Genomic DNA, 57,671 nt, shown 5'->3' on the forward strand with positions numbered 1-57,671 from the left:
TTTTCAGAGATAATATGATCGTCAGTTAATAAAGTATCGTCCATATCAAGGACTAACATTTTATAGCCTAAGTTCATCTTTTATTTAGTTAATTTGAAACACACTAATTATTTAGGGATGCATAGATACTATATAATTATTAGAACTGATGTTAATGGATTCTAAAGTTCGTTATTAATATTTACTTCTGTTTTGGAAAATGATAGTAAAAATATCTGTTTGTAGTGTTTGATAAAATAATTGATAATTATAAAAAACACTTATCTTATCTGTTCGTAGTGTTAAGCGGCAGCGTCACTACTAACATTGTATTTTCTTCCAAAATCAGAAAATCACATAGCCTTTTTTCCTAGCTTCAAAGCATAGATATACCCATTGGAATCACCAAAATAGACAATCCCGTGATCAACAACAGGAGTGGATAAAATGGACCCTAAATTTAGAATTTTCTTTTCTGAACCTTCTAGGTCTTGGCCATATAATTCAAAATCACTTTTGAAGTGCTCTTTTTTATTAAACACAGAATGATAGTTATCTCGACTCCCATATGTCTGAAAGATTTCCTTAAGCTTCCCTTTCGCAGAATCTATTTGATATAACTTTCCATTAAAGCATCCAAAATAGATATTATTATTGTAATGAATGGCTGAACCATAAACTCTCATATTTATGGGATATGAAGAGGTTTCACTTCCATCTATAGCAGAAAGGCTGCAAAACCTATGAGAATCTGATGTACCTACATAGATCTTATTATCAATTACTAAAGGAGTAGCAATAACCCAGCTTCCTTTCTCTTTCATATTCCAAACACCCCGTCCAGTCTCTATATTTAAGGAATAGATATTATAATCACGGCTACCAAAAATGACAGTATTCTTATAAAGTGTAGCTCCTTTTTGGATTCCACCTTGAGGAAAATAAGCATCACCTACAGTCTTAAATTTCCAAATTAAACTTCCATTATCTGCATTGATTGAATAGAAATATCCGTCAAAACTTCCTATAAAAACATTGTCTCCATGTACTAAAGGAGTAGCGTGAACAATCCCATCTGTTTTAAATTTCCAAATGATTTTTCCATCATTAGGATTCAGAGAATAGACATACCCATCACCACTTCCAATAAATAACTTTTCACTACCAATTATTGGAGATGAAAGATAATAATCCCACATATCTTTACGGTTTTCTCCTTCTGTTTTAAAGGTCCATTTAAGTTCTGCATTTTCTTTATTGATAGCATAAATATTCCCATCAGAACTGTTAAAGATTACAGTGTTTTGATACAGTAAAGGGCGGGATTTAATTTCTCCCTGCGTTTTAAATTTTGATTTTAATTGTCCGCTTACTTTATCCAAGACATATAGACAAGAGTCGTTACTTCCTATGTAAATATTACTGTTATCTACAACAGGAGACGAATACACTCCTCCATTGGTTTTAAAATCCCAAACCAATGCATTTTGTCCATAAAGTGAAGATGATAAGAGTGTAAGTAGTAGTAGTTTTAAAATTTTGATCATTTGATAATTATATATTACTGAAGTATTAATTAAAAGTCTTGCTAATTGTGTTGTTGTTGCAATTTAGTTGGATGGATGGGTAATGCAATTATAATTAATGAATAAAGAGATTTTGATTATATCTATAACTGTTTTTAATGTTAAGCCGACATACGGAACTAAGAACCTGAAAATCTTATAAGTCTGTGACTTATTACCAATGTTATAATAAAGGTAATAAGTCACAGACTAATACTAAAATGAGTTTGTATTGACGCTAACACTTAACACTACAAACAGTATTTTATATGATTTCGACACATTACAAACAGGTACCTTAATTCCACACCTCACCCTCTTGTTTCACTTTCTCATAATCCATTTCTTTTCTCAAATCAGGATCAACCAACTTTAATCGATTTTCTTCAAAAAAGTAATGGTATTTTTTCTCTTCTTTCTTGCCTTCCTCTTTGATGTAAAGAAGTACATTATCAAAATCGAAATGCCAATATCCTTTCTGAGGTTCTTTATTTTCATCAATAATAAATACTACATTATCCGGTAGAAATTGAATGAAATCTTGATTATTATCTACTTGTCTCCACTTCCCATAAAAAGGTTTTTCCATCATCTTTAATGTAAACTGATTATCAATTGTAGAAGGTCTTGTTTCAAGCTTTATTTCTTTTCCTATTTCCTTTTTTGCTAAAGATAAAAACTCCCCAATTAAAGCACATTCGAAAATCATTTCATTTTCTCCCTCCTTATTTTCTGTTAATATCAATTGCTTTTTTCTCTGATTAAACGACCAAAAAGCAGTTTTCTCTGGATGGCCTTGAAGGTAAAAAGTTTGGTCTTCGTTAAAAACAAACCCATCTTTTTCCATTCCATAAATAAACCAATTACCAACAATGTCGTTTTTGGTCATTTTCTTTTTATCATCTGCATAAATGATATTTCGAGTTTCCACTTTAATCAATAACCCTACTTCAGAATAATAATACTTCCTTACCCAATTCCCTTTTTTATCGTATTCGAAAGCATAATAGGTGATACTCAATTTATCGTTTTTGAAAACTTCTTCTTCGATGATATTTCCAAACCTATCTCGTTGATAAGTAGTTTTTTCAAGTAACTTACCCGAAGACGATTTCTTCACTTCTTTGACAGGAAAACCTTCTAAATTTTCATATTCAATAGTAGAAACAACATTTCTGTTGTGATCCATATTCGTCATTTTAATCAAGTCCTCTCCTTCAAATGTTCTAAGTTGAATGTCTTTAATTTCTCCATTAAAATCATAATAATTGGATTCTTCGTTTTGTTGATCAATTAACTTATAAACAAAAATTGAATTCAATTTACCTTGTACAAAAATAGAGTCTGATATCACATTACCAGTATCATCGAAAGTACTTTTGTAACACCAATATACCTCTCCATGATGATCTAGATATTCTGCATTTGTAAGTATATTTTGATCATTATAATTAAAAATATCTGATGATGGATCGTTTTTGTATTCAATAGCAAACACACCTTTTTTATAATTTACATCGTACTTTTTTTGAATTATCTGATCGACACTCCCTTTAATAAATTTGTTCTTTTTTGAGATTTGAGCAAAAGATGAAAAGCATGAGATACTCCATAATAAAATGAGTATATTAAAAAATTTAGTCATGTTAGATTTTGTCATAAAATTAGATTTCGGGCAAATATACATGTTAACTTGAAAAAAGGTATAATTAATAATTACAATACATAGAATTACGATGTATTGTTATTTTATGTATATTTAAACTATGTATTCAAAAGAACTACTCAAAGGCACTCTCTCTGCTATTATTCTTAACCTGTTAGCAGAAAATGAAAAAATGTATGGATATGAAATTTCTCAAAGAGTGAAAGAAATGTCCGACGGAAAGATTTTACTAAAGGATGGGTCACTTTACCCTGCCTTACAAAGGATGACTAAAGATGGTCTGCTATCTTTCAAAGAAGAGAATTATGGAAAAAGAATCAGGAAGTACTACTATCTGACTCCAAAAGGGAAAACGGAAAAAGTAAGATACCTTGATGAACTCAAAGATTTTCTATCCACATTAAATAAACTTGTATTCCAGGATCCTAAATTCGAAATCTCATGAAATTAAGCAATGAACAAGAAAAAATAATAGAGGACTTTGTGGATTCCCAAGGATTAAAAATTCAAACGCTCAGAGACGATATTATAGATCACCTCTGTTGTGTTGTTGAAAGTGGATTAAGGAAAGATAAACCTTTTGATCAATTGTTAGAAGAAGCCGTCAACGACTTGGCTCCTGATGGATTGATTGAAATCCAACACAAAACAGTTTTTTTACTCAACTCAAAACGAATTATTCTTATGAAAAAGCTTATGTATTTAATCGGTCTAATTGGTGCTGTTTCTTTAACAGGTGGAGTAACGTTTAAAATCCTTCATATGCCCTATGGGAATGAATTCTTCATGATCGGTTTTCTAACCCTTCTTTTACTATTTGTCCCACTTTATACTATAGACAAATTCAAGGTGAATTTATCAAAATCTATCTCAGTAAGACTAAAATTTATCTTGGGTTTAGTGGCTGCTGTATCCACAGGATTATCTGGTTTATTTAAAATGATGCATTTACAAGGTGCTCCAATGTTATTGCTTTTTGGTGCCTTTGTCTTTGCTTTTGGTTTCCTGCCTTTTTTCTTTTTCAATATGTATAAAAGTTCTGTGCCTGAGGTAGCAGAATAGTATTTGATACAATGATTTACAGATCATCTTTTGATGTGTAAATCATTTTATTTGAACTTTCATCCCACTTCCCTTCTCTAATCTTCTGTCCGTCTTCTGTATATGTAGAATGATAAATTAGTTTATTGTTTTTATAAATTCTATAAAGCTTTAATTGGCCTGAAGGATACCACTGTTTACAATCCCCATTCTTTTTCCCTTTTAAATAAGTAATTTGAGAATCAATGGATTTTGGGTAATCATAATAGTAGGTTTCTTTACCTTCTACTAATCCATTTTCAAGTGATTTTACACCATATATTTTTCCATTAGTGTCCTCAGAATATTCTATATACTTCCCTTCTAGTTGGCCATTTTTATATTCACAAACTACATTCTTGAAACCATTTTCGTAAAAAGATTGGAACTTCCCATCGATCCGCCCATCTATATAAAAACATTGGGTTTTTAACTTTCCATTCTCATAATATTCTGTGTACTCACCTACTCTTTTTTGATCCTCATAACGTACCTTTTCTTGCAACTGACCATTCTCGAAATACGTCAGTTCATCCCCCATTCTTTTCCCTTCTTTGTAGGTTCTTTCTACAAACAATTGTTTATTCTTAGTGTAATAGAAATACCTCCCATCTTTTAAATCATTGTGGTATTCTATCTTCTCCTTGATATTACCATTATCATAGTATTTCAAATATTCACCTTCCAATTTGCCGTTCTTAAAATGAGACACTTCTTCTTTTATCCCATCTTCGAAATAGAAATAACATACCTCTTCTGGAAGACCATTTACATAAAACTTATGAAACATTAATGTGCCATCATCATAATATCTCTTATGGTCTCCTGACAGTTTTCCATGCTCATATGTTTTTTCTGAAATGACAATTCCCTTATCCGTAAACTTTTTAAAAACACCATGCTTCACCCCTTTATCATAATGTTCTATTCGATACACTAAATGATTGGTCTTCACTGATTTGAAATAATACGTCCACTTACCGTGTTTCTTACCATTCAAAAGGTGGCCTTCTGATTTTTTTAATTTTCCACTGGTATAGTTTACCTCCTCCTCCAAACTACCTTGATGTACTTGAGCAGTAATTATATGAGGGATAACCACTAAAAAAAAGAGTAGGTATATAATAATCTGAAAACGCATATTAAAATGTTTGTGGGAAATTGATAATTGAAATTATGGTTTTCGGTGGAATAAAAAAAGTCCGTAGAGGAGTTAATACTTTACTCTACGAACTTAATTATTATTTACCTTAAATATCAATTATTTTACTCTGATCAAACCTCTTTGATCTTCAGAAGAAGAAATCAATTTCCAACCTGTTGCTTCTTTAGTATCGTCTTTAGAGGCATAGATTTTCCAACGATATATTGCTCCAGATTCTAAAGCAGAAATAGTAGCATTACCATCAGAATTAAATTGAATGGACGTTTGTGCTTTAGGAATTATAATATTTTTTGTCACTTGATCTCCCTCTCCAGAGAAACCTCCCCAAATAATATTTCCGTTTACATCAGATACTTCGATAACATAATCGTTAGTACTAGAGTATGCTGTCCAAGAGAATGTTGGAGTAGTTGATTCCACTTCTACAGGAATTGTGTTTTCTATAGGATTGGTTGGTTCATTTAAAATGACAGCTCCAGTTACACTAAAGTTTTGAGTCACCGCATTATTATTGATAGTTGCTGTAGGAATACCATTTTTAATGATCCAATCTGGATCAACTACATAAGTATCATTAGCATAAGTAGCCCTCACCTCAAATGTTCCATTAGGCACATTAGATATGGTATACAAGGCATTTTCAGAATTGGTGAAACAACCTGGAATAACCTCTCCTGTAATGAGATGATTCAATGTCACATCAATTTCTCCATTGTTTGTCGCTAAAAATGTTATCGCCCCATTTACTTCTCCAGATTCTGTTGCTGATAAATTTATATCTGCTCCTACTGTAGCAGTGTCAACAGTTACAGATACATTTATAGCATTTGAATTGAAACCTGATTTCCAAGCATTTACCGCATAATTTCCAGCAGGAACATTGTGGATAATAAAATCCCCATCTCCATCAGAATACCCAGAATAAGCAGTTTGATTAACAGTAGCAACAACCAAAGCTCCCGAAACTGATTGCTCTTGTGAGGTTACTTTTCCTTGAATCCAACCAAATGAACCATTTTCTATTGCTTCCAATTGATAAGTCACCGATGTTTCTACACCATTGTCTACTTGAGATGCAATTGGAGTAACTCCATCGCGTGGATTTTCATAATAGCCTTGCTTGGAGATTCTCACGTAATAAGTTCCTCCTGATAAGTCGAATTTAAAATAACCTTCTGAATTGGTTAGGGCATCTGCTACAGGAGTGTTATTAGTAGCTTCAAAAGCAATAACTTTTGCATTTTCTAATGCCTGATTGGATTGATTGGTTACTATACCTGATAAGGCTCCTGTAGTTGGGGCCGGATCATCTTTTTTACAAGATAAAATGATAGAAAAGATGAAAAGTGGCAGTACAAATTTTAATAATTTCATGATCGTTTTTTTATTTTGATAAATACAAATCAAATATTTAGCCAAAAAAAAACACTCAATTAAATGAGTGTTTTTCATGGATTTTTAGTCCACTTTCTTTCCTTTTTTTATTTTTTCTTCCAAATCTTTTATTTGGGCATCTGCTTTATCAAGCTTTTCCTTTTTCTCTTTATATTCTTTATCTGAAACTCTTCCTGCTTTTTTATCATTCTCAAGTTTATCTTTCTTTCCTTTTACTTTCTCTTTAGCTTCCTTCACCTTCTTCTCATTTTCAGAAATGGTATCATCAAGCTCTTTTTTCTTTTCCTTAGATTTTGCCTCAGCTGATCTTTGTTGTCCAAATTCTTTTCCTTCTAGATCAACTTTATTTTTCCCGTAGGCATTCCCTTTTCCATTATTGGACTTTTCTTTTTTCATTTCGGCACCTTTACCATTATTGCCTTTTTCTTCCTTCATTTCCTGTCCTTTTCCCTTCTTAGCGTTTTCTGCTTTTTTAGCTTGCCCTTTTCCTTTTTTATCATCGTCATCATCGTCATCGTTGTCGTCGTCGTCGTCATGATGTTTTGACTTCTCTTTTTGTTCTTTTTTCCCTTTTCCTTTTGCTTGGTCAGATTTACCCTGTGCGTTTACATCTTCCACATAAAAGATCAATGAAAGAATGAATAATAGTCCTAATATCTTTTTCATAGTCGTTAGTCTAAATCGTTTAAAATTTCATCTAATTTTTGAGAAGATTCTTGAATCTCCTCAATAGAATTTTCAATAGCTACTGTATCTAAAGTAACATTTGTTTCTGTTTTTACTTCTGCTGTAGAAGTACTTTCACTTTTAGAAGAGGCACCTCCACAACTCATCAATAGTGATAAAAAAAGTGCTGAGATTATCAATAAACTGTTTTTCATAGTACTTAAAAATAGTGAATAATAAATGTGAATATAAAAAGATTATTCTGGTATAAAAATTCCTACTCTGTTCTTCAGTTTTAAACCTATAGTCTTCACTAAGAACAGTAAAGAGCATTTTGGACTCTATATAGGAAAAAAACACCAATCAAAGTAGCTATACTTCGATTGGTGAATTGATGAATATAAAGTATGAAAATTATTTTTTTATGAATACTGATCGATAAACTTGATCCTCATCAACTACTTTGATGATAAATACTCCTTGGACCAAATTTGATACATCAATGCTACTCTTCTTCTCTTCAACTTTTAATAACTGCCCTTTTAAATCATACAATTCTACTTTATCAAAAATAGTATATAGGTTGAGCATACTACTTGCTGGATTAGGATAGAATTGTAGTTTTAGTTCTTCTTCAAGATTCCCTACATTTATTCTTGCATTAGAAGTCGTACAGCTTATATCATTATCAATTGGTGAATAAGTTAAGCCTCCTGTTAGATTATCTATACAAAAATCAATAGCTAATGATCCTTTTGCGGCTCCTGAAGTGACAAAAGTGACTTCTCCATTACTGTCTGTTATTCCTGAAACGGATTCATTAAATGTACCTGAAAATGTTCCAAACACTGTTGCTCCACTGACTACATTTTCATTATTATCATGAATAACCACTGTAGCTGTACCACTATTATTTCCTCTTTCTGCAGATACAGTACCTACTATTACTGATTGAACATGCATAGAAACAGGGTCTCCACTAGAACCTTCTGATACTGAAACTTGAGAAGTTGAACTGTTACTTGCACCATCGTTGTCAGTAACTGTTAGGGTAACAGAATAGGTTCCTGCTCCTGAGTAAGTATGACTTACTGTTGCTCCACTACCTCCATTGCCATCTCCAAAATCCCATTGCCAACTTGTTATTGTACCATCACTATCTGTACTTGATGAGCCGTCAAAGTCTACATTCAAATTGGAAACAGATGTGGTAAATGAAGCTGTTGGGTTTTGATTACTTTCTCCACCTTCTGCTTGATAATTATCAAAGTTGTCCCAATAATACGTATCGCCTGTTAGCGAATTAGAATTAAATAAAATAATTATGTTGGCAACATCTGAATCAGGAGTTGAAGGATCAGGAGCATCTAAGTAATCAAAAACTACTCTTTCCCACTCCCCATTCTTCGTAATGGTACCTTCATACCTACTATGTCTACCCGACGGGTAATTAGAAGGCGTGGCTTCACTGCTTTCCAATTGTATGATTACTTTTGTTCCAGCTGGAGCGGCTGTATTCACATCCATATAAAACTTATTTTGCTTTGTTTTAAATAGACCGGCATCTGGTATAGCAGACGTACTGTAAGCAATTACATCATATTGATCCTCAATATTTCTAGTGTATTCTGCCACAACAGCAGATGAGTTTACGGCATCTGGAGATGGGTTCGAAACTTCATTAAAAGTACCAGAAGATGAAGTAACAGCAATAACTGCAGGGGCATCAAAGTTTTCAAAAGTAGAACTATAGACATAGTTTGGTTCTACAAGTACATCAATCTTATAAGTATTTGTAATACATGAATTTGATACATTACAAGTAATATCACCTCCGCTTGAACCAAAGTTTACTGATACTGTATTTGTCCCTTGTCCACTCACAATAGTAGCACCACTCGGCACAGACCAATCAAATGAACTCCCAGTACCTGGATTGTTGATTGTGTAAACTTGTTCTTGTGCTTGATAACGTACCTCTCTGCTACCTGAAATAGAAGGTTTAAAACCATTATCATACACTCTTACATAATCTACTTCCATTTGTGTAGGTATAGGAGTTGTTTCATCAGGACTTCCTGGCCAAGATCCACCTACTGCAACATTTAGTAAAAAGTGCATTTGATTACCACTATCAAACGGCCAATTTTCAGGAGCAATATCAGCATCTGTTTTCACAGAGTATAAAATATCATCCATATACCAGCGTATTTCACCTGGCTCCCATTCTACTGCAAAAACATGGAAGTCATCCTTATATGTTGCACCATTATAAAGATAGTGCGAGGCACCTGTATTTGAATTATCAGGCCAAGGTTGCCCATAATGAATTGTACCATGGGCTACTTCAGGGTGTTGACCAATCAACTCCATGATATCAATTTCCCCACTTTGAGGCCAAGCGCCATAAGGCTCATTGGTAGAAAGCATCCAGAATGCAGGCCATAAACCCTGCCCTTCCATAAGTTTTATCCTTGCCTCATAACGACCAAAAGTAAAGTCTGCAAGACCTTTTGTTCTTAGACGTGCAGAAGTATATTTATACTTCCTTACGCTTTCATTTTTGACAATGATTTTTAGTGTTCCATCACTTACCACTGCATTTTCAGATTTGTAGTATTGGAGTTCATTGTTTCCCCAACCACAAATACCGTAATCACAGCCGTCACCAATCATAGGTTCCCACTTGTTAAGATCTAGAGTATTACCGTCAAATTCATCAGACCAGACTAAAGTTGGACATTGTGCTAGTGTGGTGATGAAGGGTGTTAGTAAACAAAGCAAAAAAAGTAAAAAATGTTTCATTAGTACTTTAATAGTTAGATTAATAATTCATTTCACTTCTCATTTTAGAGAAAACTGAACAAGTTATTCAGTAGTGTCAAATCTACACATTAAAGTAAGCAAGAATCAAAAAAACAGGTACTATAAAGTTACTTGTTACAGTACCACTTTTCTACCATTTTTCTTTAAAAATCCTCATAAAAGCATCAAAATCAATAATTAAATAAAAATTCATTTAGCGATGTATCCTTATCTAACTCCAGCTTTTTCCTTAATCTTAACCTCGCAGCTTCCACCCCTCGAATAGTGATATTCAATAAATCCATGATCTCTTTATTGGATAAATTGAGTCGTAAGTAAGAACAGAACTTTAAATCTTTAGTGGTTAACTTTGGGTAATCATTTTGTAGCCTATGTAAAAAGTTTTGATTATTCTTATCGAAGAAATATTGGAAATCTTCCCATTCATCTTGTTCTTTTTCTTCCGATTTAATATCGCCAAGTACACTTTTAATTGTTCTTACATTTTTAGGGGTAGTTGAAGGAATTATTTTCTCAAGTTTATTTTGAATACCTTTCAGAATTTCTCTTTTTCTAGAATTACTTAATAGTATAGAAGACAACTTTTTATTGAGCTGTTCTTGTTCTTCTTTCATTAAATGATTTTCTTTTTTAATTTTTTCTTGTTCTAATTGATGACACTCTCTTCTGTGTCTTCTAATAATTTCTAACTGTGCTTTTCGCTTTTGTTGAAACAAAACTAGTTTTATAAGGATATAGTTTAGATATATAAAAGCAATTGATATCAGACAGTAAAATAACACAGCTTTTTGACTAAGGTACCAAGGCTTATCTACCTGAAAACGATATGAAGCAGTTTTACCTTCCTCTCCAAAAATATTCTTTGATTTTACATTGAAAACATATATTCCGTAAGATAAATTATTGAATTGAATATGGTCTCTATCATTCCACTCCGACCATTCATTATTTAAACCTTCAAGTTGATAAGAATATAAATTAGGCTGACTTTGTGTGTAGAAAGGACTACTCACATTAAAGAAAATATGGTTATCATTGGAAGACAAATGTGAAACATTTTCTGCTTGAGCCTCCCCTAACTTTACTTTAGTAATAATGGTATGAAAAGGTTGTTTATTGAATGTATTGTCTATGATATTATAATGCACAAGACCATTTTTAGTACCGAAAAATATTTGTTCGTTATAGGTGAAAATATCCTCGAAACCAGGTGTAAAAACTCCTTTTAGGAAATTAAATTTCTTTTCCTCTTTGATAAATTGACCATCCGATTTAAAAGTAAGCATACCCACTTTTTCTGCTCCTACTTGTCCAATAATATACCAAATACAATTATTTTGATGATCTTCTTTTAGAAAACGGATATGATGATTTTCTCCAAAGATTTTCATGAATTTTTGATCCTTTTCAAACTCATCTAAAGACGGATTATACGTATAAACACCTTTCGTAGTACCAACTAGAAGATGTCCTTTGATTTTGAATATATTAGAAAACAACTTGGAAGGTAATCCATTTAATTCATCATAATGTATACTCTCTTCTACCTTCTTATAATCTTCGGAAAAATTCAGTTTAAAAATACCTTTGTAGGGGTGTGTCATCCAAATTTCACCTTTATCATATACCAATGATTTACAGGAAATATCAATCCCCTCGACTTTCTTACTTTTCCAAATACCTTCTTTTAAAGTATGCACAAAAATACCATGGTAACCACCTGATAAAACAGTATCTCTATTCACTCTCAAAAAGGTCCAACTACCTTCATTGCTTAATTGTTTAGTCGTGCGATCATTCTTTATATATACACCTTCATGCCCTGCTATCCATAACGTTCCATCCATCTCTTTCAGATTCCAAACACTTCCTTTGATATCAGTATTCTTAAAAGATAAAGGATTTAAAATTGGATGATAATAGTTTTTCCACTCAACAGTTTTTAAACCATTATTTGAAGCTATATACAGTTGTCCATTAAAAAGTATAGTTTTACTCACTTCTACATTAAGAGCATTTACTTCACTAATTATTGAAAATGATGAATTTATATCAATCAATTCAATACTCTTATTAGTAGTGACCCATAAGTTATTATCCTGATCTAAAAATGTAGAAAGTATTGTATTATCTTCTAAGCCTGAGTTGGTGTTAATATGCTGGATTAATCTAAAATTTTCATCGATGATATAAACACCATTTTGTAAGGTACCAAGTATGTAATAATTATTAAATGTTTTGGTGATACATGTAATTTGATTCTCTTCCGTATTTAATATTTGATTATTCTTAATAGGATATACTTTACTTTCATTATTCATCAACATTAAACCTTCCTTCTTGGTATAGATTAGGAGTTCATTTTGTTTAAAACTTTGAATTGCCAATACTTGATCTGTAAGAAAGTTTTTAGAAACAGATAGAGACTTTAGCTCATTATCGTTGATTACAGCTAATCCCATTTCAGAGTCATCTACATACAATTTATTACCAACTTGAAAGGCATTTCTAAATACTCCTTTAGGTTTGATTACACTGATTTTTGAATAATCGTATTGAAAAATACATTGATATGAAAAGAAATACATCTTATTGGATATTCGGAATATCTTCCAAACGTCACCAAAGTTCTTTTCAGTGGTTAGATGAAGTAGAGAATGAAAATCATAATCGCCATTATTTTTTCTCTCCAAATACCCAAACTCGTTGAAACATCCCGCGAAGATTGTCCCTTGATTGTTACTATTCAAAGAACGTACTGTGGACTTATTATCAGGGGCGGCCACAATCCTCCAATTTGTTCCATCGTAACATAATATACCATACAAGTTGGAGAAAAACATTTGTCCAAGAGAATCTTGTACAATATCCCAATTCTTATTATCCGCCTTAAAATCCTCTGCAAGAAAGGTTTGTATATAAGGTACCCCAATATTTTTTATTTGAGCTTCTGCATTAAGAATAAAAATTAGATGGAATAATAACGTAAAATTTCGTAAGTAATTCATTTCAAAAGTAACTAAGCAGTTAGTAAAGTGTTATTTATTGCTGGTAACTGAAATATAATGATTTTTGGTAAATATTTACTCAGTAGAGTTTATCAAAAAATTGGAATCATGATTCTAAAAGAGTTTTAGAAAATACTCTTTTTGTTGAGACAAAACTTTTAAAGAAGGATTGTAAATAGTCGTCCATCATTGTTATTAGTATTCAGCTAAAAGGTACTGTAGGTATGCAGTTAAGTCAAAAAAAAAACCGAGATTTCATTTGTTTTACATCACAAATAAAATCTCAGTTTTTAAATTTTCAATAACAAACAACACGTTAATAGATTGATGTTCTCTTGTCAATTGAAAATCTATTTTCTTGATTGGTTTTATTGAACAACTTGTACTTCAATAACCCCTAAATCTTGTTGTTCTCCAGTTGTTACAACTACATCAGTTACATCTTGTATCGATAAGCTGTCTGTTACATCAAAACCAACTGTATAAGATCCAGCAGGAACGCCTTGTAAAAGGAAAGTACCTTCATCGTTTGTATAAGATGAGAATAATGTATCAGTTCCTTGAATAGCAAAAGCTACCACTTGTTCACTTGTATCTACTTGTCCTTTAATGGCACCTGATGTAGCATCTGTTAAGACTCTGATTACAGGTTTTAATGAATAACTTCCATTACCTTGTTGAACAATTGATTTAGCTGCATCCCAATCTAGTTTCACTTCATAAGCCACACCTTCTACTAGATCTGCATGAATGTTTAATTTCAAGCCAGATTGTTGTGCACTTGGAGTTGACAGTTCAAATTTCTCCCCATCATTTATAAGGAAATTATTATCACCTAGAATAAGGCGAATTTGAGATACTCTACCAGCAGGTAGTTCTTCAGAAGCCAGTAAAGTGTCAACACCGGCAGACAATTCTAGCAAATCGATTTGAGCAGGTGTGAAACTACCTACCGATTGCCATCCATTACCATTTTCTTCAGCAAGGTTGATTTCGATATCTTGAACATCAACGACCACAGATTCATAATCTGCAGGAGCATCAGTTAAAGAAATTCTTAAAGTTGATTTACCGTCAGATGAATCACATGCGATAGTCCCAAAAATTAACGGTAATGCAGTACAAATTGTTGTTAAAATTCTTTTCATTGTTCTATGAATAATCGTTAAATATACGTTAACTAAACATTTCTAGTCAATTACGGTGCCAATATAAATATTCAAAGATGAAAGCAACTTTATCTAATAAAAAGCACCTATATAGTGGTTTGCTAAAATTTACAGAGAAATTATAAATCTGTGAATATGATCTAAATAAAACAACACTAATTACAGACCTAACGCCCCAATACTTTATTGTATTTCCTTTTAAATGTTTGTTATGTTAATGAAGAATATATAAATTTAGATGTATGATGAACAAGTGTTCTTATCTGATTTAAAAGCTGAACCAATACAACTTCAGTAAAGATATATTGATTTTTTTATCTCTATTCTAAGTATTCTGCCAAATTTATCTATCGTTGAAGACTATGTCTTATCTTATGATCATTAAACGAGTAATAGTAATAAGCAATAAATCTTAGAAATGAATAGAGAATACAGCAACACTATTTTTTAATTTTAACTGGTATAACTAAAATGAAATCATTATTAATTAGCTTTCTCGTTCTAACATCTATCAATTCTTTATTATTTGCTCAGAATAATAATGACTTCTATAAGGGCACTATTTTTAAAACTGATGGGAGTAAAATTAATGCGAAAATCCAAGTTCCAGAAAGGGGTGAACAGAAAAAGGTATCTTTTTATGAAGGAGATGTTAAAAAGGAAATATCTTCAGAAGAAGTAAAATCCATAGAGGTTATATCCACTAATGGTCTCACATACTATTTTGATAGAGTGAATAGTATTCAGAACCTAAAAAAACAAAAAATCAGCAAAGACAAGTATTTACTTTTGGCTATTGTAAAATCTGAAAAGGGAAGTGCTTACATAACACCTAGTAAATATGTAACTACTAAAGATGGAAATATTGCTACAGAATATGTTTATCCTCAAGGAGCAGATATACCAACTTTTAATTATTATCTTAGAAAAAAAGGAGAACAAAATGCCTCTTTTTTAGGAATGACAACATCTGGTAATAACTTAATGGGCATAAACGGAGTTTTAAAGAAACAAGCTAAATACCTTTTAAAAGATAACGAAGAACTTTTAAGTAAGATACTAAACGGTGAACTTAAACATAGTGATTTACCACTAATTGTATCTACTTATCTTGAAGCAGAATAAAGTTTTTTATCAATAAATTAAATCTCTATTTTTAAGGGTATCAAAATAACTCATCCGAAACATAAGCAACTAACTTACAACACATTACTACAAGTAATATAAAACAATATAATATATCATAGACTCTTAAAAAAATAATTCCCAGTGCAAAGCCCTAACTTCACACTGGGAATTATAAACTAACTAAATAGCTTTTTATTTTAAATAATCAGGATCATGATTATCCATAATCTGCTTCGCTATTTCGTGCAAGTTGGTATTGAACCCTGTATCAAAAGTATTGGTAGTTAAATCGACTTGATATAGACTATTTAACCATACCAACGTTCCTGTCTCAATAACAATTTGTCCCTGATGCCCTTTTTGATCGGTAAATATTGAAGTCTCCTTAGCACCCATCATAGATATTTCATCTAATAATTGATTATCTAAATTCTTCTGTGCTAAATTAATAGTCGCCCACCCTGTAGGAATGGTAAAAATATTCGTTGAAGGGAACTCCCTACGCAACTGATCCACCATTTCGTGGTGCACAACATCATTTACGAAATAAGAATACACCTCTTGTATAGAGTCCGCCTCATATTCTAAGACTAATTGATCCCATTCTTGAGGGAAATCAAGAGTTGGAATGGCAATAAAAATAGTTACATCCGGATTTGCTTGCAATGCGTATTCTATCCATGCCCTATGGCCAATTATACGGTCTTCCGTATTTTCATAATCATGACCTGATGTCATTCCAAAGATCTCTACATTTCCTTCATCTAAAGTGGATTTTATTAGCAGATGTTCTTCCGATGCATCATCGTTCCAAAAGTTAATAGGCTGACCGTTCTCTCCTCCTCGGAAAACAACTGTGGCTTGATGGTCTTCAAACCCAGCTTGTTTTGCCATTGTATCAAGGTGATTGGCATAGGGCTTAAAAAAGCTATTACCAATGAGGAGCATATTGTAGCCATTTCTTTCCTCAATTGGATTCTCGATGGCAGGCTCACTTTCTTCACTATTGCATGAAAGTAAACCAAGAAGTAGCGTAGTAGTCAACAACAAATTAAAAAGTCTCATATTTCAAAAGTAATAATTATATGATAAATTATTTAGTAACCTCAATGTAAGAAGGTTAGATTTTTGTATAGAACCTAATCAACCAAAGAACTGTTTTTTTTAACGAACGGAAATTCAAAAAATCGCATTTAGATATTTTTTCTTATGAATAGGGTTTTTCAAGATTACTTTCACTATTAAAGATATATCAGCTACAAGTCTGATACAACTTATTTAATAGTAAAAAATTCAATCTATGAAATCGAAAAACATTATTTTATTATTCATTGGTCTCTTCTTTTCAACTTTTTTAGTTGCCCAAAATGTAAAGCAAAATAAAAGTGCTCATTGGGGAAATAGACATGTTAAATCAAGTAGTAAAGGTGGAAAACCTACCAATGCCATTGGTTATCTATCAGAAGGAAACTTAGCCGCTTTCGCCAAGGAAGATCAGCTGTTTAAAGAATCTCTAACTCCAGAATTAGAGCAACTAGGTATTACAGCATCAGATTGGAACAAAGCTCAAGATAAACTGAGAGATCAATGGCGTTTGATGAACAGTAAATCATTTAAAAAAGCCATAAAAGAATTAAATCAAGACATTTTTTCTAAACATAATTGCATTGCCGTTTACGCTGAATATGGCGGTAAGGGAGGACAAAAGGCTATGACTATTTATGATAAAAAAACTTGGGAGTCATTACCTGAGTAACATTGAAATGTATCGATAAAAGAATTTATCTAAAACGGTTCTAAGTGTTCAGCCGACAGGCGTCACTAAGAGCTTACTTATCGTATTTAGTCTGCGACTTATAACCAAAATATCAATTGAATAAGTCGCAGACTTAAACAATACTATAGTTCGTATTGACGTATTTGCTTAACACTACAAACAGTAAAAACCACACTCCCTTCCTAACACCACGCACCAAAACACCCCATCAAAAACCCCTTGACTATTAAAGAATTACCCCTTAATATTACAACCGATTTGAATACTAACACTCATTGCAAGCTGCGATAACGATACTACCTAAAGCTGATGTTTCTTTAGATCGTAACTAAAAATTCCTAAAAGATAAACAGTATCATCTCACTCTCAATGATTCATTCAATCACGTAAATATTTTTTAAACAAAAGCTGACTTTAACGATGGCTAATGAATATGTATTCCTAAATAAAGAGATATTTTTCATTATCAATCTTACATTGACTAGCAAAAATGTACGCTAAAGCGTACATTTATAATATAACGATTCTATAGTATGACTGAAAAACGTTTTCAACTAAGAAAAACTGAAGACTTTGATAAGTGGCTAAAAGGCCTAAAAGACTTGAAAGCAAAAGGTATAATCATTAGACGATAAAATGCCATTGCAACTACAGGTAATTTCGGTAAGCATAAACAATTGAAAGGTCAGAAAAATATGTTTGAACTTATCATCGATTTTGGTCAAGGTTATAGAATCTACTATAAATTGTTGTCTGGAGTTATTGTCATTACAATTGGTGGAGGCATAAAGAAGGACCAGAAAAAAGATATAAAAAGACTTTCGAAAAAATAAATATTGGAATCATGGAACCATCAAAAGAAAAAGATCTCGACTTAATGCATAATTCTACTCCATTCAATGCATCCGAGTATTTAACAGAGGATGAAACGGTGGACTCATTTCTATTTGAAACAATTGAAGAGGGGGACATCGCTGAATTAATAGAGGCAATTAAAGAAGTGGCTAAAGCAACAGGAGTAAAAAAAATTGCTGAAACTACTGGGTTAAATAGAGGGAATGTTAATCAAATTATCAACAGTAAAACTGATCCTAAATTGAGTACATTTATCAAAATGCTGAATGCTATGGGACTTAAGATGACGATTTCGTCTGTGGAGTAAAATTTCTATATCTTTGATTAATAAAATATATTTTTACCTCTATGATACAATTAGATTCAATAAACAATAATTTTTTAAATGACGTTTTAAAGCTAATTCATGACTCTAAATTAAAAGTAGTGCAAACCGTTAATACAACAATGGTATATACCTATTTTGAAGTTGGAAGATTGATTGTTGAAGAAGAACAAAAAGGAAATGAGAGAGCAAAATATGGTAAAAAAATAATTTCAGAGCTGTCTAAGCACTTAACATTAGAATTTGGTAAAGGGTATTCTACTACAAATTTAAAACAAATGAGGTCTTTTTATCTGACCTACTCAAAAGGTCAGACAGTGTCTGACGAATTCAAGTTGAGCTGGTCACATTATTTAATGTTGATGAGGTTAGATAACCCTAAAGAAAGACAATTCTATGAAATTGAATCATTCAATAATAATTGGAGTCTAAGAGAATTAAGAAGACAATTTGATTCTGCACTTTATGAAAGATTGGTGCTCAGTAGAGAAAAAGAGGAAGTAAAACGCTTATCCGAAGAAGGACAAATTATTGAAAAAGCACAAGATACTTTAAAGGATCCCTATGTTTTAGAATTTCTTGGTCTCCCTGAAGAGAGTAAATACTCTGAAACAGAACTAGAACAAAAATTAATAGAAAAGCTAGAACATTTTCTTCTAGAATTGGGGAAAGGTTATGCTTTCATAGGTAGACAAGTACGATTTACTTTTGATGACAAACACTTTAGAGTAGACCTTGTTTTTTATAACCGCCTATTACAAAGTTTTGTACTTATAGACTTAAAAATCGGAGAAATTACACACCAAGACTTAGGACAAATGCAGATGTATGTCAACTACTATGATAGATATGTAAAGCTTGAACATGAAAACAAAACAATTGGAATAATTCTTTGTAAAAAGAAAAATGACACACTAGTAGAAATAACTTTACCTGAAAACAACGAACAAATCTTTGCAAGTAAATATCAAACTGTATTACCTAGTAAAGAGGAACTAAAACGATTAATTAATGATAAGTAATAAAAATCAAATCTGTCACAAGTTGTGACAAATTTGATTAAAAACCACCTCAACCCCTAACACCACGCACCAAAATCCCCCCATCAAAAACCTCTTGATTATTAAATAATTAACCCTTAATATTACATCCGATTTGAATACTAACACTCATTGCAAGCTGCGATAACGATACTACCTAAAGCTAATGACTCTTTAGATCGTAACTAAAATTCCCAAAAGGGAAACTATATCATCTCACTCTCAATGATTCATTCAACATCACGTAAATATTTTTTAAACAAAAGCTGACTTTAACGATGGCTAATGAAAACAATCAAGTAGACATACAATTGTATGACCTTACCGTTACTCCCGATCCTAACGATTTTTTCGGTAGAGTAAGAAGCAAAGGAACTTTAGACAATGCGGCAATTGCTAGTCGTATCAAGAAAGAAGGTTCGGAATACCAAGCTGAAACGATTATTGAATTGCTTAACCGTGCTGACCGTATTAAAAGTGAAGGTCTGTCGCAAGGCTACAACATCAACACTCAGTTTATTAATGCTCGATTGGGTGTAAGCGGTGTCTTTTACGAACAGGTATTCAATCCCCTCAAACAGCAACTCAAAGCGGTCATCAACCTCACGTCAAATAGTCGCGATATGATTGATAAAACCAAAGTAACGGTATTAGGACAAGCACAAACCGGCCCAGTATTGTTAAGAGTAACCGATAGCTTGACGGGAGACGTGAATAATGAAATCACCCCAAACAATGCCGTCACCCTTTTTGGAGATCGCATCAAAATTGAAGGAGATGAGACACATCAAGAGGAAGTAGGTTTATTCTTCGTGAATCTAGAGGATCAATCCAAAACGAAAGTATCACAGCTCATCAGTAATGAAAATAAAGCGGTGATCTTTATGGTTCCTACTCTTCCTAAAGGGAATTATGAGCTGGAGTTGGTGACGCAATCAGGTACAAACGGCCTATTAAGGTCGCCTAGAACGGAACAACTTGAAGCGGTACTCATTGTAAATTAAGCTTCATTCCTAAGGTCATTTAGCTTGAATTTAATAAGCTGAATGACCTTATTTTTTGTCTTTAAAGCAAACTGACAAGGTGAAAGAGTGTCACCTTATAAGGTAAGAGGTGGTCATATTAAGAGATGAGACTGTGGCATATTATAAGGTGAAAGGGTGGCATATTATGAGGTGACGGTGGGGCATCTTAGGGAGTGATGGAGATGGTGTTCAGAATGTTATGTAAATTGATATTAACTTATGTAGTTCTTTCTGATTAATATTTAATTTTGTTGTACGAATTGCTTGGTTAGTTTGTGGGGAGTGTTTAAATTTAGGGATCTAACAACAGACTGAAAATGAGCTAAAAACTTTTTACTTTTGATTGGTAAGTTATAAAATTCGCCAAGATTATTTAGAGTACCATACTATTATTACTTCTCATTTTTTTGTCAAATAAGATTTAACTATATAATGATATAATAAATAATGGAAGTTTATACAACAGAATTTGAAGACAAATTATTAGAAATAAGAAGAAAATTAGAAAATATAAAGGACTTAGATAATCATTATTTATCATTAAATAAGTTATTAATTAAACATGTAAATAGATTAATTAATAATAAAGATAGTTGGGAACGTGATGTAAAAGTAAGATTAAATGAATTAAAAGAAATTCTTATCAATAATAATTATTTATATAATTATACTAAAACCAACGATGAAGAATTTATTTTGGAAATTTTATTAATCACATTTCCCATTTTATTTGAATTTAATTTAAAACTAGTAGTTAAAAACAAAGAAGCTAATGGAATTGATGAAATTAGAAATATTGTAAGATTAAATATTGAAAAATATCCATTAGACTTCAAAGCTAGAATTTATTATATGCTTCATGAACTCCCTTTAAAGATTTTAAGGGACGATTATGGTAGGATATATAGACATATAAATGAACTTAAAGAGAAACAAGAGTCTTTTAAAGATGTAGAAAATAAAATATTTGAAGAGGCTAATTATTTAAAAGAATGGGAACAAAAACAAGATGAACGACAACAAAGACTGGATGATCTTGAAAGTTTTTTAAAAGAAAATGTTTCTAATTATAATTATGTCGCTCTTTCAAAAGGTTTTCAAGATGTTAAAACTCAACTTTCAAAAAGGTCTTCAAATTTACTTAGTATTTTAACTTGCTTAAGTATATTAATAATTGTAATATTATTTTTTGAATATTATAATATCAGATCAAGCTTTCAATCTATTGAAAATATTAACTCAATCGAACAATCTTACAAAGATTTAAAAGAAGACCTAAAAGGTGATAGCATTTCAAATAATAGTCTAGAATTGCAGAAATTATATTCTAAAAGAATTGTAGCCACTCAAAGAAGAATTGATAGTCAATTAATTAAATCACTCATTACTGCTATTCCGATAATTTCTGGTATTATCATTCTATTATATATTTTCAGAATTATTTTATACAATTATAAAATAACTAGAACAGAATTAATTCAAGTGGAATTAAGAATTACACTTTGTAGATTTATTCAGAGTTATGCTGATAAATCAGGTGAGATAAAAGAAAAAAGCCCAGGGACTTTGGGAAATTTTGAAAGAGTTATTTTTTCAGATTTGGTTTCTGATACAGAAAAATTACCAACAACTATTGATGGTATAGAAAAAATTTCAACTATTATTAAAAACATGAAATAATGATTTATAAAACACTCTTTTTTTGTTAAATATTAACAATAACTGAATCAAATAATAACAAAAATAATTTATCTTAATTGAAAAAAAACAAACTACATAAAAAGCAATTCTTCAAAAACCGTTGTCAAAAACGGTTAAGAATAAGAATAAAGAGGAAAAATAAAGTATACAATACTTCCTTCATTTATAAAAAACAAATCCTAAAACAAAACCCTCAATTCAAAGAAATAGAAGCACCTAAAAACCTCACTTTAAAATATGAAGAAGTAATTGAAACTCTAAAATTTATTAGTAATATTAAAAGAATAGGTAATCAAGGTTACTTTATTGATCTTAAACTACAAAAAGTAGAGAAAATCACAGAAGGGGCAATTTCATTATTATTATCTATTATTTCTGATTTGGAGAGACAAGGTATATTTTTCAAAGGAGAAAAACCAAATTCTTTTTCAGCAAACAAAATTTTAGAATGTTCAGGTTTCTTTGAACATATGGATGGATCTATTTCAAAAGCTAATAAAATATCAAAAAATAAAATATTGAAAACTGGGACAAAAAAAACTAACCAAAGTGAATTAGTTCCAGAGATTCACTCTACAATGGATACTATTTGGGGTATGAAAGCAAGGTGTCCTGCATTATATGGAGGGCTTGGAGAAATGATGAGAAATACTTGTGATCATGCTTTTTATGATGATTCATCAGTAATATGGCACTTAGGAATTAGTCACTTTGAGGATGAAAACACATGTAAATATTCATTTGTTGATAATGGTAAAGGAATAATAAAAACGTATCAGAAAAAAGGAATCTTTAAAAAATTCAAAGATTTCTTCAAAGATAATGCAGACATATTAAAAACTGCATTTGAAAATGGCATAGAATCAAGAACGGGTTTAAGTTGGAGAGGTAAGGGCTTACCTACTATTTTTGAAATGTATAAAGATAGGATAATAACTAATTTTGTTGTTATTACCAATAATGTTTATTTAGATTTTGATAGAAAAATTTACAAAACTTTACCTATTAATTTTTCAGGAACTTATTATTTTTGGAAAATAGATGAAAAATGTACTCCATCTTACTTTAAACTCTAAAAAAATGATACAAATAAATATAAAAGAGGATTTTTCTCCAACAACAGGTTTTCGCACCTATGAAGATGGACCTAAATCAGGGTTAGAATTTTATGATACTTTATTAAAAAGTAGGTTTGAAGAAGCTTTAAATAAAGGTGTTAAACTGAAAGTGATTTTAGATGGAGGCGAAGGATATACAAGTTCATTTTTAAATGAAGCATTTAGACTTTTGGGTCAAGAATTTGGTGCAGATAATGTTTGGAATAGGTTATCAATTGTTTCTAATGAATGGCCAAAGTATATCGAAAAAATTAAACAATCAGTTTATGAAATGGAGAAATAATGAGGAAAAGTTAATAATTTTCCTTTTGGGATCTATTATCGGTTCATTTGTCTGTTATATTACTTTACAATTTTCTTATTTTAAAATAAAAAAAGAATTAGATATTCCTAGTCTACTTATTAGTATTATAACAATTTTAGTTGGAATTTATATAGCCAATGTTATTCAAAAAAACGTAAACTCTAGTCAGAACAAATACATTTTTTTAGTTAATAAAATTGATGATTTATGGTCAAAATTTAATGATTTTTCAGCAAATTTACATGTCGAAACAAAAATGGATATATCTTCAATTAGAGCTTTAATGAAAAATGTTATTCACCCTTTTAATTATTTAAATAATATTTATACTGCATTTGAATTAAACAAAAAAAATATAACTGATTTAGAAAATAAACTGGAAGCATTAGAAAAAAAATTATCTAATTGTCCTTCAAAGGAAAACAATATAGATTTTTCTAATATATCTGAACAAGTCAACTCTGAAGTATTAACAATTCAAAAACAATTTTCTGAAATTTTAAAAGAATTACATTCAGTATAAAAATCTCCTCTTATTAACTACAATAAATTAGAATTTTAACTCAAAACATAGATTGATTCCAAGCAATCACTATAATAGGTTATTTGAAATAGTTAATCAAAAATAATTTAACATTTCAAGTTAGTTGCCATTTATAACAAACAAAAGACCCCGGCACCAAAAGCCCCGGGGTCTATAATAAATAAGATATGAATGAGTCTGTTCGCGCTTGATTAATATCTTACGCTTGCAGCCTTGTATTTACCATCGATTTGTACACCTTGCATCTCTAAGTATTGCAATCTGTACAAGTAGGCTGCACCGTTAAATAACGCATGTGCAACATCTACTGCTTTACGGTTTTCCCATTGCTCAAGAGGAGTACCTTTTACCCACTCGTTGAATGCACCCATTGCAGGACCACACCAGATTTGGTAATCCAACTCTCTACCTTTCACACCTCGGTTAGCCCATGATGAAGAAAGACCTAAGTACCAACGGAAGATCAATGCCATCTTACGCTTTGGATTGTTTTCTGATCTTGTGATTTGCTCTGGATCGCGCTCTTGGAAAAACTCGATACACATTTTCCAGATGTTCTCTAACGTATCTTGGAAAATGGTTTTCTCTAATGTTGTTCTTTCTTTGGCTGGAATAGCATCGATACCATCGTAAGCGATGTACGTATCGTATAACTTCTGCGCTCTTAAGGCGAACAACGTACCTTTCTTCAATACCTGAAGTTTCACTCCCAATTCGAACATGTCTGATGCTGGCGCCATCATGATGTCTGTCATACCCGCTTGTGCTAACACTTTACGAGAATGATCTGATGCACCCGACTCTAAACATGCTTGGTTGATAGAACCTGTCACTACAAATGCTGCACCCATAGCGAAAGCCGCCAATACCGATTGAGGTGTTGAAATACCACCGGCAGCACCTACACGTACTTGCTCAGGGTAGTTCAATTCTTCTTGGATTCTATTTCTTAGCAACAATACCGATGGCAATAACGACACCAATGGTCTGTTATCTGTATGTCCACCAGAATCTGCTTCTACTGTAATGTCATCGGCCATAGGAACTGACAAGGCTAAAGTTGCTTGCTCTGCTGTAATCTGACCTTCAGCGACCAATTTATCTAAGATCGACTTTGGTGCTGGACGCATGAACTTCTCCGCTACTTCTAAACGAGATACCTTAGCGATAATCTTGTTTTCCATATGAATCGATCCATCCGCATTCTTGCGTAACCCTGCCGCTCTAAACTTCACTACAAATGGCGTTAAGTCCATAAATGCAGAAGCTTCGATCACCTTCACTCCTCTCTTCAAGAAAAGCTCACATGCTTCTCTCTCTAAAGCTACCTCATTCGGCGAATGAATCAAGTTAAACGCATACGGTCCGTTAGGTAATGCCGCTTGAATTTTATCAATCGCTTGCTCGATTCTTGAAGGAATCAAACCACCTGCACCAAAAGAACAAAGCATGCCTGCCTTACCTAAAGCAATCACCAAATCTTCTGATGAAATACCGTTGGCCATGGCACCACCCATGTAGTTATATTTCAAACCATACGCTGCTCTAAAAGATGGATCTCCCAATGCTTCTGGAGCATAAGCAGGAATATTGGCTAATAATTCTGCAGATTGTAAATCAGATGATGTAGCTGTACCCATACCATCCGCTACACCTACTGTTCCTTCTTGGTTTCTGATGACGAAAAGCTGCTTGTCTAATTTCTCAAACTGCTGCTTGATCTCCTCAGTTGTATATTTTGCAAAGCTTGAAGCACCGAACCACTTGGAAGTGGATTTTGTGGAGGTCTTTAAGCCGCTGTTTTGTATTGCTGTTGTATTCATTTTTTTAGAATTAAAAATGAAAAGTGAAAAATGAAAAACGTGAAATGTTTTGCTTTTCGTGTAATTCGCTCTTCAAAAATATCTTGAATGGATTACCCATTGGTAGAATCCCTACCACATCCTCATCTAGATTACCCAGGACTGAAGTCCTGGGCTAGTGATAATCTTTTCATCAAAGACTAAAGTCTTTAATGAATTTCCTCGTCTAAAACCTTCCCGACTTTAGTCGGTAAGGTTCTAATTATTACCAGCCCAGGAATTTATTCCTGGGATATTATTCCTGGGATATTATTCTCGGAAATAAATTCCTGGGATTTTGGTATTTATGAGCTAATGAGGGGCATTCGAAAGGGGCCATACGTGGATGGCCCCGTACGGGGCATCCCATGTGATGCCCCTCTTAAGCTATTTGGAGGATAATTAGCTGATCACCAATGAAAGATCCGTAATTTCATAAATTCTCAAATCTCCTTTCCAAAGATTCGCATCTACTAAAATTACCACTTTACCATTCTCCTTGATCACCTCTTTGATATGGCAATCCAAGTTCATTGTTGGATCTCCTTGAAGAATCTGACCTCTGTATTTCCAAACGGTTTTGTTTGGAGCGTGGTGGTTGAAACCTACGTTGGTCATGCCCTCACCTAAGTTGTTTTGCAATGCCCAAACTTGAACTGCTTGATGGATCGCTTCAACACCTAATGAACCTGGCATTACAGGATCTTGGTAAAAGTGACAAGTGAAGAACCAATCGTAGTTCTTGATAGCACGAGTGGCGTGGATATAACCTTTACCGTACTTACCACCTTCTTTGATGATTGTTGCACTGTCTAACAAGTTCAACTGATCTTCAGCCAAGTGTAATCTTGGAGAAGCTGGGTTGGTCGACTTGTACAACTTCATTTTACCGAACAATGAATCTAAGTTGAATGTGATTGCATTCTTCTTGTCATAATCCGTCACGTCTTTCCATGCAGCTACTTTCTCGCCTGAATCAAGACCTGCTTGAGACGATAAGTCGGCTACTGTAAAGAATCCGAATGATGATTGACCTACGTAGAATACTGTACCATCCACTGAAAGTTCGAAAGTGTAACGTTGCAATACTGTTCCTGCAAGGTTCGTATGCGACGTCATCACAACTTTGTTGGTGATTGTTTTACCTCTAAGATCCACATCAACTAACATCTCGCCGTCACCGTCAAGGTTACGGAAGAACAAGTCTTTGTCAGGCACAGATAAAGTTGATCCCAAGTAAGCACCTAAGAAACCACATGGTTGAAGGGCCACTTCCATCAATACTGAATAAGGCATTACTGGAGAAGCATTTTGCTTGAAGTACCATGCGTCTACAGGAACATCATATTCTGAAATGATTGTAGGGTTGTTACTAAAGTCGTGTCTCTCATTACTGATTGATAAAACTCTAGAGATTACTTGAAGATCCGTGTTTGGCTGACGTGATAATGAACGTCCTTCGAATACTTTGTACTCATCACCGAAACATTTGTATACTGGACCTAATGCGAATTGAGTGATGTCGCCTTCGTCTAATAAAACGGGTTTGTTCACTGGCTTCACATACACACCGTGGTTAGTGTTGGCTAAGTCCTTTTTATATTGAGGGTTGTCTTTTTCTTGTAAACGAAGACCTAAGTTTTCGAAGTATACAGACGACAATCCGTCATAGATAATTTCTAAGTCAGCTACTACGTATGGCTCAGGAACTAAACCTACTTCCTTCACGTCCATACGGTAAATTAGCTTGCCATCTTTGGCGTTTACCTCTTTACGACATCTTACTTTTTGAGGGATGTCTAATACAGGTTGGAAACGAGCGTCTTTTGTTAAACGCTGCATACCCATGTATAACATTAAGAAACGTAATAACTGTCCACCGCCTTCAGCTTGTAATGAACCTGCTAATACTTCGTCATCTCTAAAGTGACATGGGAAGTACCAATCGTCGGCTTTCAGATCTTTCTCTGCTTCAATCCATCCTAGACCTGCATGACCACCTTTAATATCTAACTTAGTGATACGGTCCAACATCAAGATATCTTTTGGAGGAAGACGTAATGATTTGTTTCTACCTAATGTATTGTAATCCGAACCAAATACACCTTCTAAATCACCTTGAGTTAACGCTAAAAGCTCCTCTTGGTTGAAAGTAGTTTTATCACAGTGTAAAAGTGGCTCGAAGAATTGCTTCTTACGGTTGTTTCTTTCTTCTAATTCCTCTGGCTTGTATACTACACCTTGACCTTCAGCCAAATCAGCTTCGTTGAAGAAACCGGCACATCCGCCACGCATCTTCAATACCATTCTGTCCTCAACATAGCAGTCATAACGGAAGAAGAATAATAAGTTGTTACCATTACGAACATAGCTATCGATGCTGATGTCGTAACGTAATGTTTGTCCTTCGAATGGAAGATCGTCCAAGAAAGTCAACGTACAGTCTAATAGACGGTATTTGTACTCTCCTTTGTTTTGGAAGTCAATCCCCAAATATGAAATCAATAATAAGTCACACTGACCAGATTCTACGGCTACTGCCCAAGGAATTTGACCGTCTGTTGCGAACCAAGAGTTGTAAGGAATATCGTATTCCGTTGTTAAGCTCGATGGCTTGTACTCGTTTGTTTTGGCATTCAATTTCGTTACACGGCTCACCAATAAGTATGGAGGCATTGGCAACATTACACGACAAGGGTAGGTGTCGATAATAGAGTACTCTGGACCAAATACGTCAGCAATTTTACCTGTAGCGAAAGTCAATAGATCTTGTTCATTCCAGATCGCATCTTTCTTGCTCGCTTTGTAATCAGGTGCGTCGAAATCATAAAGCGCCAAGCCATTCTCAGCGATCTTTTGTTTCACCTTATTTTCAATCACATCTAAGGTTGAATTCTTATCCATATCTTTGGTAGTTTGTTCTTCTTTTTCTGATAAAGCAAACATGTCGAACTCCTCTCCTGCCAATACAGGTTCTGCGGTGTTGACTCTGTTCGTTGAATTTATGAAGGCTGCTTTGTTCTCTGCAGTGAATGCAAATTCTTTAAAGCGATTTCCTCCAGTATGTAAAGTTTTAAAGATTTTCTTCTTTTGAATGCCTTTCATTGATGTCTTGGCGATGATGGCTTGAAGATCAAGTTCTACTCCTTGACCTAACAATTGAGCGATCATACCCATGAAACTTTTCAATGAATCAGATCCTTTACGGTCTGTTGCAATTGTTGCATGTTCTTCACCTTTTAAGATCTCACCAATCCATCTCGAAAGGGTTGCATTTGCTCCCACTTCAATAAATAATTGATGACCATCCGCATGCATACTTCTAATCAATTTCGGAAGGTTTACTTCTTGACAACATACCTCTTTGGCATTGTTGGCAATCACCTCTTCATTGATCTCTAAAGGTTTGTGTGTTACGCCCGAATACACCGTTTTTGTCACTTCCTTCTGTAATGGAAGGTTGTGCATCGTCACGAATTCTTCCGTTACTCTACGGATAAATGTATGGTGCACACAGTTGTTAATGGTTAACGTCACCGAAGAAAGGGCATACTTTTGCATGATCTCTTCTAGGATGTCATTATCACCAGACAATATGATTTCAGAATCGGTATTGATGAACGTCAAGTACACTCTTTCGTACTTCCCTTCCACCTCGTTTCTAAACCAATCTTCTAGTGTTGCATAACCAAGCGTCTGTGCATTTAAGGTAATCAAACGGCTTCTCCATTTTGATTTTGCAGTCGCAGCGTCCATGCCCCATTCTTCACCAAGAACAGTCATTGCACCACCAACCACTTCAGAGAAGATATTCGACTCTAAGAATTTCTCATCTACTTGATGACCATCCCAAAGTCCTTGACCGTACCATAAGCTAGAAGTTTCCCCCATGCTGTACCCTGCCAAAGAATCTGCTTTTACTTTTAAGATATCTTGAAGAAGCACTGTATAGGCCGTTGCAAAGGCAACACCAATCGCCATTACAGGAAGTGCATTTGTTCCCAAATTCTCTTCTTGTAATTTGATTTCCTCAGCAGTTGGCTTTTTCAGTGTTCTAGGGTATAAATATTCTGTAAAGAACGCTCTGTTCGGGTAGTTTACAGAATCTTTGATGTGGTCATATAAGCTTGGGAACATCTGTAATAAAGATGCACCAAAACCTTGGTAAGCTGCACCAGAACCTGGATAGACCATAGCTACTTTTCCATCTTTCCCAATTGGGTTAGGATTATAGTAACTACCTGTTGGCATTTGTAACGCTTTCTTTCCTTTATAAGCATCTTTCATGTGTGCTTGGAAGAAGGCCACATCACGCATTAATTCCTTCTCGTTTTTAGCAACGAAAATTGGTTTAATAGGTGCTGCAGGATTAAATGCCTCACAAAGTTTGTCTGATGTTTCATTGAAGCCTAAGGTCTCCACATCTGTTAGAATACCTAACAGTTGCTCGTTAATACCCGCCGGTCTTTCAATAGAAAGAGGGAATAAACGTTCTCCTCCTTTGGCTAAGTAAGGGCTACGCTCGTCAAGTTGTGGGTGAGATCCTTCTGACATTAAAACATGTGCCGAAGAACCATCTGTCGCTAAACCTGAGATCGCTGCTCTTAATGTATCTTTTCCTTCTTCTACTACCCAAGGTGAAGATACCTGAGGAACGTAGAAAGGTGTGTTTTTAAATTTCTCCTCAAATTTAGGTCCTGACCACTGTGGAGTAGCAGGAATAAATCTGTGGTATAAAGCTAAAGCTGATCGGATAATTGAAACGATACCTGAAGCGGAGAACGTATGACCTACAGTCGCTTTCGCCGAACCTAAGGCACATGTCAGTTTATCGTCTTCTGATTGATATACTGATGTTAATCCTTCAATCTCAGCTTTATCTTCAGAAGGAATACCTGATGCTGACACTTCCAACAATCCAATATCAGAGGCATCTAAACCATTACTTTGTAATAATTCTTCCGCTCCTTGTGCTACGGCTTGAGGGTTGACTTCACCATTCAGAGATGATAAACCTGATTGTACAATAGCTACATCATCAATTTGAGCATACACACGATCGTTTTTCGCATCTTCAGCTCTCTTGATCACAATAGCACCTGCACCTTCACCGATATTCCAACCGTTTGTTTCTGTATTCCAACCGAAGGAAATATCACCTGTATTGACTGGGTTTAAAACATGACGGCTTAATACACCTTCCATGCTACCGGCCAAGTCGATGGCACCTACCACTACGGCATCCACTTCACCTAAAGCCAACATATTTCTCGCTACGTCCAATGCTTTATACACCGCATTTTCGTTGGATGAAATCGTGAATGAAGGTCCAGTGAAATCCCAAAGAGCAGAAACTCTACTTGAGATAATGTTACCGATAAAGCCTGTGTGTTCCGATGGAGAGTGGTCTTCGAAGGCTTGGAATACAGAGTTCTTTAAAACATCAGAAAGTGATTCTTTTTTCTGCACATCCATTTCTAGACCTGCCATTTCCAATGCTTTCTCTACCTGCCAAATTAGATCCCAACGTCCCATACGGTGGTGGATTTCCAATTCAGATTCCATTGCTGTTAATACTGCAATGTTGGCTCCTTTTCCTTCTAGTTGTTTCAAACCTGCATCATGTAATGCTCGGTCTGCCACTGTTAACATTAAAGTCTGCTGCAACGTTAAACGTTCCGCTTCTTTCGGTTGGATTTTGAAACGAAGAATATCCAAATCAAATTCTTCCAACCACGCTCCTTTCAAGCGTTTAATATCTTCTAACCCAAGACCTTTCTTCAGAGTCTCCAATTCTTCCATACCTTTCCAACGATTGGCCGGAAGGTCTTTGAAGAATTGCTGACCCTGATATAGTGATAAATAAAAATCTTCCAAGCTGGAACATCCACCGAAGTGAAGATCCATACCAACAATTGAAAGAGGTTGTTTGGGTGATGTAATCTGTTCTTTTTCTGCCTCTACTTTCTCATCATAAGCGGATAAGATCATATGGGCATTTGTACCACCAAAACCGAAAGCGTTAATACCTGCGTGAGGTAACTCTCCTTTTTGTGGCCATTCTTTATTTTCCAACATCATTTGATCTCTACCTACCTTTTGATCGTTGGAATGTACAGCTCCATCAATTTTGATGGTTGCTGGGATAAATTTCTTTTGCATCGCTAGGATCACTTTCAACATACCCGTCATACCGGCAGCTGTTAGCAAGTGTCCCATGTTCGATTTTACTGAACCTAAGAATGGAGGTCTTACCTCTTCTTGTGCAAAGAAATCGCTGATTGAATTGATCTCTGTTGTATCACCTAGTGGCGTACCTGTTGCGTGACACTCTAGATAATCAATTTCTCCTGGCGTTAAGTTGGTACCTTTGTAAGCTCTTTCGAAAGATAGCTTTTGACCTTTTGGATTAGGACTTAAAAGGAATTTCCCTTTACCATCATTTGATAAACCTACACCATCAATAACTGCTAGGATTTTATCACCATCTTTTTGTGCATCACTTAGTCTTTTCAAGACCACCATACCCGCTCCTTCAGATGACGTCAATCCTCCTGAAGTATTATCTAAAGGAGCAGACTTTTCATTCATACGAGCATATGCATGGAAATAAGAGAAGCCCATGTGAATAAACAATGGATCGGCACCACTTACAGCACCTGCCAACATCATATCGGCTTTACCCAATTGCAATTCATCAATGGCTAATTTGATGGCATATAAACTTGATGCACATGCGGCATCAAGAGAATAGTTGGTCGACGTTAACCCTACTGCTTGAGCGATCAAGGCAGAAGGTGAGTTCGTCAATAAAGTTTCATGAATATTCGCATCGTAATCGGTGTTAGCAAAAGGAACTTTCACTTGTTCACCTGTCAGTTCTGTAAATACCTGACTAGCCATATCTGCATAAATGGGTGCAAATATTTGGCGAGAACGACGTGTAGGGAATGACAAGTTACCCACAATAACACCACAGTTTTTATCCTTAGTGTTTTGCCAGTAACCACTATCTTGTAAAGCTTGTTGAGCTACATGTAACGACCACTTAAATTGATCGTCTTGTTTTGTTAGTAAGTCTTTAGAGATATTGTATCCCTGAGGGTCAAATTGGAAGTCACGTACGTAACCACCACGAACCGCGTAACATTTATCGAGCTTACCCTTTTCTGTATGATACAAACGTTCGGGATCTTGTCCGAAAGTCTGTTCATCAGAACGAGTAACAAGGTCTTTGTTATCAAGTAGGTTATTCCAGAAGGTATCCAAATCGGATGACCCTGGGAATAATCCTCCCATACCAATGACTGCTATTTTATCTTTTTTGCTCATTCTATATCTTATCTGTAATGACGGAATGGTATTTTAAAATAAGGGTGGACACGTGGGTCCACCCATACTTATAGTTATGACCAAGTTAGTTCACGGCTGATTGTCATTGCCGCTCCGTAACTCTTCATGTAAACCTTTCCAGTTTCTGCATCGAATGCAGTGATGTCTGACACCATAGAGAAGTCGTCTGTTTTCTTCACATCAATCTGAACGTAGAATGGCTTACCAAATGGTAGTGCATCAAAAATTTCTACATAGTCCGTACTTAATGGAAGACTTGCTGCTCCATGGAATCTTCTTACCCAAACAACGGCTCCTTGGTACATGATATCCATTAAATATGGATTCACTTTTTTCACAGGAACTTGTCCTTGTCTCTCTTCCGTTACTCCGTCATGCTCACATTTGAAAAGCATGCTTTGTTCGTCCATCTTTAAAATGGATTTGATACCATTAAAGTCAGCACCATGGAAAAGTGTACCATCTGTATATACTGTTGAAGCATCTGCTACCGCTGGAGAAACATTCTCGTTTGGTAATTGCATAATTGGTGCTTCTACATTATCCGATGTTAAAGTAATCTGTGTTTGGTAATGGTTCAGCGGAAGTTTACCTCCATTGTCGCTAGAAACGTTCACTGTCAACGTTACAGTCTTTTCTGATTTTGACGTTTCTGTCACTTTAATTGTGTAGTCTTCCGCCTGAGTACCATCAAATACGATTCCTTTGAAAAGCTTTGCGTTGTCTACTCTTTGGATGTTGAAGCCCGGATATAAATCCGTTGCCGTTTGCACCATCCAAGTAGAAGCGTTTACGATAGGTAATACTGCATTACCTTGGATCATATGATGTTGAAGGAAAGGATTTTTCTCTTCTGTCATATTTCTCTTTACCGTATAGCTTTTCAAATCACCTGAAATATCTGCTTTCGCAAGTGGTAAAGTACCACCTAAAATCACTTGAGGTTGTGCTTTAAAAGCATCACTTAATTGATCCACCATTGCTACAGGACCTTCATCAGAAGGAACTAGAGAAACACCGTGTGCTTCGAATAATTTCTTTAATTCTCCGCTTACCATACCTGCGTCCCATGCACCCCAGTTGATTGAAGCAACATGTACGTCTGGATGGTTTTTCTTGAATAAGTGTGCTACTCTGTTCAATACCTCGTTCGCAATTGCATAGTCTGTTTGACCAACGTTACCGTAGAATCCGGCTACAGAAGAGAACAATACAACGTGTTGGATATCGTGGATACTACCAGCGGCTACGGCTGCTAATAAACCAGAGATCTTCACATCATAAACGTTATCGAAGTCTGTTGCTGTTTTGTTTTCTATCAGTTTGTCTGCTAAACGACCTGCACCGTGGATGATTCCTGTAATAGCACCTGTTTTAGCAACGATTGGTGCTACAGCTGCTTTTAATTTTTCAGCATCCGTAACATCAGCTGCAGTGTAATGTGCTTCTGCACCAACACTTTGAATGTACGCTAAGTTCTCTTCGATTTCTCTTTGAGAAAGTACTGCACCTACCATTCTGTTTACTGTCTTAGGAAGTGGCTTCTCACCGCTTTCTTTTAAGAACATCATGGCATTTCTTTTCAAGATTGGCTCTTCAGCTACACCTTGTGCCCAAGATGGCTCTTCTGTAGTCAATGCCGAACGACCTACTAATATAAACTTAGACTTGTACGTTTTCGCCATTGCTCTAACACAATCCGCCGTTACTCCTTTGGCACCACCTGTTACTAAGAATACGTTTTGAGAAGTGATACTAGAAGTACGCATTGTACCTGCTGTATGTGCTTGCTCAACTGCTGCAAGTGTGAAACGTTTTCCTTCATCGTTGTAAGAAGTTTCAGTGGTAGAAACGTCAGCATCATTTAATTCTGCTACGATTTTCTTTGCTGCTACTTCCGCCTTCAATTGAGGAGAAAGGTCTACCCCTCTACAGAATACGTTGGTCCATTCTAAGTTTAATGATTTCGTTAATCCGAAGTATCCACCTCCAATTACTGAAACATTACCAGGGTTCTTTGTTCCGAAAGCACCTTCCAAACGTGTTACCGTCATGAATGAAGCTCTAGTTGATTTAGAAGCATATTCATTCAATGTAGGTTTAAGGTGTTTTGCCAATAAGTAAGCCGCTTTCAACAATTCTTTTTCCTTGTCGAAGTGCATACCCCATTGACCTAACGGGAATCTAAAGTGAGGATGTACATTAATAAATTGATCTACTCCACCGATTTGAGCTAATGCTGCTTTGATCGCATCATCAGAAATTTCAGCTAGAGCAATCTCCTTTACCTCGTTTGGTAAAGTCACTGCCGATTGACGAACCAATGAAGCTGGCATAGTCAATACAGCTACTTTTCTTCCTTCAGCCAATAATTCTTGTGCTAAAGAAACGGTTAATCCCGAGCCATCATTTGTAATGACTGTCCATGCATCTGCATTTTTCTCGATCACCAATTGGTCTGGCTCGGGAATATATTTCAACTCTACATCGTAGCGTGCTACGCGATCATAATTTCCAGAAAGGAATGAAGTATGATCTTCTGCGACAGTTGTTTCTTCTACTTGGCTAGTAGACTTTTTTTTTTCGATTGACGAATTAGTATTCGCCGCTACACTGGGGGTGGACGCTCCCGCCTTCGATGAGATGTACTCAGCAATCTGAGCTAACGTTCTCAATTCGGCTAATTCTTGAGGATCTACACCTTGAACTGATGGATTGGCTTCTGTCATCGCACCGAAGATCTCAACACGCTTGATAGAGTCGATACCTAAATCAGCTTCCATGTCCATTCCCATTTCTAACATCTCTGCTGGGTAACCTGTCTTCTCTGCGATTACTTCTAAAAGTGATGCTTCGATTTCTGCATTTGTTACGCCACCTGCTGTTGGTGCTGCTGCTACTGGAGCAGGAGCTGCTGCCGGCGCTGAAGTCGCACCAGCTTTACCTGAAATGTATTCAGCAATTTGAGCCAATGTTCTTAACTCTGCTAATTCTTGTGGATCTACACCTTGAACTGATGGATTTGCTTCTGTCATCGCACCGAAGATCTCAACACGCTTGATAGAGTCAATTCCTAAATCAGCTTCCATGTCCATACCCATTTCCAACATCTCTGCTGGGTAACCTGTCTTCTCTGCGATTACTTCTAAAAGTGATGCTTCGATTTCTGCATTAGTTACACCACCTGCTGCTGGAGCTTCTTGTACTGGTGCTGCTGCTACTGGAGCAGGAGCTGCTGACGGTGATGATGTTGCACCTGCTTTTCCTGAAATGTACTCAGCAATTTGAGCTAATGTTCTTAACTCTGCTAATTCTTGTGGATCTACACCTTGAACTGATGGATTTGCTTCAGTCATCGCACCAAAGATCTCTACACGCTTGATTGAGTCAATTCCTAAATCAGCTTCCATGTCCATTCCCATTTCCAACATCTCTGCTGGGTAACCTGTCTTCTCAGCAATTACTTCTAAAAGTGATGCTTCGATTTCTGCATTTGACACGGGCGACACATGGGTAGCCCCTACAGACGCTGCTGCTTCAACTACAGGCGCTTCCGTACGGGTCGACCCTTGTGTCGCCCCTGCAGATGATGCCCCTGCTTTTCCTGAAATGTATTCAGCAATTTGAGCTAATGTTCTTAACTCTGCTAATTCTTGTGGATCTACACCTTGAACTGATGGATTCGCTTCTGTCATCGCACCGAAGATTTCAACACGCTTGATAGAGTCAATTCCTAAATCAGCTTCCATGTCCATACCCATTTCCAACATTTCTGATGGGTAACCTGTCTTCTCAGCAATTACTTCTAAAAGTGATGCTTCGATTTCTGCGTTTGACACGGGCGACACATGGGTAGCCCCTACAGACGCTGCTGCTTCAACTACAGGCGCTTCCGTACGGGTCGACCCTTGTGTCGACCCTGCAGATGATGCACCTGCTTTTCCTGAAATATATTCAGCAATTTGAGCCAATGTTCTTAACTCTGCTAATTCTTGTGGATCTACACCTTGAACTGATGGATTCGCTTCTGTCATCGCACCGAAGATCTCTACACGCTTGATAGAGTCGATACCTAAATCAGCTTCCATATCCATGCTCATTTCTAACATCTCAGAAGGGTAACCTGTTTTCTCAGCGATTACTGCTAATAAAGATGCTTCGATTTCAGCATTTGATACGGGCGACACATGGGTAGCCCCTACAGATGGAGCTGCCGCTGCAACTGGAGATGCTTCCGTACGGGTCGACCCTTGTGTCGACCCTCCATTTTGAGAAGGAGCTGCAATTTGTTGTGCCGCTGCTGCTTGACCTGCACCTAATTGATTATCTGCTTGCATATTGAACAACGATGCTAACATTTGCTCAATTCTATTTTGCTGTTCAGTCAAACGCTGAATATCTGCTTGGATTTGATCCAATACTGCCTTCTCTGCCATGGAAGCTGAATTTTGTTTCTGACGAATTTTTTCTTCAATAATTTGAGACATGTCTGTTGTCTCTGCAATCACCGTCTCGATTTCTTCTACGATTGGTGCTTTTTGAGAAAGTACTTTTCCACCTTTCTCTAGGATATCTTGATATCTCTTCTTGAAACCATCTGTCAAATAGTTTGTACCTGAAATTTGTACATTCATTTTTGACTTCGCTCCTGCTTCTTTTACAGGACGAGCGTATGGATCAAAGTTTTCGATTTGAACACCCATTACAGCCAATTGGATAGCTGCTTCTCTTAACTGAACATCAGAGTTTTTCTTAGGGTTAGGGTTCAAAGCAATCACTTGATGATCTTTACCTGCTAAGATTTCAGAAGTTAAGTTGGATAAGATGTTCTTTGGTCCGAATTCAACAAATACTCTTGCACCTTCATTGTACATCGTATCGATTTGATCTTTGAATTTTACCGGACTTAAAATATGTCTTTTCAGCGTCTCTTTGATAAACTGAGGTTGAGCTGGGTAAGCCGTACCTAGTGTATTTGAATACAATTTACCTTGAGGTGCTGCAATGTTTGTTTGATCAAGTACTGCTGCAAATGGTTTTGAAGCATGACCAACAAATGGTGTGTGGAATGCTGCTGAAACAGGAAGGATAGTCGCTAATAAGCCCGCTGCTTTTAGTTCCGTTTTTAACGCTTCCAACTCGTTCTTAGCACCACCTAATATTGTTTGTGTTCCAGAGTTTATGTTAGCAACTTGAACATTTTGATATTTACCGATGTAAGGTTGAACTGCTACAACATCACCTTTCACTGCCATCATCGTTCCGGCATCTACACCCGCTTGTGCTGACATTGCTTGTCCTCTTTCTTTCGATAATTTGATGAAAGTTGGAAGATCAATCGCACCCGATGCATACAATGCAGAAAGCTCACCATAAGAGTGACCTGCAAAGTAGTTTGCCTTAAAACCTGATTTTTGAAGGATGTGATACATACTTACTGATAATGCACCAATAGCTGGCTGTGCATTTTCTGTTTGCGTAAGTACAGTTTGTTGTTGTTTACGTTCTTCGTCTGAGAATACTGGAATTGGGTAAACCGTTTCTGTCAATGGTTTCTTACCATCTTGTTCGAATACGCCGTTTACTTTCGCAAATACTTCTCTAACTTCTGGGAATGACCAAGCAATCTCGTTACCCATGTTAGTGTACTGAGAACCTTGTCCGGCAAACAATGCTGCCACTTGATCTTTACCCGCATAAGCTGCATTTCTAAACCAAACGTTCAAGATTGGATTCTTCCACTCTCCTGCGTTAATGTCTTTAGAGATACCTGCAACAAATGCTTCTAATTTTTTCGTTGCTTCCTCAATAGATGAAGCCACAAAACCAACTCTTGGCTGGTTGGCAGGAACATTCTCTGCAAATGCTGTTGCTGATACTTCTTTGTAGTACGCTTTTGCATCTGCACCTGTAAGACCTACAATATGTTTTTGAGCTAACGCTACCAAAGCAGAAGTAGATACATCAGATAGTAACCACTGCTTATGGATATTGTGCACTCTATTTTTCACGATTGACTGACCTTTATACTCCTCCATTGAGAAGTGAAGGTTCACACCACCAAAACCGAAAGCTGATACACCTGCTCTCAATGGAGTTTGTGCATCTTTCTGGAACCAAGGTCTAGTTTCAGAATTGATATAGAATGCTTTCTTCTCAATTTCTAATTTAGGGTTTGGCTTAGTGATATTGATTGTACCTGGAAGGATTTTGTGGTGTAAGGCTAAAGCTGCTTTAATCATACCCGCTGCACCTGCTGCTGCTTTTGTATGACCAATTTGTGACTTTACAGAACCTAAGGCAATGTGATTTGTTTTCACTCCATCATCACCGAATACCATACCCATTGATACACCTTCTGATGCATCACCTGCGTTGGTACCAGTACCGTGCGCCTCAATCAAACCAACTGTTGATGGATCATAACCTGCTTCTTCATATGCTCTACGCATCGCTAATGCCTGACCTGAAGGACGTGGTGCATATACCGACTTGTAACGACCATCTGATGAACCACCAATACCGTTTACTACTGCATAGATTTTATCGCCATCACGCTCAGCATCTTCTAAACGTTTCATGACCATCATACCTACACCTTCACCGATCAACATACCATCACCATCTTGGTCGAATGGACGGATGCTACCGTTACGAGAGAATGCAGGAGTTTTTGAGAATGACATGTACATGAATGGAGAGTTGTCTGTATCTACACCACCAGTAATCATCATATCTGCTCTTTTCTCTACCAATTCAGCTACTGCCATTTTAATTGCAGAAAGTGATGCCGCACAAGCTGCATCCACTACTGAGTTGATACCACCGAAATCGAAACGGTTCGCAATACGACCAGAAATTACGTTACCCAATAAACCTGGGAAAGAGTTTTCTGTCCATGGCACGAATGCTGCTTTCATTTTTTCGATCGCAACTTGGATTTGCTCTTCTGGCATACCCATTGACTCTAATGCTCTTCTCCAAACTGGATATTGCAAACGAGCCGTTAAAGGAATGATCAGTTTCTGACCACCACCAACACCAAGGATCACACCTGTTCTTTCTCTTAGTTCTGATTTTAATGCATCAGAACCTGGAGCATAACCAGAATCGATCAAGGCATCTTTTGCAACTGCTAGACCCAATAACTGAGAAGCGTCTGTTACTTCAAGAATATTTGGTGGTAAACCAAACTCCATCGGGTTGAAATCAATCTTTGGAACAAAGCCACCTACTTTACAATACGTCTTATCTTCCGCTAATGGATTTGGATCATAATAATCATCGATTTTCCATCTATCATCTGGAACTTCTTTGATACAATCTACCCCTTGGATAATATTCTCCCAATACTTCTCGAGGTTCTCAGAATCTGCAAATACAGAGGCCATACCTACAATGGCAATCGGCGTCTCTTTCAGCAGTTGGTTCGTGTCTGTCATATCTCTTTATTCTTAGAATTGTACAATTTTCAAATTGCACAGCTCATTTAATTTGTTCGTTCTTAAAAAAATTAGCTTGCGGTCGGTTTGTTGTTTGTCCAATTGAAACACGCAAAACATTTAATTTTCGCAAGTATAACAACCTATTTGCTGTGTTTGTGACAGACTTTTTGAAAAAAAATTACATTAGTTTTTATTTAAAAATGAATAACTTTTCACTCATCTATAAAAAAAGTACAATAATCCGAAAACAGACATTTATTACAGAAGTAAGTATTCATTCATTCGTTTTTTGAGTAGAATATTGGTGAAAATTAAAAAATGTGAAAATTTATTTAATTGTCACAAACAATCTTCACGATATCAAAAACAGCTTTTTTTGAGGAATATATTTTTCTGTTAAAAAAAATTGCAATACTATTTACTTGACATCACTTTTTATAAAGTTTCATATAGTTGTATTGGTCGAGAAATGTCGAGTTAAAAACAGAAATTGATATAATAATATTTACAACTACATTAAAATGATGCTATTCTTTCATTAAAAAATCATTGATAAAAAACATTCTGACTGTTTTTATAAACAAAATTGAGGTTGTAGCATTTAGTTATTACACTTAAATATTATCCTCTATGCATTTTTCTACTAAATACTCTGTAATTCTTGAGCTATTAAATAATTATAATCCTGACCTCTATGCTGCTTCTAGAAATTACATTGATGGAAGCGTCTCCTATTTATCTCCATATATTTCAAGAGGCGTCATATCTACAAAAAAGGTATACCAACTTCTTTTAAGTAAGGGGTATGAATTCGGAAAAATAGAGAAATTTGTTCAAGAATTGGCTTGGAGAGATTATTGGCAGCAATTGTGGGTTCATAAAGAAGAATTAATAGATGATGATTTAAAAAGAACTCAACCCAATGTTGCACACTATCAACTCCCAATATCAATATTAGAAAAGTCTACAGGTATAGATGCTTTAGATCACGGAATTGATGAATTGGAGAAAACTGGATATATGCATAATCATATGAGAATGTATATAAGTATGTTGATTTGCAATATTGGTCAGGCTCACTGGAAACAACCTGCACAATGGATGTATTATCACCTACTTGATGGAGATTGGGCATCAAACGCTTTGTCATGGCAATGGGTATGTGGAGCAAACTCAAACAAAAAGTATTTTGCCAATCAGGAAAATATTAATAAGTACACCCATACCCAACAAAAAGGAAGTTATTTAGATGTCTCATATAATGAGATTGAATATCAAAAAGTGCCCAAAGAGTTGAAGGCTACCCTAAATTTGGAATTGAAAACCGATTTACCTGAAGCCACTTCTATAGTTATTGATAAAAAGTCTCCTACTTTCATTTATAATTCCTATCAATTAGATCCTGAGTGGCATAGCTCAGAGAAAGGAAATAGAATTTTATTATTAGAGCCTTCTCATTTTGAGAAATTTCCAATATCTAAAAGAGTCCTTGATTTTATCATCGATTTATCGAAAAATATTGAAGGAATACAACTATTCATTGGAGAGTTTGATGAGCTAAAAGCAGCACTTGGCTGTGCTGAAATCTACTTTAAAGAACATCCGGCATTCAAGCATTATAAAGGCAACAGAGAATCTCGAGATTGGATTTCTAATATCTCTGGAGACTATCACTCCTTCTTTAAATTCTGGAAATTGGTCAAAAAAGATTTAAAAAAAGACCTAGAAACTATATTATAATTAAAACACATGCATTTAACAAAATATCTTATTAAAGAGATGAACCGGGTGAAACGCCTTAATCTAATTAATAGTATTACAGGCATTAAGCCCGCTAACCTTATAGGGAGCTCGTCTGTAAAGTATGGTGATAACCTCGCTATATTTAGCTCGGTAGTGCATTTGGGGAGTGACCCTGCATTACTGGGCTTTATTAGTAGACCATCTCAAGATGTACCCAGACATACATTAAGGAATATCTACGAAAACAATGTATATACTATAAATCATGTCAATACGAATCAGATCATGAGGGCTCATTATACTTCTGCCAAGATGTATGATCAAGATTCTGAATTTGAAAAATGTCATTTTACGCCTGAATATATTGATGGTTTTAACGCTCCATTTGTAAAAGAAGCCAAAGTAAAAATCGGTTTAGAATTAAAAGAAAGCATTCCTATAAAATCTAATAATACAGTAATGATCGTTGGAGAAATACAACATATTTTCATCCCTGAAGAAGCCATCACAGAACAAGGTTATTTACGTTTAGATAAAATTGATGCTACTGGAATTTCTGGATTGAATTCGTATTATTCGTTTAACTACCTCAATAGTTTCCCTTATGCTAGAAAAAAAGACCTCGAAACTTTAAACCTAAAACTAAGTGATGAAAAAGCAACATCTACCTCATAAGACCTGCCCTGTATGCAAAAGAGAATTTTCTTGGCGTAAGAAATGGAAGAAAGTATGGGAAGAGGTAAAATATTGTTCTGAAAGGTGCAGAAGAAATAAAACCTCAATTCCTATTTAAGTACTTGATTTTAAACAAAATGATTCACTCCAAATTCATTAGAATTTATTGTACATATGCATCTATTTATTGAACGTTTCTAAAGAGTTGAGAAAACTTTTTTATGAAAGGTGTTTTATAGTATATATTTGCATTCACTCATCATAATAATCATTTCATATTTATGTCAACAAGAACTTGTCCTAGATGTAAAGGTAGAATACCTGATGCCGAATTTGTTTCTCACTTAGTTAGATGTGACGGGAGTGGCGGATCGGTTGTGACTTCTGAAGTAGAAGAATCTGTAGCAAGAGAAAAGAAGAATAAGGAGACTAAAAAAAGAGCTACTGCAGCTAGAAAAAAAGCGGCACCTAAAAAAGTAGTTACTGCAGACATGGAGAAGCTAATGCAGAAATTTAAAATGACTGCAGAAGATGCGGAAATGTTCTTACAACAGAATCCTAACTACTTCGATAAATAAAAATACGATAAAGAACACCTACTTCTTTTAGAAAAAAATTACAGTATGAGCCTGAATCTTTCAAAATTCAGGCTCTTTTTTTAAATAAATAGAAAATTATTTGCTCATTTTTTACAAGTCTTTTATTTTGGGATTTGTATTTACCATATTGAAACTGACTATTTTATACAATCTGTTTCCCTTTTATTTTTTACATAATTAACTACTCACTTTTTATGAAGGTTTATTGTATTCAACTTTTTCACTTTGCTTTCATCTTTTTTAGTGTTTCTCTTTTTGGGCAAAATTTAGATAAAGAAACTATTTCTGTAAAATATATTCATTTACCAGAAAATCCGTTGCCCTCTAACTTAACTTCCTATTCCAGAAAAATCACCTTACCTAAATCGTTTTATGATGGCAGTAAAAAAGATAGTGTGGAAAAAAGGCTTCTCGAAGCAACTACAATAGAAGGTTATTCTATTGTAGATCATTCTGATGATTTTTCAATAGAAATCGAAACAAATAATTTTAAAACCCTCGGTTTTGAAGAAAAAACGATAGAAAAGGTTAAAGTATTTGATGGACAAAGAATTATATTCACTCATTTTTCTTATGAATTAATTTATAAAATGCCTGTTTTTTTCCAAGTAAAAGTAAATGGGAAAAATATACACAGTGGATACCTGAATAATTCTAATAACTATGTTCGTGTTGATACTCCTGCTTTAAGATCAGAAGAGGAAAGAGAGTTTTGGAAAAATCATTTAAGTAAAGATTTTATTAATGAGTTAAGAGCTAAAGAGTTTGAAAAACATTGCCAAGAAATTCATTCTTTCCTAACGAATAACTATGCTTACACGGAAAAACAGATCCAAATTCCTGTTTTGAAATTAGAATCAACTGCTAAAAGAGACTATACAGCATACAATTCTATCTGTGATGACATGATCAAAGCTTTTCATTTAATTGAAGCACATAAAGGACATGCTGGTAGCGAGTATAATAAAGAAGCAGAACAGGTGATCAGTAGGTTTAGATCAATTATCAAAGAAGTTGATTTTAAGGATAAAAAAGCACTTTACAATAAAAAAACCAGTGCTTATATCGTTGCAAATATTGGCATGCTTTCAATATGGTTAAACGACTTTAAAGTATCTCTTGAGTGCATGAAATATGCTCAAGCAAATGCTGGAAAGGAAATTGACTCCGAAAAGTACAAGCAACTTATATTAAGTAGGTCTACCAAATTAAAGAAATTAAAAGCATCAGTAATTCAATAATTATCAGTTATTTATTGATGTAAGTCTGTCTTATTACATATTAATAGGACAGACTTATTTTTATAATTTCAGATTAGTATTTCTTTTTACTCTGTGATTGGTATTTTATAACTCTGTTTAATCTCGCCCATTACAAATGTGCTATGTGCACTCCCAATATTTTCAATTTCCCCCAATCGATTTAAAACAAAATCTTGATAAGCCTTCATGTCTTTGACCATCACTTTTAGAAGAAAATCATAGTCTCCTGAAATATTGTAACATTCAACCACTTCTTCTAGAGCAGTAATGTCTTTTACAAATTTATGACCTATAGTTTTAGAATGTTCCTTTAAAGTCACATTACAAAATACGATTAAGTCCCTATCTAACTTTTCTCTATTTAAAACTGCTACATATTTTTTAATTACTCCTTCCCTTTCCATTTTTTTGATTCGCTCATAAACTGGAGTGTTGGAAAGGTGAATTCGTCTGGCTATTTCTTTTGTCGTAATACTTCCGTCTTCTTGAAGCAGTTTGAGTATTTTTTTATCTGTTTGATCCATTTTAGCTGAAGAAAAAATTTCTAATACACTGACTTATTTATTCGTTATTCAGAATTATTTTCCAGTAAGAATAAGATATAAAGTTTTATCATCCAATGTTTTTGATTTATACCAAAACAAAAATCATCAAAACTAATTTTGTGTAGAAATTTTAACTACACACACTATGAAAACTAGAAACTTTGGATTCCCACGTATTGGGGCAAAAAGAGAACTTAAAAAGGCCTTAGAACAATTTTGGGCAAAAGAAATTGATGCTGCACAACTCATTGAAGTTGGTAAAGACATCAGAAAGAAAAACTGGGAAGCACAATCTATTCTAGATGATATTCCTTCTAACGATTTCTCGTTTTATGATCAGATACTGGATTTGATTTATACATTCGACTGTCTCCCTAAACGATTTAGACAACTTCAGCAAAAGGAAAACCTCAATGATTTAGAATTGTATTTCGCTTTAGCTAGAGGTTTTCAAAATGAAACTTCAGATGTTAAAGCTATGGAAATGACTAAGTGGTTCGATACCAATTACCACTTTATTGTTCCAGAATTCTATAAAAACACTCAATTTAGCATCAGCAAACCCATCAAAATTGTGGAGGAATATAATGAAGCTAAAGTCAGCGGATTTGAAACTCTTCCAACAATTATTGGTCCTGTCACTTTTCTTTGGTTAGGAAAGGAAATTGATAAAGGATTCCACCGATTAGATCTATTAGACGATTTACTGGCTTCCTACTCTGTAATCCTGGATCAATTACTTGAGCATGGTGCTTCGAAAATTCAATTTGATGAACCCTGCTTGGCATTGGATGAAAACCCTCTGATTCAAGAGTGCATTAAAAAAGTATACCAACGTTTTGGAAAAGAATTTCCTCAATTAGATATCACTTTAGGGAATTATTTCGATTGCTATGGGGGAAACTTAACTACTGTTCTTCAACTCCCTATTCATACCTTACACTTAGATTTAGTTCGTTGTGGTGAACAAATAAACGATATCTTAAATCACGAACTCTTTAATGAAAACCTTCATCTTTCATTAGGCATTATTGATGGGCGTAACGTTTGGAAAAATGATTTCCGAAAGTCATTAGAAGTAATAAAAAAAGTAGAGGCATCCATAGGTTCTGACCGAATCGTACTCTCTCCTTCTTGTTCTCTATTACACAGTCCTATTGATTTAAATTTAGAGGATGAACAATCAAAAATTTACCCCGAAGTAAAACCTTGGTTGAGTTTTGCTCAGCAAAAAATTGAGGAATTAGAACAGCTTAAAGCACTTGTTGCTGAAAAAGAACCTTATCAACATCCTCTTTATGTCAGTAATCAAATTGATATTCAATCAAGAATTACTTCCGAATTAGTCAATAACCTAAAAGTGCAAGAAAGAGTAAAAAATCTTTCAGCTAAAGAATCTCAAAGAGCAAGTGATTTTAAATCAAGAAAAGTTCAACAAGCAGTGGCTTTGCAATTGCCTTTACTTCCTACTACAAGTATCGGGTCCCTACCTCAAACAAAAGAGGTTAGAAAGAATAGAAGCTTATTTAAAAGAGGAAAAATCACTCATGAACAATACTCAGACTTCATAAAGAATGAAATTAAAGACGCTATTCGTTTTCAAGAATCTATAGATGTAGACGTTTTAGTCCATGGAGAATTTGAAAGGAATGATATGGTTGAATTCTTTGGAGAACAATTGGATGGATTCACATTTACAAGTCATGGTTGGGTACAAAGCTTTGGTTCGAGGTATGTTAAACCTCCTATTATTTATGGTGATGTACATAGATCTGAAGCCATGACGGTAAAAGAAAGTGCCTATGCACAAAGTTTAACTGAACGCCCTGTAAAGGGAATGTTGACAGGACCTGTTACTATTTTACAATGGTCTTTTGTTAGAGACGATCAACCTCGACATAAAACCTGTAAACAAATAAGTTTGGCAATAAGAGACGAGGTAATTGATTTAGAGAAAGCGGGGTTAAAGGTCATTCAGATTGATGAACCTGCATTTAGAGAAGGTCTTCCTTTAAGAAAAGGAGATTGGCAAAGTTATTTAGATTGGGCCGTTGACTCTTTTAAAATATCAAGTAGTGGGGTGAAAGATGGAACACAAATCCATACTCATATGTGTTATTCGAAATTTAATGATATCATTAAATCAATTGCTGCAATGGATGCAGATGTGATTACGATTGAATGTTCACGATCTCAGCTTCATTTATTGAATGCATTTTCAAACTTCAAATATCCCAATGAGATTGGACCGGGAATATACGATATCCACTCACCCAATGTTCCTTCTATTTATGATATGCTTGATTTTATCAATAAAGCAAAAATTAAAATTCCGTTAGAACAACTATGGGTAAATCCTGACTGTGGATTAAAAACAAGAGGTTGGACAGAAACCAAAGCATCTTTAGAAGCAATGGTGAATGCCACTAAAAAAGCTAGAGAATTATTTACTGAGAAAGTGTCTTAATTATATTATTAGAGGTTCGACAATATAGGTTGAACCTCTTTCTTATAGTATCAAATACTTAAATCATTAGAAGTTATCAATTAATAGTACAATAAAATAGCAGACACAAGAACTTAACATTAAGTACACCTTAAAATAATATCATTTTACCAACAAAACATATAATTATTCTTTTTTGTACTTGGACGTTAAAAGTTCATCATCAATATTCGTCAACGGAAAATATTCTAACTATATTTTTTGAAAAAACTTCAATCAACTAATGATGTAATCAAAATAGTGCTATAAACTAAATTTCAGATCAAAGTAAACAAGCGACTATTATAATTACTGAAACAAAACTATTGAAACATGATACATTGACTAAATATCATGGAATTGATAATCAAGAACGGTGTATTTAACTTTTTTCAAAAAAACAGTATTACTCAATTTAATGTTAGACTAATAATTAATATGAAACTTTTTAAACTATTCATTTTAGTTTTATATAGGGGGCAAAACAAAATGTACATAATACAGGGGGGCGAAATCCTCCAAAAAATACCCAAAAAACAGCCATTACAATACCGTGAGGGCAATTTATTGCAAGTACCAGGGGGAAACACCTAAACAAAACGAATTGTGTAAATACTTGCTTTTTCTTTCTTTACCCTTTTTTCTTCCAGAAGAAAACGAAAATATTCTTAAATAAACTTACTGATACGCTCAAAATGTGGCTTAATATACCCGTTTTGGGCGTTTTTAATTTGCTTTTAATCCAGTTGAAATAGGGATTAATTACGTATTTAATAGATCGTTATTAGGTGTTGAAAGTGTAAAAAAACGGGGTTGGGTTGTCAGTTGGGGTGTCAGTTGGGGTGTCAGAATATGTGTAAAAACAATAAAAAAAGGGGTGGATAATGACATAAAATAGGTTGAAAAACGACTAAAAGAGTAAACTCATAGGGGGGTAATGCACTTTTAAAAACATAAAAAACCGCTATTACATATACAATAAGGCGGTTTTTGAGTGTTTTTTAACATTTAGGGTGCGTGAAAAAGGTGTACAAAATGACAATTCATTGACCATTTATTTGTAGATAAGAACATGTCAAGAATATGATTATCCTTGACGTATACATTATTCTACTCTAATGAAACCTAAAATAATAGATAAGCTTAAGATATCATTCTTAGGAACTTCAAAAGGAGGGTAATCTTTATTGTCGCTTACAAAATTTACTGAACTTTTAGATTCGCTAGATGGTAAAAGTCTTTTTACCATAGTACCAAGATCTCTAACGTAGACTACATATATTTCACCCCATTGTATGATATTGGTGTTATTTATTTTTTTACAAGCTATAATATCTCCACTATTATATTTAGGGTACATGCTATTTCCTTTAATTCTAATCATGAAATCAACTCCCTTAAAGTCTGGGACATTATAATAGTCATAAATATCATTTTGAGTTATAGATACATCCATTTCTCCAAAACCTGCAATTGCATTTATTGGTATTAAAGGAATCCCATTATTTAGTTCATTATTGGGTTGTAATTGTTTCACACCTGTGTTTAACATTTCTCCTTCACCAGTAAATAACCATTTGACATTTAAAAAAGGATATGTTCGTAGTATTTTCTCAACCTTATCTGACCCTATTGATCCTTTATTTTTAAATAATTTGTTAAAATAACTATTAGAAGCGCCTACAGAGTTAGAAAATTGATTAATTGTAAAACCTTGACTATCAATAAAGTGTTTGATTCTTTCTGAAATGTTCGTATTATTTTCTATCATTGTATTGTTATGTTCGTATTATTTTCTATATATTTGTATTGTCAAACAAAAAATGATTGTTCGATACAAAAACAAATGTATGTATTATTAAACCAACACCATAAGTATGAGCAAAAAAATTAATGTACCGACAAGTTTTGTTAAGCAAGTCGCAGAAGAATTGAAGACCAGTCAAGCCACAGTAAGGTATGCTGTAAGATATGCTTACAACACCACTCTTCATCAAAAAATCAGATCTCGTTTGAAAGATCTTTTAGAGAAAGAGGCAAAGGCAATCATCATCGATACGGGGTTAGAAGAAAGAAATTTTGCTTAAACATGTCTTTCGATTTTTTCAACAACAAACTATGTGTTGAAAGCACATGGCTTTATGGGGAAGCAGATATAATAAGTCAACAGAATTATAAGAATCTAAAAAGAAGAGATCAGATTGTGATGGCTAAAGGAGGAGGTAATGGAAGAAAGGCTTACGTCTATTACGAAACACTCCCCCAACGCTTCAGAGACAAGATCGAGGAAAAGTTTGGAGACCCACATAAGATCTACAGACGAAACAGCTTCTTTAATTTCCTTGAGATTGATAACACTGCCAAGAAGTTTTTCGACGATTACACTTTTGATAGTGATAACGGAAAACGAAAAGCATTACCCGAAGCCAAACGCATAGAATACACAGCAAATGCCTCAGTGCTAAATGCTATTAAGGAGTACAGCAACTTCATGATGGCGAAACGTCAGGCACTGGGAGGACGAAAAGGTAAACTTTGGGAAAAGATTTCGGATGTTGTTGCCGATCTACCAAGACATACCTGGGCACATAACTTACCCAAGAACACCAGACGATTACGCGAGCGTTTGGACAAGTATATCAAAGGAGGTTATGAGGTACTGATTCACCGCAACTTCTGTAATAACAGCAGTAGCATATTAACAGAAGATGCAAGAATGTGGCTTTTTGCCAAGTGGTCGAATCAGGTTAAGAGAGTGACAAGTGTTCCACATCTTTGGGAGTTGTACAACGAGAAAGCCGAAGAGGAAGGATGGAAAACACTAAAAGACGAAAGAGCCATTCGCTCGTATTTGTATCAACCCGAAGTAGAGGCACTATGGATCACATCAAGAAGGGGTTCATTAGCTGCTAAAGCAAAGTTCGATTTCCAACACTCTACAAAGATGGCCTCAAAGAGAGATATGCTTTGGTATGCCGATGGTACCAAGTTAAACTATTACTATTTGGATGCTGACGGAAACATGAAAACCATGTTTGTGTACGAGGTGATGGATGCTTACAGCGAAGTACTACTAGGTTACTCATTTGCAAAAACCGAAAACTACGAGATGCAATACGGTGCTTTTAAAATGGCGGCTCAAATCTCTGGAAGAAGACCTTATGAATTAAAGTTTGATGGACAAGGCGGTCATAAGAAGCTACAGGCAGGCAACCTTTTAACCAAAATTGCAAGGTTGTCTATTAAAACAAAGCCTTATAACGGTGCATCAAAAACCATTGAGAGTGCATTTGGTAGATTCCAACAACGCTATTTAAAACAGGATTGGTTCTTTACAGGGCAAAACATTACGGCTACTTCCGAAGAAAGTAAGAAGAATGAGGAGTTTATCCTTGCCAACAAAGCCAATCTTCCTACGGAGGAAGAAGTAAAGGAGATCTACAAACAGCGTAGAGAGGAATGGAACAATGCTCCCCATCATGTTACGGGAATTCCAAGAGCACAAATGTATCGTGAAAGCGAAAACGAGAAAGCAGTGGAGTTGAGTATTTGGGATATGGTCGATTTGTTCTGGATAGAAAGACCAAACCCAGTGACAATGACCAATCAGGGAATCATTCTCACAGAGAAAGGAGAGAAAAGACAATATGCAGTCATGAATGGCAATGTACCAAACATTAAGTGGCTGGATAACAACATGGGACGTAAGTTCTATATCAAATACGATCCTGAAAACCCTGAATACATTAAGCTCTACACTAAAGATGCTTTGGGATTGGAGTTTAAAGCAGATGCAGAACTCAAGCCGATAACACACAGAGCAGTCCAAGATCAGGAAGCATGGGAGTCTGAATATTATAAGAAAGTACAGAGCCTAGTCGATCAAAACAGATTAGATCGTTTCAATAAAGCCGAAGAAATATTGGCAGAGTTTGGAATGAGAGCGGAAGATCAAGGATTGAACACACCAAAAGTAAAAGGTGTAAAGAACCCAGAGGCAAAAACTAAAAAAGTCTCTAAAAGAAAAGTAAAGGAAACTAGCATTGGAGAAGCATTTAAGGAAGTATCGAATATGGATACTATCCCGCTTGTAAACAAAAACACCGAAAAACAAAAAGACGATGATAATGACGATTCGTCGTTTAAGTTCTTCGATGTTCTGTAAAATCCTTTGTGAGTAGAATTTTAAAATAATATTACGATGACAAAGATACAAAAAGAACAGATCATTCAAAAACTAAGAGCTTTCATTAATCACGTTGGAAGCCCAGAGAAAGCCGCTAACATCATTGGTGTTAGTAATGTGAAACTAAGAGATCTTGTGGCTGGCAAGATTGGTAAAACCTCAGACGAGATATTTTTAAAGGTGGCCGACGGTGTCGGTTGGTCACCGAAAGTTTGGGAAGGGGTCATGACAAGAGACTTTCAAGACATCACAGGTAAAGTACAATTCGCCCAGGAGAACAACGCTGTGATTGCCATTACTGGAGAAGCAGGAACAGGTAAAAGTTATGCGTTATCAGACTACAGTGCCACACATAGCAACGCTTACCTGCTTAGATGCTCGGAGTTTTGGAACAGAAAGTTTTTCCTAAGTGAATTATTAAGGGTAATGGGGCGTGACTTCTCAGGCTTAACCGTTGCAGAGATGGTAAACGAGGTGGTAGTTACCCTCAAGAAAAAAGAAAATCCTGTACTACTCCTAGACGAAGCAGATAAATTAAGTGATCAGGTGTTGTATTTCTTCATTACGATTTACAACGAGTTGGAAGATAAAGTAGGATTCGTGCTTTGTGCAACCGATCACCTTTCAAAGCGAATTAAAAGAGGATTGAAACTCAATAAAAAAGGATACAAGGAAATCTACTCAAGATGTAACCGAAAGTTTGTGGAGTTGAAAGGAGTATCCGAAGCAGATATTATCATGATCTGCAAAGCCAATGGTATTGCAGAGAAAAGAGTCATTAAAAAAATTATAGACGACAGCGACTTAGACTTACGCAGAGTAAAGCAAATGGTTAGAGCCTATTTGCATGATGCTGCTTGATAGTCGCACTTAAAGAACTTAAAAATGAGTGAACTAAAGAAGCAAAGAAGAACTCGCAGAAACAGAGCTATTACAGTAGACCAACTAAGCAAAAAGAGATTTACCACTTTCAACTTTACTGGGTCATGGAAAGATGCATTCGGAATGCCAGAACAATCGGGCGTGTGGATAATATGGGGAAACTCAGGCAACGGGAAAACAAGATTCTGTTTGCAACTAGCCAAATACATGGCAAGCTTTTGCAAGGTCGCTTACAACACATTAGAGGAGGGAGCAAGACGCTCCTTCCAAAAAGGTATCGAAGAAACTCGAATGGTAGATGTGAAGCGTAGGTTCCTGATCCTAGATAGAGAACCAATAGAAGAACTAAAGGAGAGACTCAAAGGCAGACAAAGTCCAAAGGTAATTATTATCGACTCCCTCCAATACACAGGAATGGACAAACAGGAATACAAAGACCTGAAAGAGGAATTCCCCAACAAAATGTTTGTATTTATCTCCCATGCAGAAGGAAAGAATCCCGCAGGACGTACCGCCAATTTTGCCCGTTACGATGCCGATGTAAAAATAAGAGTGGAAGGTTACAGAGCTTTCCCAGTGTCAAGGTACGGAGGTGGCGAACCATTTACCATTTGGGAAGAAGGGGCAAGCAAGTATTGGATTGATAAAGAGTAAAGCCATGAATAAGAATCTTAGAAGCATCAGTTATGTATTACGCTATGGTTATAAAGGTTGGGTAATAGATTATGAAGATATCGGCCTTAGTCATAGAAGAATCTATAAAGGCACCAAAGAGGGGTGTCCCGATCAAAGAGGATTTTCTTGGAATGCCTTGAAATCAAAAATAAATCATTTTGAAAATGAGTTAAATCAAGTTTAAAGCAATGGAAAAGACATTAACAACATACAAGGGTTGGAAGATCAGTTGTAAAGAAAAAGTATTCACTGCTAGTAAGGAATTTCTAGGAGAATTAAAATCCACATCGTGGAGTTCAATAAGGTTAAGGATTGATCTATTGGAATCCACACACAAAGTTGCAAGAAATCAAGTTTTTCATTTATAAATTTTTAATCACAATGGCAGTAAGAAGCATTGAAAAAACCGCACAGGAGTTTCAAAACCTTGACAGAGAAATCAAGGCATTACAAGCAAAGCAAAAGCCGTTAAAGGCGAAATTGATAGACTACGCAAAGTCTAACACCGACAAGATGGACGAAGCTTTCCAAATCAAGTTTAAATGTGGCACCTACATCGCACAAAGAACGAAAGATTGTCTTGATGCCAAAGAGGAGGCAAAGATAAAACTGATTGAGCAAACAGATGGGAAGTTCCTAGATGTAAAGCTCGACGAACCAAAAGTGGTTGCAGAATCGGGTAAAGATAATCGCATCAAAAAGTTATTGGCCAAGCTCGGTATTAGTATTGGTCAGAAGGTTACGCTTGCTGTGTACGCTGGATAGTTTCAATGGGTGGGGTTTCGGCCTCACCTAATCTTAAAAATTTATAATCATGACTCACCAACAAAGAAAGATGTTTTTTGCCTACCTCAAGGAGTTAGGTATAACAGACCAGAGAAAGGATTTAGTACATCAGTACACCGAAGGGAGAACCGATAGTACCAAAGAGATGACCCAAGATGAGGTGTATTTAATGCTTCAGGATCTACTTATCCAAATTCACCCTCCAAAAGCCAAAGATCAAAAGCAATATGTAAACAAGATGCGTTCAAAGGTAGTTGCCATTGCTGTAAAAATTGGAATGCTGAAACTGGAGAAGAACTACGAGGATACAGACTGGGGATTCTTTAATAATTGGATGCTTCAATATGGCTACCTGCATAAGCCATTAATGAAATACAAAATGAACGAGTTACCAAAGCTTGTAAGTCAGTTAGAGGTAATGGAAAAGAACATTGGTAAGGCAAAGTTTAGCGATTACTTGGAGGGTGTTCTAGCAGAACAAAACATTAGCGTTGAAACATGATGAAATACAGATTAACAAAGAAAGATTTTACAGGTGGTTTTACAGTAACCTACGATGAAGACAATGAGAGTTTAATCGAACTGAAAAACACCTTCAAATACAAAGGACAAAAGCCTGATCACTCCCAAATGATGTCTTTTTTACAACTCGTTCCCTTCTCTCAAAGAGACCTCTGGAAAATAGAAAAGGATTTCAATATCAAAAAAATGGAGGTCAATAAAAAGACAGAAAACAAAGAGTTGTATCACCGCTTTTGTCAGTTGTATAATCAAATGGTTTACAAACATACGGGCATGCCTGCCGACTGGACTACCGCTCCACAAGCTTACGGCACGGGAATTCATAAAATCATTCAATACCTTCTCCATTCTTCCAAAGAGAAACTAGGCCACAGAGCAACACTTTCCGAAATAGATACACAAGCACTTCAAGCGTGGGAGTATATTCTAAATCATTGGGAAGTAATACAGCGAGAGGATGAGTTCCTGACACGTCAGATCAAGCCCATGCAAATTGCCAGTAATCTAAGCAGCATCATAATGATATTAAGAAATGAAGCAAGAAAGAGCACTCCAAACCAAGGCATCTCAAGCCAATCAAAACTTGACGATCTCTACGGCTAATTCCAAAGCCATGCAATTGATCTTGGATGACAAGCTTAAAATGGACTTGCTCGAATATCAATATGACCTCACGGTAGATAAAGCATTAAAAGGGACTTCGTTAGTAGCTTTAAAAAAGCAAGACAAAAGGGAGCTGATGAAAGCAGTACACATCACTTTACAAATGCTTCTAGCCACCTTCAGGATTAAGAATAAACCCGAAACAGATTTCGAGATAATGCAAATCGTGATGATGATCACAGATAAATATTATTATCTCCGTTTGGACGAGCTTCTCTATTGCTTTAGGCGAGTATCCGAGGGAGCATACGGCAAAGTGTACGGGGCTATAGATAATCAGACCATTTGTGGGTGGATAGATAAGTACGATGTGGAGGAAAGGACACCACATGTTACGCATAGAGTCATATCCGATCATGGAAAAAGGAAAAAGGAAAAAGATTTAAGCGAAGCATCACCAGAGCATATGCACAAGCTTTATAAAAAGATGCAACAGCAACCACAATTACCGAAACCAAAGAAGGAAGACGATGCGGAATACAAAGCATTTAAAGCAAGATATATCGTAGACAAAATTAACCAACTCAAAAAATGAATATTAAAACACTCAGAGTATTACTAATTAACCAATTGGTAGATGCATGGAGAGAGCAAACACCTCCACAAGACTATCTAAAAATGAGAAAAGAAATGGTAAATCATGCTGATACTCTTCTGGAGGGATTCAATGAAAATGGATTCCTTGAATTTGGAGGGGTCAAGTATCAAAAACAAAACGAATCATGAAGGCAAGAATAAACATCTTATTACTAAGAGCTGTCATCTATATTTTAGAAGCTCAAATTAAAACCATCAATTCAGAATTGGATAACTACATTTATGAGGCTGTCTACCAATTAGAATGTGTGGTATTTAGAATTGAATTAAACTTAGAGAATAAAAAACTATGAATTACAAATCGGTTTTCATTAGTGCATATGTGATGATAGGTTTAGTAATAGCTATCATCTTAATTATAAAGCACTGGAACGAAGCTAAAGAGAAGCGGTGGTCTTACCTACTTACAGTAGTTCCAATAGTTTTTATCATAATGTGGCCATCTATGGTGGTCACTTACATGATGTCGTCAAGAAAAGTAAAAAAGTTATGAAGTATACGTACAATTATATATCTGAAATTAAAACGGGTTTTTCGTTATTGTTAGCAAAGCTTCGTTTTTGTCTTGATGTTTTTAAAGGTGATCATTTAATTTTAATTAACTGTGAGTTCAAAAAAGATAATGATGGAACAGATCGAGGTGTATACACTTTCTCAAGACTTAATGTTGGCTATAAAAATTCATTAATTCTTGCATATGGAGGTATTGCAGATGTATTGAGAAAAATTTACGGACATAGTACAATGTCAAAAGCAGATATTTACTTCGAGTATGGTCTAATACTTTATGAGTTAGATCATGAGAAAGATCACTTTGAAAAAGTAAAACTTGAAAAAAAATTAAAGGGGTTAGATTTATTTTTCTAAGCTCTAATGTTGGCAAAAAAAAGTAAATAAGTTATGATTTCATTAAAGGAACAACCAGTTACTACAGAATTTAAACTTAAGTGGATTGTAGGGGCAGAAACAGATAATTCAATAACATCAAAAATGATTTTATCTATTAACGAAGAAGTGGTAGCAGAAGAAGTTTTACCATTCCATTTACATAAAAAAAGCATACTCTATCCAATTAT

47 protein-coding genes (1 of these 47 cut by a window edge) are annotated in these 57,671 nt (G+C 35.0%); 30 read left to right on the plus strand and 17 right to left on the minus strand.

What is annotated here, in order from left to right; translation table 11 throughout:
- The 3 genes from MY04_RS10950 to MY04_RS10960 all read right to left on the minus strand — a co-directional run.
- Window positions 1-77: the beginning of a Cof-type HAD-IIB family hydrolase gene (locus MY04_RS10950; RefSeq protein ID WP_066209624.1), read on the minus strand. It extends 757 nt beyond the left edge of the window; only the first 77 of its 834 coding nucleotides appear in the window; its start codon is at window positions 75-77; its stop codon lies beyond the left edge, outside the window.
- A gap of 255 nt (window positions 78-332) precedes the next feature.
- The gene (locus tag MY04_RS10955) at window positions 333-1,526 is read right to left on the minus strand and encodes an outer membrane protein assembly factor BamB family protein (RefSeq protein ID WP_066209625.1); all 1,194 of its coding nucleotides are present in this window, start codon (window positions 1,524-1,526) and stop codon (window positions 333-335) included.
- A 316-nt stretch (window positions 1,527-1,842) separates the two neighbouring features.
- A complete protein-coding gene (locus tag MY04_RS10960; protein WP_158297660.1) occupies window positions 1,843-3,189 on the minus strand; it encodes a hypothetical protein in 1,347 nt (448 codons plus the stop codon).
- 121 nt (window positions 3,190-3,310) lie between these two features.
- On the opposite strand from MY04_RS10960, the gene MY04_RS10965 reads away from it, so the two are divergent.
- Together MY04_RS10965 and MY04_RS10970 are read left to right on the plus strand one after the other, a co-directional pair.
- Window positions 3,311-3,655 (plus strand): PadR family transcriptional regulator, encoded by a 345-nt coding sequence (locus tag MY04_RS10965; RefSeq protein WP_066209630.1) that lies wholly within the window; start codon window positions 3,311-3,313, stop codon window positions 3,653-3,655.
- Window positions 3,652-4,272, plus strand: a complete 621-nt coding sequence (locus MY04_RS10970) for a hypothetical protein (RefSeq protein ID WP_066209633.1) — start codon at window positions 3,652-3,654, stop codon at window positions 4,270-4,272. Before MY04_RS10965 ends, MY04_RS10970 begins: the two co-directional genes overlap by 4 nt.
- 16 nt (window positions 4,273-4,288) lie before the next feature.
- Here MY04_RS10970 and MY04_RS10975 read toward each other — a convergent pair whose 3' ends face one another.
- From MY04_RS10975 to MY04_RS11005, 7 genes are all read right to left on the minus strand, one after another.
- A complete protein-coding gene (locus tag MY04_RS10975) occupies window positions 4,289-5,431 on the minus strand; it encodes a toxin-antitoxin system YwqK family antitoxin (RefSeq protein WP_066209634.1) in 1,143 nt (380 codons plus the stop codon).
- A gap of 120 nt (window positions 5,432-5,551) precedes the next feature.
- A complete protein-coding gene (locus MY04_RS10980) occupies window positions 5,552-6,829 on the minus strand; it encodes a carboxypeptidase-like regulatory domain-containing protein (protein WP_066213215.1) in 1,278 nt (425 codons plus the stop codon).
- An 84-nt stretch (window positions 6,830-6,913) separates the two neighbouring features.
- Window positions 6,914-7,516, minus strand: coding sequence for a hypothetical protein (locus tag MY04_RS10985; protein ID WP_066209635.1), 603 nt, complete (start codon window positions 7,514-7,516; stop codon window positions 6,914-6,916).
- A 5-nt stretch (window positions 7,517-7,521) separates the two neighbouring features.
- A complete protein-coding gene (locus MY04_RS10990) occupies window positions 7,522-7,731 on the minus strand; it encodes a hypothetical protein (RefSeq protein ID WP_066209638.1) in 210 nt (69 codons plus the stop codon).
- 199 nt (window positions 7,732-7,930) lie between these two features.
- A complete protein-coding gene (locus MY04_RS10995) occupies window positions 7,931-10,321 on the minus strand; it encodes a family 16 glycosylhydrolase (RefSeq protein WP_066209640.1) in 2,391 nt (796 codons plus the stop codon).
- Window positions 10,322-10,512: 191 nt separating this feature from the next.
- Complete coding sequence (locus MY04_RS11000) at window positions 10,513-13,350, minus strand: triple tyrosine motif-containing protein (RefSeq protein ID WP_066209642.1); 2,838 nt, start codon at window positions 13,348-13,350, stop codon at window positions 10,513-10,515.
- Window positions 13,351-13,718: 368 nt separating this feature from the next.
- The gene (locus MY04_RS11005; protein WP_066209644.1) at window positions 13,719-14,498 is read right to left on the minus strand and encodes a DUF4382 domain-containing protein; all 780 of its coding nucleotides are present in this window, start codon (window positions 14,496-14,498) and stop codon (window positions 13,719-13,721) included.
- A gap of 492 nt (window positions 14,499-14,990) precedes the next feature.
- Between MY04_RS11005 and MY04_RS11010 the strand changes: the two genes are divergently transcribed.
- Window positions 14,991-15,644, plus strand: a complete 654-nt coding sequence (locus MY04_RS11010; RefSeq protein ID WP_066209646.1) for a hypothetical protein — start codon at window positions 14,991-14,993, stop codon at window positions 15,642-15,644.
- Between the two features lie 195 nt (window positions 15,645-15,839).
- Here the strand turns inward: MY04_RS11010 and MY04_RS11015 are convergent, their stop codons facing one another.
- On the minus strand, window positions 15,840-16,712 hold the full coding sequence (locus MY04_RS11015) for a hypothetical protein (protein ID WP_066209648.1): 873 nt from the start codon (window positions 16,710-16,712) through the stop codon (window positions 15,840-15,842).
- Between the two features lie 235 nt (window positions 16,713-16,947).
- On the opposite strand from MY04_RS11015, the gene MY04_RS11020 reads away from it, so the two are divergent.
- The 9 genes from MY04_RS11020 (at window position 16,948) to MY04_RS11060 (ending at window position 24,315) form a co-directional block, all read left to right on the plus strand.
- Window positions 16,948-17,403, plus strand: a complete 456-nt coding sequence (locus MY04_RS11020; RefSeq protein ID WP_066209650.1) for a hypothetical protein — start codon at window positions 16,948-16,950, stop codon at window positions 17,401-17,403.
- A 716-nt stretch (window positions 17,404-18,119) separates the two neighbouring features.
- Entirely contained in the window at window positions 18,120-18,257 is a 138-nt protein-coding gene (locus MY04_RS11025; RefSeq protein WP_158297661.1) for a hypothetical protein, read from the plus strand.
- A gap of 11 nt (window positions 18,258-18,268) precedes the next feature.
- Complete coding sequence (locus MY04_RS11030; protein WP_084005842.1) at window positions 18,269-18,586, plus strand: addiction module antidote protein; 318 nt, start codon at window positions 18,269-18,271, stop codon at window positions 18,584-18,586.
- 41 nt (window positions 18,587-18,627) lie between these two features.
- Complete coding sequence (locus tag MY04_RS11035; protein WP_066209652.1) at window positions 18,628-19,626, plus strand: PDDEXK nuclease domain-containing protein; 999 nt, start codon at window positions 18,628-18,630, stop codon at window positions 19,624-19,626.
- A gap of 296 nt (window positions 19,627-19,922) precedes the next feature.
- On the plus strand, window positions 19,923-20,648 hold the full coding sequence (locus MY04_RS11040; protein ID WP_066209654.1) for a DNA-binding domain-containing protein: 726 nt from the start codon (window positions 19,923-19,925) through the stop codon (window positions 20,646-20,648).
- Between the two features lie 468 nt (window positions 20,649-21,116).
- Window positions 21,117-22,349, plus strand: a complete 1,233-nt coding sequence (locus tag MY04_RS11045; RefSeq protein WP_066209656.1) for a hypothetical protein — start codon at window positions 21,117-21,119, stop codon at window positions 22,347-22,349.
- Window positions 22,350-22,426: 77 nt separating this feature from the next.
- Window positions 22,427-23,446, plus strand: coding sequence for a hypothetical protein (locus MY04_RS11050; protein WP_066209657.1), 1,020 nt, complete (start codon window positions 22,427-22,429; stop codon window positions 23,444-23,446).
- A gap of 4 nt (window positions 23,447-23,450) precedes the next feature.
- Window positions 23,451-23,771, plus strand: coding sequence for an STAS-like domain-containing protein (locus MY04_RS11055; RefSeq protein WP_066209659.1), 321 nt, complete (start codon window positions 23,451-23,453; stop codon window positions 23,769-23,771).
- Entirely contained in the window at window positions 23,755-24,315 is a 561-nt protein-coding gene (locus MY04_RS11060; protein ID WP_066209662.1) for a hypothetical protein, read from the plus strand. Before MY04_RS11055 ends, MY04_RS11060 begins: the two co-directional genes overlap by 17 nt.
- Before the next feature lie 212 nt (window positions 24,316-24,527).
- Here the strand turns inward: MY04_RS11060 and MY04_RS11065 are convergent, their stop codons facing one another.
- The 3 genes from MY04_RS11065 to MY04_RS11075 all read right to left on the minus strand — a co-directional run bounded on the left by MY04_RS11065 (window position 24,528) and on the right by MY04_RS11075 (window position 40,972).
- Window positions 24,528-26,159, minus strand: coding sequence for a PfaD family polyunsaturated fatty acid/polyketide biosynthesis protein (locus MY04_RS11065; RefSeq protein WP_066209664.1), 1,632 nt, complete (start codon window positions 26,157-26,159; stop codon window positions 24,528-24,530).
- A gap of 420 nt (window positions 26,160-26,579) precedes the next feature.
- Window positions 26,580-33,509: a beta-ketoacyl synthase N-terminal-like domain-containing protein gene (locus MY04_RS11070; RefSeq protein ID WP_066209666.1), complete on the minus strand. Its 6,930-nt coding sequence runs from the start codon at window positions 33,507-33,509 to the stop codon at window positions 26,580-26,582.
- 74 nt (window positions 33,510-33,583) lie between these two features.
- The gene (locus MY04_RS11075) at window positions 33,584-40,972 is read right to left on the minus strand and encodes a type I polyketide synthase (protein ID WP_066209668.1); all 7,389 of its coding nucleotides are present in this window, start codon (window positions 40,970-40,972) and stop codon (window positions 33,584-33,586) included.
- A 633-nt stretch (window positions 40,973-41,605) separates the two neighbouring features.
- On the opposite strand from MY04_RS11075, the gene MY04_RS11080 reads away from it, so the two are divergent.
- From MY04_RS11080 to MY04_RS11100, 5 genes are all read left to right on the plus strand, one after another.
- Window positions 41,606-42,715, plus strand: a complete 1,110-nt coding sequence (locus tag MY04_RS11080; RefSeq protein ID WP_066209670.1) for an FAD-binding domain-containing protein — start codon at window positions 41,606-41,608, stop codon at window positions 42,713-42,715.
- Between the two features lie 9 nt (window positions 42,716-42,724).
- The gene (locus MY04_RS11085) at window positions 42,725-43,393 is read left to right on the plus strand and encodes a flavin reductase family protein (RefSeq protein ID WP_066209672.1); all 669 of its coding nucleotides are present in this window, start codon (window positions 42,725-42,727) and stop codon (window positions 43,391-43,393) included.
- The gene (locus MY04_RS11090) at window positions 43,368-43,511 is read left to right on the plus strand and encodes a DUF2256 domain-containing protein (protein ID WP_084005844.1); all 144 of its coding nucleotides are present in this window, start codon (window positions 43,368-43,370) and stop codon (window positions 43,509-43,511) included. The genes MY04_RS11085 and MY04_RS11090 overlap by 26 nt, the downstream gene beginning before the upstream one ends.
- Window positions 43,512-43,674: 163 nt before the next feature.
- Entirely contained in the window at window positions 43,675-43,971 is a 297-nt protein-coding gene (locus MY04_RS11095; protein ID WP_066209674.1) for a hypothetical protein, read from the plus strand.
- 215 nt (window positions 43,972-44,186) lie between these two features.
- A complete protein-coding gene (locus MY04_RS11100) occupies window positions 44,187-45,233 on the plus strand; it encodes a hypothetical protein (RefSeq protein ID WP_066209676.1) in 1,047 nt (348 codons plus the stop codon).
- Between the two features lie 86 nt (window positions 45,234-45,319).
- Here MY04_RS11100 and MY04_RS11105 read toward each other — a convergent pair whose 3' ends face one another.
- Complete coding sequence (locus tag MY04_RS11105; RefSeq protein WP_066209678.1) at window positions 45,320-45,778, minus strand: Lrp/AsnC family transcriptional regulator; 459 nt, start codon at window positions 45,776-45,778, stop codon at window positions 45,320-45,322.
- A 166-nt stretch (window positions 45,779-45,944) separates the two neighbouring features.
- Between MY04_RS11105 and metE the strand changes: the two genes are divergently transcribed.
- A complete protein-coding gene (metE, locus tag MY04_RS11110) occupies window positions 45,945-48,266 on the plus strand; it encodes a 5-methyltetrahydropteroyltriglutamate--homocysteine S-methyltransferase (RefSeq protein WP_066209680.1) in 2,322 nt (773 codons plus the stop codon).
- Window positions 48,267-49,389: 1,123 nt separating this feature from the next.
- Here metE and MY04_RS11115 read toward each other — a convergent pair.
- On the minus strand, window positions 49,390-50,055 hold the full coding sequence (locus MY04_RS11115) for an XRE family transcriptional regulator (protein WP_066209684.1): 666 nt from the start codon (window positions 50,053-50,055) through the stop codon (window positions 49,390-49,392).
- A gap of 106 nt (window positions 50,056-50,161) precedes the next feature.
- Between MY04_RS11115 and MY04_RS11120 the strand changes: the two genes are divergently transcribed.
- From MY04_RS11120 to MY04_RS11175, 12 genes are all read left to right on the plus strand, one after another.
- The gene (locus tag MY04_RS11120) at window positions 50,162-50,371 is read left to right on the plus strand and encodes a hypothetical protein (protein ID WP_066209685.1); all 210 of its coding nucleotides are present in this window, start codon (window positions 50,162-50,164) and stop codon (window positions 50,369-50,371) included.
- Between the two features lie 2 nt (window positions 50,372-50,373).
- Window positions 50,374-52,449: a hypothetical protein gene (locus MY04_RS11125; protein WP_066209687.1), complete on the plus strand. Its 2,076-nt coding sequence runs from the start codon at window positions 50,374-50,376 to the stop codon at window positions 52,447-52,449.
- Window positions 52,450-52,485: 36 nt separating this feature from the next.
- Window positions 52,486-53,331 carry an ATP-binding protein gene (locus MY04_RS11130; protein ID WP_066209689.1) on the plus strand — a complete coding sequence of 282 codons (846 nt, stop codon included), beginning with the start codon at window positions 52,486-52,488 and terminating at the stop codon, window positions 53,329-53,331.
- A 24-nt stretch (window positions 53,332-53,355) separates the two neighbouring features.
- Complete coding sequence (locus MY04_RS11135) at window positions 53,356-54,006, plus strand: hypothetical protein (protein WP_066209691.1); 651 nt, start codon at window positions 53,356-53,358, stop codon at window positions 54,004-54,006.
- 4 nt (window positions 54,007-54,010) lie between these two features.
- Window positions 54,011-54,211: a hypothetical protein gene (locus MY04_RS11140; RefSeq protein WP_066209693.1), complete on the plus strand. Its 201-nt coding sequence runs from the start codon at window positions 54,011-54,013 to the stop codon at window positions 54,209-54,211.
- Between the two features lie 197 nt (window positions 54,212-54,408).
- Window positions 54,409-54,792 (plus strand): hypothetical protein, encoded by a 384-nt coding sequence (locus tag MY04_RS11145; RefSeq protein ID WP_066209697.1) that lies wholly within the window; start codon window positions 54,409-54,411, stop codon window positions 54,790-54,792.
- Between the two features lie 49 nt (window positions 54,793-54,841).
- Window positions 54,842-55,315 carry a hypothetical protein gene (locus MY04_RS11150; RefSeq protein WP_066209699.1) on the plus strand — a complete coding sequence of 158 codons (474 nt, stop codon included), beginning with the start codon at window positions 54,842-54,844 and terminating at the stop codon, window positions 55,313-55,315.
- Entirely contained in the window at window positions 55,312-55,938 is a 627-nt protein-coding gene (locus MY04_RS11155; RefSeq protein WP_066209701.1) for a hypothetical protein, read from the plus strand. Before MY04_RS11150 ends, MY04_RS11155 begins: the two co-directional genes overlap by 4 nt.
- A complete protein-coding gene (locus MY04_RS11160; RefSeq protein ID WP_158297662.1) occupies window positions 55,868-56,533 on the plus strand; it encodes a hypothetical protein in 666 nt (221 codons plus the stop codon). Before MY04_RS11155 ends, MY04_RS11160 begins: the two co-directional genes overlap by 71 nt.
- Entirely contained in the window at window positions 56,530-56,724 is a 195-nt protein-coding gene (locus MY04_RS11165; protein WP_066209703.1) for a hypothetical protein, read from the plus strand. The genes MY04_RS11160 and MY04_RS11165 overlap by 4 nt, the downstream gene beginning before the upstream one ends.
- Window positions 56,721-56,888 (plus strand): hypothetical protein, encoded by a 168-nt coding sequence (locus MY04_RS11170; RefSeq protein ID WP_158297663.1) that lies wholly within the window; start codon window positions 56,721-56,723, stop codon window positions 56,886-56,888. The genes MY04_RS11165 and MY04_RS11170 overlap by 4 nt, the downstream gene beginning before the upstream one ends.
- A gap of 97 nt (window positions 56,889-56,985) precedes the next feature.
- On the plus strand, window positions 56,986-57,462 hold the full coding sequence (locus MY04_RS11175; RefSeq protein ID WP_158297664.1) for a hypothetical protein: 477 nt from the start codon (window positions 56,986-56,988) through the stop codon (window positions 57,460-57,462).
- Here MY04_RS11175 and MY04_RS11180 read toward each other — a convergent pair.
- The gene (locus MY04_RS11180; RefSeq protein WP_066209708.1) at window positions 57,459-57,656 is read right to left on the minus strand and encodes a hypothetical protein; all 198 of its coding nucleotides are present in this window, start codon (window positions 57,654-57,656) and stop codon (window positions 57,459-57,461) included. The genes MY04_RS11175 and MY04_RS11180 overlap by 4 nt on opposite strands.
- Window positions 57,657-57,671: the final 15 nt, after the last annotated feature.

This window comes from Flammeovirga sp. MY04 (genome assembly GCF_001682195.2).
Taxonomy (GTDB): domain Bacteria; phylum Bacteroidota; class Bacteroidia; order Cytophagales; family Flammeovirgaceae; genus Flammeovirga; species Flammeovirga yaeyamensis.

Coding starts and splice junctions, on each gene's coding strand:
- MY04_RS10955 (WP_066209625.1), bottom strand. CDS start 1,526: ATGATCAAAATTTTAAAACTACTACTACTTACACTCTTATCATCTTCA.
- MY04_RS10960 (WP_158297660.1), bottom strand. CDS start 3,189: ATGACTAAATTTTTTAATATACTCATTTTATTATGGAGTATCTCATGC.
- MY04_RS10965 (WP_066209630.1), top strand. CDS start 3,311: ATGTATTCAAAAGAACTACTCAAAGGCACTCTCTCTGCTATTATTCTT.
- MY04_RS10970 (WP_066209633.1), top strand. CDS start 3,652: ATGAAATTAAGCAATGAACAAGAAAAAATAATAGAGGACTTTGTGGAT.
- MY04_RS10975 (WP_066209634.1), bottom strand. CDS start 5,431: ATGCGTTTTCAGATTATTATATACCTACTCTTTTTTTTAGTGGTTATC.
- MY04_RS10980 (WP_066213215.1), bottom strand. CDS start 6,829: ATGAAATTATTAAAATTTGTACTGCCACTTTTCATCTTTTCTATCATT.
- MY04_RS10985 (WP_066209635.1), bottom strand. CDS start 7,516: ATGAAAAAGATATTAGGACTATTATTCATTCTTTCATTGATCTTTTAT.
- MY04_RS10990 (WP_066209638.1), bottom strand. CDS start 7,731: ATGAAAAACAGTTTATTGATAATCTCAGCACTTTTTTTATCACTATTG.
- MY04_RS10995 (WP_066209640.1), bottom strand. CDS start 10,321: ATGAAACATTTTTTACTTTTTTTGCTTTGTTTACTAACACCCTTCATC.
- MY04_RS11000 (WP_066209642.1), bottom strand. CDS start 13,350: ATGAATTACTTACGAAATTTTACGTTATTATTCCATCTAATTTTTATT.
- MY04_RS11005 (WP_066209644.1), bottom strand. CDS start 14,498: ATGAAAAGAATTTTAACAACAATTTGTACTGCATTACCGTTAATTTTT.
- MY04_RS11010 (WP_066209646.1), top strand. CDS start 14,991: ATGAAATCATTATTAATTAGCTTTCTCGTTCTAACATCTATCAATTCT.
- MY04_RS11015 (WP_066209648.1), bottom strand. CDS start 16,712: ATGAGACTTTTTAATTTGTTGTTGACTACTACGCTACTTCTTGGTTTA.
- MY04_RS11020 (WP_066209650.1), top strand. CDS start 16,948: ATGAAATCGAAAAACATTATTTTATTATTCATTGGTCTCTTCTTTTCA.
- MY04_RS11025 (WP_158297661.1), top strand. CDS start 18,120: ATGTTTGAACTTATCATCGATTTTGGTCAAGGTTATAGAATCTACTAT.
- MY04_RS11030 (WP_084005842.1), top strand. CDS start 18,269: ATGGAACCATCAAAAGAAAAAGATCTCGACTTAATGCATAATTCTACT.
- MY04_RS11035 (WP_066209652.1), top strand. CDS start 18,628: ATGATACAATTAGATTCAATAAACAATAATTTTTTAAATGACGTTTTA.
- MY04_RS11040 (WP_066209654.1), top strand. CDS start 19,923: ATGGCTAATGAAAACAATCAAGTAGACATACAATTGTATGACCTTACC.
- MY04_RS11045 (WP_066209656.1), top strand. CDS start 21,117: ATGGAAGTTTATACAACAGAATTTGAAGACAAATTATTAGAAATAAGA.
- MY04_RS11055 (WP_066209659.1), top strand. CDS start 23,451: ATGATACAAATAAATATAAAAGAGGATTTTTCTCCAACAACAGGTTTT.
- MY04_RS11060 (WP_066209662.1), top strand. CDS start 23,755: ATGAAATGGAGAAATAATGAGGAAAAGTTAATAATTTTCCTTTTGGGA.
- MY04_RS11065 (WP_066209664.1), bottom strand. CDS start 26,159: ATGAATACAACAGCAATACAAAACAGCGGCTTAAAGACCTCCACAAAA.
- MY04_RS11070 (WP_066209666.1), bottom strand. CDS start 33,509: ATGAGCAAAAAAGATAAAATAGCAGTCATTGGTATGGGAGGATTATTC.
- MY04_RS11075 (WP_066209668.1), bottom strand. CDS start 40,972: ATGACAGACACGAACCAACTGCTGAAAGAGACGCCGATTGCCATTGTA.
- MY04_RS11080 (WP_066209670.1), top strand. CDS start 41,606: ATGCATTTTTCTACTAAATACTCTGTAATTCTTGAGCTATTAAATAAT.
- MY04_RS11085 (WP_066209672.1), top strand. CDS start 42,725: ATGCATTTAACAAAATATCTTATTAAAGAGATGAACCGGGTGAAACGC.
- MY04_RS11090 (WP_084005844.1), top strand. CDS start 43,368: ATGAAAAAGCAACATCTACCTCATAAGACCTGCCCTGTATGCAAAAGA.
- MY04_RS11095 (WP_066209674.1), top strand. CDS start 43,675: ATGTCAACAAGAACTTGTCCTAGATGTAAAGGTAGAATACCTGATGCC.
- MY04_RS11100 (WP_066209676.1), top strand. CDS start 44,187: ATGAAGGTTTATTGTATTCAACTTTTTCACTTTGCTTTCATCTTTTTT.
- MY04_RS11105 (WP_066209678.1), bottom strand. CDS start 45,778: ATGGATCAAACAGATAAAAAAATACTCAAACTGCTTCAAGAAGACGGA.
- metE (WP_066209680.1), top strand. CDS start 45,945: ATGAAAACTAGAAACTTTGGATTCCCACGTATTGGGGCAAAAAGAGAA.
- MY04_RS11115 (WP_066209684.1), bottom strand. CDS start 50,055: ATGATAGAAAATAATACGAACATTTCAGAAAGAATCAAACACTTTATT.
- MY04_RS11120 (WP_066209685.1), top strand. CDS start 50,162: ATGAGCAAAAAAATTAATGTACCGACAAGTTTTGTTAAGCAAGTCGCA.
- MY04_RS11125 (WP_066209687.1), top strand. CDS start 50,374: ATGTCTTTCGATTTTTTCAACAACAAACTATGTGTTGAAAGCACATGG.
- MY04_RS11130 (WP_066209689.1), top strand. CDS start 52,486: ATGACAAAGATACAAAAAGAACAGATCATTCAAAAACTAAGAGCTTTC.
- MY04_RS11135 (WP_066209691.1), top strand. CDS start 53,356: ATGAGTGAACTAAAGAAGCAAAGAAGAACTCGCAGAAACAGAGCTATT.
- MY04_RS11140 (WP_066209693.1), top strand. CDS start 54,011: ATGAATAAGAATCTTAGAAGCATCAGTTATGTATTACGCTATGGTTAT.
- MY04_RS11145 (WP_066209697.1), top strand. CDS start 54,409: ATGGCAGTAAGAAGCATTGAAAAAACCGCACAGGAGTTTCAAAACCTT.
- MY04_RS11150 (WP_066209699.1), top strand. CDS start 54,842: ATGACTCACCAACAAAGAAAGATGTTTTTTGCCTACCTCAAGGAGTTA.
- MY04_RS11155 (WP_066209701.1), top strand. CDS start 55,312: ATGATGAAATACAGATTAACAAAGAAAGATTTTACAGGTGGTTTTACA.
- MY04_RS11160 (WP_158297662.1), top strand. CDS start 55,868: ATGAAGCAAGAAAGAGCACTCCAAACCAAGGCATCTCAAGCCAATCAA.
- MY04_RS11165 (WP_066209703.1), top strand. CDS start 56,530: ATGAATATTAAAACACTCAGAGTATTACTAATTAACCAATTGGTAGAT.
- MY04_RS11170 (WP_158297663.1), top strand. CDS start 56,721: ATGAAGGCAAGAATAAACATCTTATTACTAAGAGCTGTCATCTATATT.
- MY04_RS11180 (WP_066209708.1), bottom strand. CDS start 57,656: ATGCTTTTTTTATGTAAATGGAATGGTAAAACTTCTTCTGCTACCACT.